The organism is Phycicoccus jejuensis, assembly GCF_000720925.1.
Taxonomy (GTDB): Bacteria; Actinomycetota; Actinomycetes; order Actinomycetales; family Dermatophilaceae; genus Phycicoccus; species Phycicoccus jejuensis.
Window position 1 is genome coordinate 282324 of sequence record NZ_JOEE01000003.1, and the last position, 57671, is coordinate 339994.

Below are 57671 nucleotides of genomic sequence, written 5' to 3' on the forward strand. Positions count from 1 at the left end.
CATCGAGTTGACCACCGAGTTGGTGATGATCTCGCGGCGCAGCGGGTGCTCGCCGAGCTGGCCCGAGAAGCGCTCGCGGATCGGCGGCGGGAAGTACTCCGCCAGCGTCGCCTCGAAGTACGGGTCGTCGGGGATGGAGCTCGCGAGGATGTCCTCCTTGAGCGCGAGCTTGGCGTAGGCGACGAGCACCGAGAACTCGGGGCTCTTGAGGCCGAGGCCGGCGTTCTGCCGCTTCTCGAGCTCGCTGTCGACGGGGAGGAACTCCAGCCCTCGGTCCAGCAGCCCGCGGTCCTCGAGCCAGTGCATGAAGCGCTCGTGGACGCTGACCATCCCGTGCTCCTGCGCGCGGGCGTTGCCGAGCAGGACGTTCTGCTCGTAGTTGTCGCGCAGGACGTGCTCGGCGACGTCGTCGGTCATCGACGCGAGCAGCTCGTTGCGCTGCGCGATGTCCATGCCGCCGTCGCGGACGACCTCGCCGAGGAGGATCTTGATGTTCACCTCGTGGTCGGAGGTGTCGACGCCCGCGGAGTTGTCGATCGCGTCGGTGTTGACGCGCACCCCGTGGAACGCCGCCTCGATCCGACCCAGCTGCGAGAGACCGAGGTTGCCGCCCTCGCCGACGACCTTGACCCGCAGCTCGTCGCCGTTGACGCGGATCGCGTCGTTGGCGCGGTCGCCGATCTCGAGGTGGTCCTCGGTCGAGGCCTTGACGTAGGTGCCGATGCCGCCGTTCCACAGCAGGTCGACCGGCGCGAGGAGGATCGCGTGGATGAGCTCGGCGGGCGTCATCGACCGCACGCCGTCGGCGAGGCCGAGGGCCTCGCGCATCTGCGGCGAGACCGGCACCGACTTGAGCGTGCGCGGGAAGATGCCGCCGCCCTCGGAGACGAGCGTGTGGTCGTAGTCGTCCCACGACGAGCGCGGCAGGTCGAACAGCCGCCGGCGCTCGGCGAACGAGGTGGCCGCGTCCGGGTTGGGGTCGACGAACACGTGCCGGTGGTCGAACGCCGCGACGAGCCGGATGTGCTCCGAGAGGAGCATCCCGTTGCCGAAGACGTCGCCGCTCATGTCGCCGACGCCGACGACCGTGAAGTCCTCGGTCTGGGTGTCGTGGCCCATCTCGCGGAAGTGCCGCTTGACCGACTCCCAGGCGCCGCGGGCGGTGATGCCCATCGCCTTGTGGTCGTAGCCGGCCGAGCCGCCGGAGGCGAAGGCGTCGTCGAGCCAGAACCCGTACGACTGCGCGACGCCGTTGGCGATGTCGGAGAAGGTCGCGGTGCCCTTGTCGGCCGCGACGACGAGGTAGGTGTCGTCGCCGTCGTGGCGCACGACGCGCTCGGGCGGGACGGCGGCGCCGGCGACGCGGTTGTCGGTGACGTCGAGCAGGCCCGAGATGAAGAGGCGGTAGGCCGCCTTGCCCTCCTCGAGCCACGCCTCGCGGTCGACGGCGGGGTCGGGCAGCTGCTTGGCGTAGAAGCCGCCCTTGGAGCCGGTCGGCACGATGACGGCGTTCTTGACCATCTGCGCCTTGACCAGGCCGAGCACCTCGGTGCGGAAGTCCTCGCGCCGGTCCGACCAGCGCAGGCCACCGCGGGCAACCGGGCCGAAGCGCAGGTGCACGCCCTCGACCCGCGGGCTGTAGACGAAGATCTCGAACTGCGGTCTGGGAGCGGGCAGGTCGGGCACGGCGCGCGGGTCGAGCTTGACCGACACGTACGCGTGGTGGTCGGCGCCGTCACGGCCGCGCTGGTAGAAGTTCGTGCGCAGCCCGGCGCGGATGACGCCGAGGAAGGCACGGACGATGCGGTCGTGGTCGAGGCTCGAGACGTCGTCGAGGGCCTCGGTGACGCGCCGGGCGACCTCCTCCTCGGCCTCGTCGCGCGCCATCGTGCCGACCTCGTCGGCAGTGAACGCGTCGGGGTCGAAGCGGGTCTCCCACAGCTCGACGAGGTCGCGCGCGATCCCGGGGTGGGCGACGAGCGCGTCCTCCAGGTAGTCCTGCGAGTACGTGGCCCGGGTCTGGCGCAGGTACTTCGCGACGGTGCGCAGCACGACGACCTGGCGCCAGGTCAGCTGCGCGCCGAGGACGAGCTTGTTGAAGCCGTCCGACTCGGCCCGGCCGTCCCAGACGGCGGCCACGGCCTCCTCGAAGAGGTCGCGCAGCCGGTCGTGCGAGCAGGAGTCCCACATCTCGTGGTCGGGGACGCGCAGGCCGAAGTCGTACACGTGGAGGGACGAGCCGTCGCCGCGCTCGACCTGGAAGGGCTGCTCGTCGACGACCTCGACGCCCATGTGCGTGAAGATCGGCAGGATGTCGGTGAGCGACAGCGGCTCGACGCGGAAGAGCTTGAAGCGGCGGATGTCGTCCGGCGCCCCGAGCGGCCGGTAGAGCGCGACGCTCGTGCCCCGGTCGGCGCCGAGCCGGTCGAGGTGGCTGATGTCGGCGATGCCCTGGACGACCGAGAACGACTCCTCGTAGGCGTTGGGGAACGCCCGGCCGAAGCGGCTCATCAGCCGGTCGCCGTCCTCCTCGCCGTACTTCGTGACGAGGGCGTCGCCGAGGCGGTCGGCCCAGGTGCGGCTGGTCTCGACGAGGCGCTGCTCGAGGGCATCGCGCTCGGCGCGGTCGAGGGTGCGGATGCGCTGGCCCTTCGCGACCCGGACGACGAACTGCAGTCGGGCGAGGGCGGACTCGCTGACCCGCGCCGAGAACTCGACCTCGACGCCACCGAAGGTGTCCTTGAGGATGTCGGCCATCCGCAGGCGCACGGCGGTGTTGTAGCGGTCGCGCGGGATGAACACGAGGCACGAGGCGTAGCGGCCGAAGTCGTCCTCGCGGATGAAGAGCTTGGTGCGGCGTCGCTCCTGCAGCTGCGTGACCGCGAGCGCCGTCTCGTAGAGGTTCTCGACGCCGGCCTGGAAGAGCTCGTCGCGCGGGTAGTTCTCGAGGACCTCGAGCAGGTCCTTGCCGGTGTGGCTGTCGGCGGCGAGCCCCGAGCGGTCGATGACCGCCTGCACCTTCTCGGCGACGAGCGGGACGCGCATCACCGACTCGGTGTACGCGGTGGACGCGTAGAGGCCGAGGAAGCGGCGCTCCCCCACGACCTCGCCGCGCTCGTCGAGCGTCTTGACGCCGACGTAGTCGAGGTGGGCGACGCGGTGGACGGTCGACTTCGAGTTGGCCTTCGTGAGGACGAGCAGCTCGCGGGTGTGCGCGATGTGCGACGCCTCGGGGCTGAGGAGGTCCGGGTCGGCGCCGAGCGGCGGATCGGCCCTCAGGAGACCGAGACCCGTGCCGGTGACCGGTGCGATGACCTCGCCGCCGCCGCGCTCGTCGAGGGTGTACTCGCGGTAGCCGAGGAAGGTGAAGTGGTCATCAGCCATCCAGCGCAGGAAGCGGACGGCGAGCGCGACCTCCTCGGGGTCGACCCCGGCGGCCTGGCCGCCCTCGAGCTCGGCCGCCAGCACGAGGCAGCGGCTGCGCATCTTCGGCCAGTCCTCGACCGACTGCCGCACGTCCTCGAGCACCTCACGGATGGTGCGCTCGATCTCGGCGCGCCGCTCCTCGTCGCTCTCGCGGTCGATCGAGAGCAGCATCCAGGACTCGGCGAGCTCGCCGACGGCCCCGCTGCGGAAGCCCTTCGTGATGTCGCGGTCGGCGACCGAGGTCAGCTCGCCGACCGCGTCGCGGACGACGACGAGCTGCGGGTGGACGATCAGGTGGATGTCGATGCCGGCCTGGACGAGGGCGCCGGTGACGGAGTCGACGAGGAAGGGCATGTCATCGGTGACGACCTGCACGATCGTGCGCGGGTTGGACCAGCCGTCGGTGTCGCTGCTCGGGTTGTAGACGCGGACGTTGGCGGTGCCCGGGGGGCGGGTGCGGGCGAGGCGCAGGTGGCTGTGGGCGACCCCCGCGAAGACGTCCGGCGTGCGCGAGGTCAGCTCGTCGAGGGGCGTGTGGCGGAAGTACCGCTCGAGGAAGTCGCGCCCCCAGCCGTCGGGTGCCAGCTCCTCGTACGCTGCCGCGATCGGCGCGAGGATCTCCTCGCGGTGGGTGGCCGGGGCGGTCGACATGGTGCGGTGGCACTCCTTCGTCGCGGGTGGCACCGCACGCGCGGTGGCCACGTCCTCGTGGGTGCCACCGAGCCTATCCACCCGCGCTCGCCGGGGCCGCCCGGGGTTGCGGCGCGGGTGTCTCGTCGGCGGGACGGTTCGTGCGCGGTCGTCGACCCCGGCTCAGTGAGCTACGACGTCGAGCGTGGCCAGGCTCGGGTCGGCGGCGTAGGCGATGCGGCTGCCCGCCGCGCGGGCGGCGCGCAGGGCGTCGAGGGACGCGACGGTGACGCGCTCGCCGGGCGCCAGCACCGGGACGCCGGGCGGGTAGGGGGCCACGAGCTCGGCGCTCACCCGGCCGACGGCGGCCTCCAGCGGCACGGTCTCGCGCGGGGCGAAGAAGGCCTCGCGCGGCGTGCTGGCGGTCTCCGGGTCGACCGCCCAGACGCCGCTCGGGGCAAGGGGGCGGGCCGGGCCGCGCCGACGCGCGAGGGACTCGAGCAGCGCGTCGGCGAGCGCGGCGACGCCGGCGGGTGTGTCGGCGAGCGTCACCATCGCGCAGAGGGTGTCGCGGTCGGCCATCTCGAGCGGCAGGCCGCGGCGCAGGAGGTCGGCCTCGACGGCGTTGCCGTCGGCGCCGGTGCCGGGCAGGACGAGGGTCAGCCGCAGGGGGTCGGTGCCCGGGCCGTCGAGGACGACGAGCCCGTCGACCTCGCCCAGCCGCGCGCGGGCGGCGTCGACCGCCTCGAGGACCGGCCCGAGCAGCGCCGCGCCGTCACGCTCCAGCAGGGCCCGCGCCGCGTCGACCGACGCGAGGATGCCGCCGGCCGGGCTCGTCGTGGCCGTCGCCTCCACGCCGGCGTCGAGGCGGCGGGGGTCGATGCGGCCGGACCTGGCCAGGACGAGGGCACCCTGCGAGACCGCCGGCAGCGCCTTGTGCGCGCTCGTGACGACGACGTCGGCGCCGAGGGCGAGGGCGTGCGGCGGCAGGTCGGGGTGGAAGCCGAGGTGGGCGCCCCACGCCGCGTCGACGACGAGCGGTACGTCGTGCGCGTGGGCGACCCGCGCCAGGCCGGCGACGTCGCCGACGGTGCCGACGTAGGAGGGGTCGCCGGCGAGCACGGCCACGGCGCGGGGGTGCTCGCGCAGGGCGGCGTCGACCGCCGTCGGGGCCACACCCACCGGCAGCCCGTGGGCCGGGTCGACCTCGGGACGCACCCAGACCGGCACGAACCCGGCGAGGACGAGCCCGAGGAGCATCGAGCGGTGCAGCGTCCGCGAGACGACGACCTCGTCACCGGGGCGCCCGAGAGCGAGGGCCACGGCCTGGTTGCCGTGCGTCGAGCCACCGACCGAGAAGCGGCAGAGGTCGACGCCCCAGGCCCGCGCCGCCCGCCGCTCGGCGTCGTGGAGCACGCCGCGCGACAGCTTCATCGTGTCGAGGCCGGCGTAGAGCGGGACGTCCCCGGCCACGACGTCGCCGACGAGGTCGTGGCGCTGCTTGTGCCCGGGGATGGTGAACGGCGTCGGCGCCTCCTCGTGGAAGCGCAGCCAGGCATCGAGCAGGGGTGCGTCCGACCGCAGCCCGCGCGGGTCAGTCGGCACGGGCGCTCCCCCACGACTCGGCCGCGGCCACGAGGGCGCGGGTGAAGCGGCGGACCTGCCCGAGGTCGACCCACTCGTCGGCGGCGTGGAGTCCCCCGCCCGCGGGGCCACACACGAGGGCCGGCACGCCGGCCGCCTGCCAGAGCGGCGCCTCCATCCAGTAGGGCGCGTCGAGGGGCGGGGGCTGCTCGACGCCCTCGGCGGTGAGCGCGGCGTCGAGGGAGTCGGCGAACGCTGCCGCCGGCCCGGCGTCGTCGAGCCGCCAGGCCTCGCGGGCGACGACGAGCCGCACGCGGGCGTCGACCGTGGGGTCGTCCGCGCGCAGCCCGTCGAGGAGCTCGTCGAGCTCGGAGAGCACGCAGTCGGCGGCCTCGCCCGCCACCGTGCGTCGCTCGACGACCGCGCGGGCCGAGCGGCCGAGGACGAAGGGCGACTCGCCGCCCGAGGCCACGGTGACCATGAGCGAGCCGCCGGACGCCGCGACGTGGCGGCCGCGCTCCTCGACCGCGGCCAGCAGGCGCCCGAGGTGGGCCACGGCGTTGACGCCCTCCTCCGGCTGGGACGAGTGCGCGGCCCGGCCGGTCAGCGTGACCTCGGCGACCGCGTAGCCGCGCAGGGAGGCGGTGCGGGCCAGCCACGTCGGCTCGGCGACGAGCGCGGCGTCCGGGGCGAGGCCGAGGCGCGGGAGGGCCTCGAGGACGGCCTCGGTGCCGAGGCTGAGGTCCTCCTCGTCGGCGACGAGCGCGAGGACGACGCGCACCGGCGCGGTGCGGCGCACGAGCTCCTCGGCGGCGACGACGACGGCCGCGACGCCGCCCTTCATGTCGCAGGCCCCGCGGCCGGCGAGGCGGTCGCCGTCCAGGACCGGAGTGAACGGCGCGTCCATCCCGTCGGTGCCGACCGTGTCGACGTGGCCGGTGAGGACGAGGCACGGCGTCCCGGGCTCCCCCGGGCCGACGGCGAGCAGGCTCGGCCGGTCGGGGTGGTCGGACGGCGTGACGCGGTGGGTGTCGAAGCCGGACGCCGCCAGCCGCCGGTCCAGGAGGTCGACGACCGCGGCCTCGCCCGCGGCGCCGGGCACGAGGCCCGGGTTGACCGAGTCGGTGGCGACGAGCTCGGCGGTCAGGGCCGCGGCGTCGGCGCCGATGTCGTGAGTGCTCACGCGGCGACGCTACGCGGCGCGGGGAGCCTGTGGGCAACTGCGCGGCCGGTGTGACCGATGTGGCTACCGTGGCGCTGTGCCCCTCGGTCCCGACCCCTCGCTCGCCCGGACCGCGCTCGACCGGCTCGACGCGCTGCGCGGCCTGCTGCCCGCGGCCGAGGACGACCTGCTCGCGTGCCTCGTCGTCACCGGCGAGCCGCGCCCGCAGCGCGTCCTGGATGACTGGCTCGACCAGGCCGCCGACACCCTGCGCGCGCTCGGCGAGGCCGCCGACGAGGTGGCCGCCGCGCTGGCACCGCACGCTGCTCCGACCCGGGCCGAGGCGCCCGGCGCGACGGCACCCGTCATCCCCCTGCCCGCGTGGCGCGACGACGAGGCCCGGCGATGAGCGTCGTCCCCGGCGACCCGGCCTCGCTCTCGGCCTGCGCCGCTGCGGTGGCCGAGGTCGCGCGACGGCTGGCGGCATCGGGCCGTGCGCTCGGCCCGCCGGTCGAGGAGCTCGGCGACGGCTGGCCCGGGCGCGCATCGGTCGCCACGCGGCGTCGCGGGGCCGAGGTCGCCGCGGCGGCCGTCACCACGGCCGAGGAGCTCGAGCGGATGGGGCGCGAGCTGCAGGACCGCGCGACCGACCTCGCCGACCTCGTGGCGCGGGGCCGAAGGGTCGAGGAGCGCGCGGCGGCCGCCGGGCTCGTCGTGCGGGACGGACGCGTCGTGCCCGCGTGGGGCGTGCGCGGAGAGGCCGACGCGGGCGCGGTCGCCGACGGCGACGCGGCGGCCGAGCGCATCGCGGCCGAGCTCACCCTCGTGCTGCACCAGCACCGACGACGGCGTGACCTGCTCCTCGCCGACCTGCGTGCCTCGACCGAGCGCCTCGCCGCGCTCTCCCACACGCTGCGGCGCGGGTGAGAGGATCGCCGGACCCGAGGCGGGCCCGGTGCGGCCCGCCCTCCTGCGACCTGCGAGGACGGACCGAGTGCGACTGACGAGGCGAGAGCGGCTGGACGCGACCCCCGAGGAGGTCTACGCCCTGCTCACCGACCGCGGCTTCCAGGAGGCCAAGTGCGAGGCGACGACCGGCGGTGGCGCGTGGAGCGCCGACGTCACGCAGAGCGCCGTCGGGCACCGGGTCGCGACGACGCGTGAGCTGCCGGCCGACGGCCTGCCCGACGTCGCCCGCTCCTTCGTCGGCGCGACGCTCACCGTCATCGAGAGCTACGACTGGGGTGCCCCGGCCGCCGACGGCTCCCGCGAGGCCGTCGTCGACCTGCACGTCAAGGGCGCGCCGCTGACGCTCAAGGGCACGCTGCGCCTCGAGCCGGACGGCAGCGGCTCGGCCGAGGTCCTCGACACCGAGCTCAAGGCCAACGTCCCCTTCGTCGGCGGCAAGATCGAGAAGGCGGCGGCGGACCCCATCAACGCCGCGGTCGACGTCGAGGTCGGCCTGCTGCGCGAGCGCCTCGGGCGCTGACGACGCGGGCTACACCGCAGTCAGCGTCGTGATCACGACACCTACTGCGGTGTAGCGCGCCACGAGGAGGGTGAGGGTGCGGGGCGGCGCGAGACCCCGGAACGTCGACGAGACCCCGGCTCGGAGCCGGGGTCTCGTGGACATTTCGGGGTGACCCCGAAAAGGTGGGGCTGGGGGGGGGTCAGCCCATGTGCGGGTAGCGGTGGTCGGTCGGCGGGACGAACGTCTCCTTGATCGAGCGCGTCGAGGTCCAGCGCATGAGGTTGGCCGCCGAGCCCGCCTTGTCGTTCGTGCCGGAGGCGCGCCCGCCGCCGAACGGCTGCTGGCCGACGACGGCGCCGGTCGGCTTGTCGTTGACGTAGAAGTTGCCGGCGGCGAAGCGCAGGCGGTGCATCGCGTCGGCGACCGCCGCGCGGTCCTGGGCGATGACGGCGCCGGTCAGCGCGTAGGGCGCCGCGGACTCCATCTGGTCGAGGACCTTGTCGTACTGGCGGTCCGGGTAGACGTGGACCGCGAGGATCGGGCCGAAGTACTCGGTCGTGAACATCTCGTCGGTCGGGTCGCTGCTCTCGACGATCGTCGGGCGGACGAACCAGCCTTGCGAGTCGTCGTAGGTGCCGCCGGCGACGACGTCGAGGTGGCTCGTCGCGTGCGCGCGGTTGATGGCCGCGACGTGCTTGGCGTACGCGCGCTCGTCGATGACCGCGCCCATGAAGTTCGACAGGTCGGTGACGTCGCCCATCGGGATGCCGTCGGTCAGCTGGACGAGGTCGTCGCGCATCTTCTTCCACAGCGAGCGCGGCACGTAGGCGCGCGACGCAGCCGAGCACTTCTGGCCCTGGAACTCGAAGGCACCCCGGATGAGGGCGGTGCGCAGGACGTCGACGTCGGCGCTCGGGTGGGCCAGGACGAAGTCCTTGCCGCCGGTCTCGCCGACGATGCGCGGGTAGTGGCGGTATCCGGTGAGGTTCTCGCCGATGGTGCGCCACAGCGACTGGAACGTGGCGGTCGATCCGGTGAAGTGCAGGCCGGCGAAGTCGGGGTGCGACAGGACGACGTCCGAGACCGCGACGCCGTCACCGGTCACGAGGTTGATGACGCCCGGGGGCATCCCCGCCTCCTCGAGCAGCTCCATCGTCAGCTGCGCGGCGAGCTGCTGCGTGGGCGACGGCTTCCAGACGACGGTGTTGCCCATGAGCGCCGGCGCGGTCGGGAGGTTGCCGGCGATGGCGGTGAAGTTGAACGGGGTCACCGCGTAGACGAAGCCCTCGAGCGAGCGGTGGTCGCTGCGGTTCCACACGCCGGCGCTGTTGGCCGGCGGCTGCTCGGCCATGATCTGGCGGGCGAAGTGCACGTTGAAGCGCCAGAAGTCGATGAGCTCGCACGCGGCGTCGATCTCGGCCTGGTAGGCGGTCTTGCTCTGGCCGAGCATCGTCGCGGCGTTGAGCCGCGCGCGCCACGGGCCGGCGAGCAGGTCGGCGGCCTTGAGGAGGATGGCGGCGCGGTCGTCGAAGGAGAGGTCGCGCCATCCCGGGGCCGCGGCACGCGCAGAGTCGACCGCGGCGACCGCGTCGGCCTTCGTGGCGCCCTTGGAGACACCGAGGACGTGACGACGGTTGTGCGGCTGGCGGACCTCGAACTTCTTCCCCCCGCCCATGACGCGCTTGCCGCCGATGGTGTGCGGCAGCTCGTGGCGCTCGGCTGCGAGCTCGACGAGGGCCTGCTCGACGGCCGCGCGCTCGGGGCTGCCCGGCGCGTAGTCGCGGACGGGCTCGTTGGTGGGGGCGGGGACCTGGGTCACAGCGTCCATGGGGTGGGGCACCTCGTTCGGGTCACGATGTCGGGACGCCCCACTCTCGCGCCCGGCCTCGGGCGGACGCAACTCGCCCCGGGCGGGCCGGGCAGAGCCTCAGTCCCGGGCGAGGAGGTCGAGGACGTCGCCGAGCTCGGTGACGTCGAACCACAGCAGGTCGGCCGTGCCGGTGTCGCCGGCCGACTCGTCGACGTGGAAGGAGACGATCCGCGAGCGCGGCACGACGGCGAGCAGCTCGACGCGCGAGGGCACGTCGGCGTCGGCCGGGACGGACACGACGCCGGCGTCGAGGTCGGCCGACGCGACGACGCGGCGCTCGTCGCCGTCGCGCAGCGCCTCGGCCTCGTCGGCCGCGGCCTCCCAGGCGAGGTGCTCGAGCTCCTCCTCGTCGGTGACGAGGCCGGGCGTGCCGAGCGCGGGCGTCACGCCGTGCGCGGGGACCGGGGGCGTGCCGAGGTCGCGGCCGTCGGCGAGCGCCTCGAGGTCGGCCGCGGTGAGCGGCAGGTAGACGCGGGTCAGGGCCATCGGGTCCTCCTCGTGGGGTCGCTCACGCGCGCCGGCGGCCGCGCGGGCGGGGGGCGTCGAGCAGCTCCTGGAGCGAGTCGACGATGCCGCGGCCGAGCACGTCGGCGTCCGGCATCGCGTCGCGGTCGGCGTACAGGCCGTAGTAGACGCCGCCGTCGTAGGAGGTCAGCCCGATGGAGAGCGCCTGCCCGGCGCCGAGCGGCGTCACCGGGTAGGTCGCGACCATCTGCGCGCCGTCGGCGTACAGGGGCGTCTGCGGGCCGGGGACGTTGGTGATGACGACGTTGTGCAGCCGGCGCGAGACCATCCCGCCGAGCCGCGCGCCGAGTGCGTGCAGCGTCGGCGGCGCGAAGCCGCCGACCCCGGCGAGCGCCTCGGCCGAGACCGCCCGGCGTCCCCCGCCCTCGGTCTGCTGGCGCATCGAGAAGGCGATCTGGTGCAGGCGCATCGAGGCCTTGGGCTCGCCGACGGGCAGGTCGACGAAGCAGGCGGTGACCTCGGCGCCGACGTCGGCCGGGGCGTCGTCGGCCGGGCGCACCGAGACCGGCACGAGCGCGCGGACGGTGGTGCCGGGGTAGACGGGCTCGCCACGGGTCAGCAGCCAGGACCGGAACGCACCGGCGACGGTGGCGAGGACGACGTCGTTGACCGTCACCTCGTCGGCGAAGGAGCCCTGGCCCAAGCGGGTGCGCACCGTGCGGTAGTCGTCGAGGTCGGTGCCGACCATGACGTAGCGGCGGGCGCGGCCGACGGAGGCGTTGAGGGGCGAGTCGGGCGCCGGGCGGGCGGAGACGCGGGCGAGGGTCGAGACGACCTCGCCCGCCACCGACGCGACCTTGCCGGCGGTGCGCGCGACGTCGACGGCGCCGCTGCGGAGGGTGTCGACGAGCTGACCCGGGGTGCGCACGACCTCGGCGAGGGCGCCGACGAGGAGCTCGGCGGACGTCGGCTCGGGGCGCGGCCGCCACGTCGCGAGGACACCGTCACCACCGCCCGGGCGGCCGTCGACGATGACGCCGCCGATGTCGACGCCGTTGACGCCGTCGACGAGGCTGTGGTGGCTCTTGGTGATGATCGCGAAGCGGCCGTCGGCGAGTCCCTCGACGAGGTAGACCTCCCAGAGCGGGCGCGAGCGGTCCAGGGGGCGCGGCAGGATGCGGGCGACGAGCTCCTCGAGCTGCTCGTCGGAGCCGGGACGCGGCAGGGCGCTGCGGCGCACGTGGTAGCTGAGGTCGAACGAGCGGTCGTCGACCCACACCGGGTTGCCGAGGCCGGCGGGCACGGTCTTGATGCGCTGGCGGTAGCGCGGGACGTGGGCGATGCGCTCGCTGATGAGGTCGACGAGCGTCGCGTAGTCGAAGCCCTCGGCCGGCACGTCGAAGACCATGACCGAGCCGACGTGCATCGGGGTGGTCGCGTCCTCCAGGCGCAGGAAGGACGCGTCGAGCGCGCTGAGTCGGTCGGCCACGGCCCTATGGTGTCAGACCGCCGCCCGGCGCCGTCGGCCGTGACGGGCGGTGGTCGACGTGTCGGCGCAGCGGGGGTCGAGAGCGGCGGCGAGCGCCGTGAGGGCGAGGGTCAGCGCGCCACGGGGCCGGGCCTCGGTGAGCGTGCGGCCGGTCAGCACGGCCTCGTCGCAGTCGTCGGGCGCCCAGGGCAGCATCCGCACCTCCTCGAGGCCGGCGAAGCGCCCCAGCACGTCACGAATGGTGCGCTCGGGCCGCGGCCCGGCGGCCGAGGCCCGGACCTTGTTGACGACGACGAGGGGCGGGGGCGCGGCGACGAGCGCCACCTCCTGGACGGCGCGGACCAGCCGCTGGAGCCCGACCGGGTCCGCGGCGCCGACGACGACGAGGGCGTCGGCGGCCTCGAGGGCGGCCAGCGTCGCGGCGTTGCGGCGCGGGGCGGCGGTGTCGTAGCTCAGCTCCTCGTCGTCCTCGATCGCGAAGCCGGCATCGACGACCACGTGGTCGACGATCCCGCGGGCCAGGCGCAGGAGGTCCTCGACCGCGGCCGTCCGCAGCTCCGGCCACCGGTCGGCGCGGGGCAGCCCGGTGAGCACCCGCAGCCCCGGGAGCGCTTCGGGCGCGAGGCGGGCCAGCGCCGGGACGTCGAGGGTCCCCTGCTCGGAGGCGCGGGCGGCGGCCGCCACCCCGGGCGCCTCGTCGACGAGGCCCAGGACCTGCGCCACCGACGCCCCCCACGTGTCGAGGTCGACGAGGAGGGTGCGGACACCGTCGGCCGCGAGGGCCGCCGCCACCGTGACGGCGACGGTCGTGCGCCCCGGCGCGCCGGTCGGCCCCCAGACCACCGTCACGGGCGTCGGGCGTCCGGGCGCCTCGGGCACCGGGTCGTCCTGCGTCGGGTCCTCGTCGTCGGGCCGGCGCGAGGTCGTGGCGTCCGCGAGCGCCGACAACGCCGCTTCGATGGCGTCGGGGCCGTCGTCGGGGTGCAGCAGCGTGGCGACCCCCAGCTGCCGCAGGCGGCGCTCCCCCTCCTCGTCGTCGGCGGCGACCAGCCCCGCGACCCGCACCCCGTGGCCGGCGAGGTGCCGCAGCGCGTCCCGGTCGAGCCCGCGCAGGTCGGGCGAGACCACGGCGACGCGCGCGACCCCGGCGGCCCCCGCCGACAGGAGCTCGGCGAGGTCGGCGCAGCGCCGGACGAGCGTCAGCCCGCGGGCGGCCCCGAGGACCTCGACGAGGTGGGCCTCGTGGCGATGCGTGAGCGCGGTGAGGAGGGTCGTCACGGGGCGCCACCCGGCACCGGGACGAGCGTGATGCGGGCACCGTCGTCGACGGCGGACACGAGGTCGCGGACGTCGGCACTCGGCACCATCACCTGCACCGGCCGGGTCTGCTCGGCACCGGCGAGCACGCCGTCGTCCTCGGCGACCGCGGCGACCGACACGCGCTGGAGGACGCGCTCGGGCCCGGCGTAGCGGGTGACCCCCACCCCGCCCGAACCGTCCTCGGGCCGGTTGACGTAGACGTCGACGAGCGACCCGCGCCGCAGGGCGGCCGCCGAGGTGCCGTCGACCCGCAGGGCCACCTGCTGCACGCCGACGGCGGACGCGTCGCCAACGGCGCTGCGGGGCAGCAGCTCGCCCGTCCGCAGCTCGCGCAGCGCGTAGGCGTCGGCCGCGAGGGGCCGGTCGGCGGCGACGTAGCCGGCCGCGCTGTCGCCGAGCTGGACCTGCACCACCGTGAGGTCGGAGGCGACGAGCCGCTGCCCGGGCGTGATGGCACGGGCCGCCGCCCACACGGGGACCCGGTCGTCCGCGCGCGCCACGACGAGCGAGCCGGCCACCGTCGAGAGGAGGACGAGCAGGACACCGACCAGCAACCGGGAGTCGCGCCACGACGGGGCCCGCAGGCGCGAGGCGGTGGGTGCGGGCAGATCGGTCATGCCGGGATCCTGCCCGAGCGGCGCGCGGCGCGCAGGTCCGTCGCGCCGACCTGTGGACGACGGGTCGCCGGAGGCGGCGCTGTGGAGGACGCTGCCGGAGCCGGGCCGGCCGGTGGCAGACTGGCCGCGTGCCGAAGCGCTTCATCCCGTTGACCGAGGTGTCGGAGATCCTCGATGTCTCCGCGGCCCAGGCCTACGCCCTCGTGCGCAGCGGTGACCTGCCGGCCATCAAGGTGGGCGGGCGCGGCCAGTGGCGGGTCGAGACGAGCGAGCTCGAGGCCTACATCGAGCGGATGTACGCGCAGACGCGTGACTTCGTCGCGACGCGCGGCGAGGCCGGCGAGGGAGCCCCCACCGAGGGCTGAGCGGCTCATCGGCGCGACTCGACGACGCGCAGCGCGGCGAACGGGACGACGCTCACGGCGCGGACGTTCGCGCGGCGGCGGGGCTCCCCGTCGGGGTGCTCGGCGAGCACGAGGTGGTCTGAGCCGACGACGTCGACCGTGCCGACGAGCGAGGTCCCGCCGGCCAGCGCGACCGCGACGGTCGCACGGTCGCGCGCGAGGACCCGGAGGGCGTGACCGAGCCCGAAGCGGCGGGCGGTGCGGCCCGGGTCCGCGTGCGGTGGCAGGCCGGTGAGGGTGACCACCGCGTGCAGCGGCAGGAGTCGCTCCCGCCCGCCGTCGCCGAGCAGCAACCATCCGTCACCGACGTCGCTCAGCGTGCCGGTGAGGCTCCGTCCGCCCTCGACGAGGAGCGACACCTCCGTCCCCACGCCGGCGAGGAGCCGGGCGGTGAGGTCGACGAGCGCCCGCTCACGCCGGGTCCGCTCGGCGACCTCGCTGTCGAGCTCGCGGCGCTCCTCGGCGGCCAGCTGGCCCTCGAGGTCCGCGAACAGCCCCTCCCACCTCATGGTCCCCCTCCGGGCCGGGCGACCTCCCGCGGAGGTCCACCCGGCGCTGGTTCGTCACCCGTGACATCCACAGGCTAGCGAGCCCCTCTTGCCGACGTCGGCAGCACGGTCTAGCGTCCACCGCATGCAGGGAGCACCAAACGACGTCAAACGACACCCAACTGGCATGATCGCCGCCGGTGCGGTCGCGACGGCCGCCACGCTGGGCGCCGCCGCCCTCGGCCGGCTCGCCCTCGCCACGGCCCGGGCCGGCCTCGCGGGGGTCCCGGTGGCGGTCGACGACGCCCTCGTGGCGACGGCCGCCGCGCTCGCCGCGCTCGGGCTCGGGTGGCTCGTCCTCACCCTCGTGCTCGCGGCGCTCGCCGGGGCGCCGGGTGCGCTCGGGCGCGGGGCGGCGCGACTCTCGGCAGCGGTGACGCCCCGGGCTGCCCGGCAGCTGGCTGCGCTCCTTCTCGGTGCCGGGATCGCGACCGGTGCGGGGGCGGCGACCGCGAGCGCCGCCTCCGCCGACCCGCGGCTCCCCGACCCCGGGTGGAGCGCCACGGCGGTCGTCGGGTCCCTGGTCGATGCGTCGGCGCACCCGGCAGGCGAAGGCCCCGCCCCCGACCCCGGCTGGACCCCGGACGCACCGCGCGTCAGGCCGCAGCCCGACGTCGGAGTCGTCAGCGGGCGCTTCTCCGTGACCGACCCCGACGTGGTCGTCGTGCACCGCGGCGACTCGCTGTGGACGCTCGCGGCCCGTCACCTCGGGCCGGGCGCGAGCGACGCCGAGGTCGCCCGGGCCTGGCCCCGGTGGTACGCCGCCAACCGGGCGGTCATCGGCGCCGACCCCGACCTCCTGCTCCCCGGCCAGGTCCTGCGCGCCCCCACCGTGGACGCGTCGTGAGCCGGGCGACGCCGCCGAGCCTGCTCCCGGCGCGTCCCCTGCCGCCCGCCCTGCCGCTGGGCGAGGCGCTGCGCCGGGCCCGGGCCGCGCGGCCCACCCCTGCGCGGGTGCCGGGGTACGTCCAGGACGCGCTCGCCGTCGACCTCTCCTGCGCCACCGACGAGCAGGTCTTCGGCCCGCAGCGCACCGCGCGGGCCGCCCTGCCCGACCCGGCCGCCTGGGGTGCCTACATCGTCCAGGCGCTCCTCGAGGTGATGGGTGGGCAGCGGCCCGCGCCCCAGGTCCTGCGCTGGACGACGCCGGAGGTGTACGCGGTGCTGGCCCGCCGGGGGGCCAGGGTCGCCCGGCGCGCGGCCGACGGGCGCCGCTCCCCCGCCCTGCGCACGCACGTGCGGCGGGTGCGGCTCTGCGAGCCCGCCGACGGGGTCGCCGAGGTCGCGGTCGTCGTCCAGCACGGTCCTCGGGTCCGGGCGGTCGCGGTGCGCCTCGTCGGCCAGGACGGCAAGTGGCGCGTCGCCGCCCTCCAGGTGGGCTGACGAGCCACGGGCCGCCCGGTCGGGGGTCGTCACTGACCGGCCGCGAGCCGCACCGGTCGGGGGTCGTCCCTGACCGGCCGCGAGCCGCACCGGTCGGGGGCCGTCCGGACGACGGCCGCGCCGACCCGGTGGGCGTCCTCGGCCAAGGCCTCGTCGCCGGCACGTGGTGCGGCTCGAGGCGTAGGAACGGGGGTGATCACCCCCGGTGTCGCGCCACCGGGTGCGCCGTCATCCGCTCCACCGCCCGCCGGCGTCGAGACCCCGGTTCGTCCACGAGACCCCGGCTCCGAGCCGGGGTCTCGTGGACATTTCGGGGTGACCCCGAAATGTGGAGGCGCGAGGGGCGCGTGGGGCGGAGGGTGCCGGTCCACCTCAGGCCCGCCGTCACGCACCCGGACGAGGAGCGGGCCGGCTCCCTCGAAGGGAGCCGGCCCGGTCGTCGTGCGCGGGGTCGCTCAGCGGCGACCGTGGCACATCTTGAACTTCTTGCCCGAGCCGCAGGGGCACGGGTCGTTCTTGCGGGTCGTCGCGAGCTGCTCCTCGGTGAGGGTGGCGCCCGTCCCGGCGCGGTCGTCGCGCACCTCGACCTCGCCGGTCTCGGTCGGCGCCGAGTAGTGCAGGGCACCGGTGCGGGGACGGCCGACGCCGACCCCGGAGACCTCGACGTGCGGGGCGTCCTCGACCGACCGCTCGCGCTCCTCGGCCGCCTCGGCCGGAGCCTCGTCGGTCGCGGCGCCGCCGCCCCCGGCCATCGCGCCGAGCATCTGCGAGACGTGGACCGGCTGGACGGCCGGCGCCTGCTGCGCCTCGTCGACCTGGACGTCGACGTGGAAGAGCAGCCCGACGGACTCCTCCTTGACGGCCTCGTTCATCGCCTGCCAGAGCTGGAAGCCCTCACGCTGGTACTCGACGAGGGGGTCGCGCTGGGCCATGGCCCGCAGGCCGATGCCCTCCTGGAGGTAGTCCATCTCGTAGAGGTGCTCGCGCCACTTGCGGTCCAGCACCGAGAGCATGACTCGCCGCTCGACCTCACGCATGACCTCGGACCCGAGCGCCGCCTCGCGCTCGTCGTAGGCACGGTGCGCGTCCGAGAGCAGCTCCTCCTTGAGGATCTCCGTCGTCAGCCCGGAGCGACCGCCCGCGGCCTCCTCGAGCTGCTCGGGCGTGACCGAGATCGGGTACAGCGCACGCAGCGCGGTCCACAGACGCTCGAGGTTCCAGTCCTCGGCGAAGCCCTCGGCGGTCTCGGCGTCGATGTAGCCCTCGACGACGTCGTTGACGAAGAAGCGCAGCTGCTCGTGCAGGTCCTCGCCCTCGAGGACGCGGCGGCGCTCCTCGTAGATGACGGTGCGCTGGCGGTTGAGGACGTCGTCGTACTTGAGGACGTTCTTGCGGATCTCGAAGTTCTGCGCCTCGACCTGCGCCTGCGCCGACTGGATCGAGCGCGAGACGAGCTTGGACTCGATCGGCTGGTCGTCGTCGAGCTTGGCGGTCGTCATCACCCGGTCGACGAGCCCGGCGTTGAACAGCCGCATGAGGTGGTCCTCGAGCGAGAGGTAGAACCGCGACTCACCCGGGTCGCCCTGGCGGCCGGAGCGGCCGCGCAGCTGGTTGTCGATGCGGCGCGACTCGTGCCGCTCGGTGCCGAGGACGTAGAGGCCGCCGAGCTCGGTGACCTCCTCGTGCTCGGTCTCGACCTGCGCCTCGGCCTGCTCGAGCGCCGCGTCCCAGGCGGCCTCGTACTCCTCGGGCGTCTCGTGCGGGTCGAGCCCGCGGTCCTTGAGCGCAGCGACGGCGCGGAACTCGGGGTTGCCGCCGAGCATGATGTCGGTGCCTCGACCGGCCATGTTCGTCGCGACCGTCACGGCGCCCTTGCGGCCCGCGTCCGCGACGATCGAGGCCTCACGCTCGTGGTGCTTGGCGTTGAGGACCTCGTGGCGGATGCCCCGGCGGCGCAGCTGCTCGGAGAGGTACTCCGACTTCTCGACGGACACGGTGCCGACGAGGACCGGCTGGCCGGCCTCGTGCTTCTCGGCGATGTCGTCGACGACGGCCTTGTACTTGGCCTCCTCGGTCCGGTAGACGAGGTCGGCCTGGTCCTGGCGGACCATCGGGCGGTTGGTCGGGATCGGGACGACGCCGAGCTTGTAGATCGAGTTGAGCTCGGCGGCCTCGGTCATCGCCGTACCGGTCATGCCCGAGAGCTTGTCGTACATGCGGAAGTAGTTCTGGAGAGTGATCGTCGCGAGGGTCTGGTTCTCGTTCTTGATCTCCACCCCCTCCTTGGCCTCGATGGCCTGGTGCATGCCCTCGTTGTAGCGACGGCCGGCGAGCATGCGCCCGGTGTGCTCGTCGACGATGAGGACCTCGCCGTTCATCACGACGTAGTCCTTGTCGCGCTGGAAGAGCTCCTTGGCCTTGATCGCGTTGTTGAGGTAGCCGATGAGCGGGGTGTTGGCCGACTCGTAGAGGTTGTCGATGCCGAGGTGGTCCTCGACCTTGTCGATGCCGCGCTCGAGGACGCCGACGGTCTTCTTCTTCTCGTCGACCTCGTAGTCGCCGCGTCCGGACTCCAGCTCGCCGCGCTCGAGGCGCTGGGCGATGCGGGCGAACTCGGTGTACCACTTGGTCGGCGCGTCGGCCGGGCCGGAGATGATGAGCGGCGTGCGCGCCTCGTCGATGAGGATCGAGTCGACCTCGTCGACGATGCAGAAGTTGTGGCCCCGCTGGACGAGCTCCTCGGTCGACCACGCCATGTTGTCGCGCAGGTAGTCGAACCCGAACTCGTTGTTCGTGCCGTAGGTGATGTCCTTCGCGTACTCGACGCGCCGCTGCTCGGGCGTCATCGAGGAGAGGATGCAGCCGGTCTCGAGGCCGAGGAAGCGGTGGACGCGGCCCATCAGCTCGGACTGGTACTCGGCGAGGTAGTCGTTGACCGTGATGACGTGGACGCCCTTGCCGCTCAGGGCGTTGAGGTAGCTGGGCAGCGTCGCGACGAGGGTCTTGCCCTCACCGGTGCGCATCTCGGCGACGTTGCCCATGTGCAGCGCGGCGCCACCCATGATCTGCACGTCGAAGTGCCGCTTGCCGATGGTGCGCTTGCCCGCCTCGCGGACCGCGGCGAACGCCTCGGGCAGGATGTCGTCGAGCGTCTCGCCGTCGGCGAGGCGCTGGCGGAAGGTGTCGGTCTCGCCGCGCAGCTCGGCGTCGGTGAGCTTGGCGAAGTCCTCCTCGATCGCGTTGACCTGCGCGGCGATGCTGTCGAGCTTCTTGAGGATGCGTCCCTCACCGGCACGCAGCAGCTTCTCGACGATCTTCACGAGTGGGACTCCCTGGTAGACGGACGGCGGCGGTCGGACGAGGCGGTGCCCGAGCGCCGGACCCGCCTAGGGTAGTCGAGGCCCCCACGGCCGTCCCGCGGCGGCGCTCCCGAGGGTCCAACGGGCGGTCGGCGCGCCCCGGTTCCCGGTCGGCGGGTCGCGGTGGTTGGGTGGGGTCCATGACCGAGGCCGTCTTCCCCGACTGCGTGCCGGTGCTCACCGACGGGCACGTGCGCCTGCGCGCGCACCGACCCGAGGACGTGCCGCGGCTCGTCGAGCAGTGCCGCGACCCGCAGGCCGTCCGCTGGACGACCGTCCCCCGCCCCTACGCCGAGGCCGACGCCGACCGCTTCCTCGCACTCGTCGAGGCGGGCTGGAACGACGAGGGGGGCGACCGGCTCTGGGCCCTCGAGGACGCCACCGACCCCGGCCGCGGCTACCTCGGCACCGTCGACCTGCGTCCCCGGCTCGGCGGCGCCGTGGCCGAGCTCGGCTACCTCCTGCACCCCGACGCGCGCGGCCAGGGCTACATGGCCGCGGCCGTGCGGCTGGCCGTCGCCTGGTTCCTCGAGCGCGGCGGCCACCGCGTGCACTGGAGGGCCGAGCGCGGCAACTTCGCGTCGTGGCGCGTGGCGTGGGCGTGCGGGTTCACCCACCACGGCACCCTCCCCGGCTCGCTCGAGGCGGTGGGCGGCGGGGCGCCGCTCGACGCGTGGCAGGGCAGCATCGGCCCGGACGACGTCCTCGAGGCCCGCACCCCGTGGCCCGAGCCGCCCGTCCTGCGCACGGACGAGGCGGGCGGGCTCGTCCTGCGCCCGTGGCTCGACGAGGACGTCGACGCGCTCGAGCCCCGCGACCAGCCGGCCCACCACATGCCGGCGCGCGGCATCCTCGAGCCGGACACCTTCCCGGAGTGGCTGCTGACCCGTCGGGAGAAGATGGCGCTCGGGACGACCCTCAGCTGGTGCGTCGCCGACGCGGCGACCGGCCGGGCGCTCGGCGAGGCCCTCGTCTTCGTCCACGAGGGCACCCTCGACGACGACACCGCCGAGCTCGGCTACCAGGTCCTGCCGAGCGCCCGACGACGCGGCGTGGCGACGGCCGCGGCCCGGCTCGTCGCGCAGCACGCGCTCGCGCCGCGCGCCGACGGCGGGATGGGGCTGCGCCGCCTCGTCGCGCAGACGGCCGAGGACAACACCGGCAGCAACGCCGTGCTCGACGCGGCCGGCTTCGAGATCTGGGGCCGCGAGACCGAGGCCGACGTGCTGCCGGGCGGGCGGACGGTGGAGTCGCTGCACTGGGAGCGCCTGCGCCCCTGGACGCCCTGACGGCGCCTCGAGCGTCGCCGACGAGACCTCCGATCTCGAGCCGCCCTGCCGCGCAGGGCGGCTCAGCGAGGGTCGACCGCGACCCCGGCCAGGCCCAGCCAGCCGGCCAGGAGCAGGAGCTCCGCGTCGAGCTCGGTGCGGTCGAGCTCGTCACCGCGCCCGGGCTCCCAGGTGGTCCGCCGCACCCGGAGCAGGCCGGCGGCCCGGTCGCTCTTGAGGTCGACCCGCGCGACGAGCTCGTCCCCGAGGAGGAACGGCAGGACGTAGTAGCCGTGCACCCGCAGCTCCTCGGGCACGTAGATCTCGAGGCGGTAGTCGAACCCGAAGAGCGCCGCGACCCGGTCGCGCTGCCAGACCAGGGAGTCGAACGGCGAGAGCAGGGCCCGGGCGTGGACCCGTCGCGGCCGCCGCGCGTCGCGGTGCAGGTAGACCGGTCGCCTCCACCCCTCGACGACCCCGGGCAGCAGGACCCCGTCGGCGACGAGGGCGGCGATGGCCGGCCGCGCCTGCTCCGGGCGCAGCCGGAAGTAGTCACGCAGGCACTGCTCGCTGCCGACGCCGTGCGCCCGCGCGGCGATCTCGACGAGCCGCCGGAAGGCCTCCTCGTCGGTGGGTCGCGCGGCAGGGTCGAGCGCGGCCTCGCGCAGGGCCGGGGGCAGCACCCGCGTGGGGTGTGCGTAGCGCCGCTCGAACTGTGGCGTGCGCCCCGCGCTGCTCAGCCGCCCGGCCCAGAACAGGTGCTCGAGGGCGTTCTTGACGAGCGACCAGTTCCAGCCCCAGTGCTCCCGCTCGCGCGGCAGGTCGTGCGCCAGCGCCGCCTCCACCTCGCGGCTGGTCATCGGCCCGTGCGCGCTCACCTCGGCGAGCACGGTCTCGACGAGGCCCGGGTGGTCACGGGCGACCCGCTGCATCCCGCCCCACGACTCGTCGCGGGCCCGGCGCATCCGGAAGTCCAGGAGCGGCCAGGTCGAGGGCGGCACGAGGGACGCCTCGTGGGCCCAGTACTCGACCAGCCGCCGCGGCGCCCGGTCGCGGGCGCGGTCGAGCAGGCCGGTGTCGTACGGGCCGAGGCGCGAGAAGAAGGGCAGGTACTGGCTGCGGACGACGACGTTGACGCTGTCGATCTGCACGACGCCGACGGTGTCGACGACGCGCTGGAGGTCGCGCACCCCGGGCGCGAGGGGACGGGGCCGGGCGAGGCCCTGGGCCGCGAGCGCGATGCGGCGCGCTTCGGGGCGGGTGAGCCGGACCGGAGCCGGCTCAGGCATCCGGGGGGACGAGCCGCTGCTGGTGCGCGTAGACGGCCGCCTCGACCCGCGAGTGCAGGTGCAGCTTCTCGAGGATGCTGCGGACGTGGTTCTTCACCGTGTTCTCGGCGATGCCCAGCGCCTCGGCGACCTCGCGGTTGACCATCCCCCGGGCCACGTGGCGCAGCACCTCGACCTCGCGGTCGGTGAGGGTCGTCGGCTCGGGGCCCTCCGGCGGCGCGTCGGCCTGGCTGAGCCGGCTGAACTCCTGGAGCAGCGTCGCGGCCATCCCCGGCGGGATGATCGCCTGCCCGTCGTGGACCCGACGGATGGCGTCGGCGACCTCCTCGCCGGGCAGGTCCTTGAGGAGGTAGCCGCTGGCGCCGGCCTTGATCGCCTCGAAGAGGTCCTCCTCGTCGTCGCTCATCGTCAGCATGAGGATGCGGATGCGCGGGTCGGCGGCATGGAGGCGAGCGGTCGCCTCGATGCCGCCGACCACGGGCATCCGCACGTCCATGAGGACGACGTCGGGGTGCAGGCGGGCGCAGAGCTCGACGACCTCGCTGCCGTTGCTCGCCTGTCCGACCACGGTGGCCGCCCCGTCGAGCTCGACGACGATCGCCATGCCCTGCCGGTAGAGCGCGTGGTCGTCGGCGATGACGACGCGGACGGGGCCGGAGGGCAGGCCGGAGACCTCGTCGGTCCCGTGCGCCTCTGGCACCCCACTCACCTCGTCCGTCACATCGTCATCGTGTCAGGTCCGCGGGCCGCCGTGCGGCCCCCACGCGCGGGAAGCCGCTACGACGCGGCCTCCTGGACCTCGCCGTCCGCCTCGAGGTCGAGGTGGAGGACGCCGTAGGACCAGCCGCGGCGCCGGTAGACGACGCTCGCGCGGTCGGTCTCGACGTCGTGGAAGAGGTAGAAGTCGTGGCCGACCGCCTCCATCTGGGCGAGCGCGTCGGTCAGGGTCATCGGCGTCGAGCGGTGCACCTTCTCGCGCACCTCGATCGGCGAGTCGCCGAACGGGTCGTCGGGCTGCTCCTCGCCCTCGGCCGGCGGGGCGTCCGGGGTCTGGATGCGGGAGGTCGCCATCGCGACGGACTCGGGCGTGCGACGGCCGCGGTGCACCCGCTTGCGGTCGCTCTGCCGCCTGAGGCGTTCCATGAGCTTGTCGATCACCACGTCGAGGGCCGCGTACTTGTCGTCGGCGCACGCCTCCGCGCGCACGACCGGGCCCTTCGCGTAGCAGGTGACCTCCACCCGGTCGCAGGCCTTCGCCTGGGAGCGGTTGGCCTCATGACTGACCATGACCTCGACCCGCCGGGTGCGTGGGGCGAGCTGGGTGATCTTGGCCAGCTTCTCCTCGATGTGGTCCCGGAATCGGTCGGAGACGGTCAGGTGCCGTCCGGTGACGACGATGTCCACGTGGTCCTCCTCGTGCTCGATGGTGTGGGGGCCGAACACTCAGCGACAGGGGCACCACCTCCGGAACACGGGGTCCATGCACAGACGCTAGCCGTCCCCGAGGGGCCTCACAACCACGACGGGAGAACCCGTCCCGTCGTGCTCGTCACGCGGACACCCTCGCCCCGGACCTCGTCGACGGCGTCGCCCCGACGACGGCCGCCACGACGTGGACCGCGCCCGCCACCCGCAGCGCCCGGGCCGCCTCGGCGAGCGTGGCCCCGGTCGTCACGACGTCGTCGACGAGCAGGCAGACCGCCCGCTCGACGAGCCGCAGGTCAGCGGGCCGCACGGCCATCGACCCCGCGAGGTTCGCCGCCCGGGCCGCCCGGCCGAGGGCGGTCTGGTCGGCGACCGGTCGGGTGTGCCGCAGCACCGGTCGGCACGTGAGCGACGGGTCCCCGAGACGACGGGTGGCGGCGGCCCCGAGCGCCGCGACGGCGTCCTCGCCGCGTCGGCGCCCGGCACGGCGCGAGGTCGGGACCGGGACCACGAGCACCGGGCCGCGGCGCCACGCGTCCCGCAGGTCGGGGTCGGAGGCCAGGGCCCGGTGCATCGCCACCGCGAGGAGCCGCGCCAGCCCCGGTCGCAGGTCACCGCGCCCCGTGTCCTTGTGCGCCGTCACCACGGCCCGGACCGGGCCGGCGCAGACGGTGGCGGCCCACACCGGCGGGTCGACCCCCGGGACCGGGCCGTCGTCCACGGGCGGGACGCGCGCCGCCCGGCGGCAGGCGGGGCACCAGCGCTCCCCCTGGACCGAGCAGCCACCGCAGCGCACCGGCAGGACGAGGCCGACCGCGTCGCGGACACCGTCGCGCACCGCCCCCGGTAGGTCCGTCCACGCCGCCGCCGCGGCCGTCGCGTCATTGCGTCCGTGCACGCCAACACCCCCGCTCGCTCTGCGCCCACCGTGCCGCAGCGAGGGCGCACCCGTCCGGCCGTCGTGCCCGAGCCCGGTCGGTCCTGTGGACGACGACGGACGGCGTGCCCCGCTGTGGACGGCGCCGGAGGTCAGCCGGCCGGGGCTGCGAGGTCGGAGGCCTGCCCGCTGTCGACCCAGCGCAGGCCGGAGCGTGACAGCAGCCGGTTCTCGCGGGTGACGAGGTAGAGGTCGCGCTCGACGCCGACCGTCGCGACGGCGCGGGCCCCGGCGGCCTCGGGCAGCGGCGAGACCGACGCGTCGACGGACACGAGGACCGGACGGACCGCCGCCCCGCCCACGGACGCCACCGTGGCGACCTGCTGCGCGTCGACCCACGTCAGCCCGCTCGCCCGGGTGACCCAGATGCCGAGCCGCAGCGGGGCGGACAGCCGCTCGGGGCGCTGGCCCCCGCCCCGCACGACCCCGGCGAGGTCGAGCCGGACGTCGCGGCCGTCCGGCCGGGTGGACAGGACGACGACACGGTCGCCGTCCGCGGCGACCCGGGCCTCGACGACCCGCCGCCCCGCGAGCCACGACGCCTCGACGGGCTGGGCGCGGGCGGCCACGAGGTCCGCCGGGGACACCCGCGTGTCGACCGTGAACAGCCGAGCGTCCCCCGAGCCGACGGCGCCGGCCCAGAGGAAGCCGCGACGGTCGTACGCGGGGGCACCGACGTCGGCCCCGAAGGGCGGCACCTCGTAGCGGTTGGTGCCTCGCCAACGCGAGAGGCCGTCGCCCGACGGGTCGACCGCGGCGGTCTCGGCGCCGTCGGCCGAGAGGGCCAGTCGGGTGAAGTCGGCCGGGACGTCCGGGTAGGCGCTCGGGCCGGCGGCGGACCCCTTCTGACGGACGCTCCCGGTGGGGTCGAAGACGGCCACCGTCGAACCGCGGCGCACGACGGGCGCGGCGGTGGCGGTGTCGGACTCCGGCGGGAAGCCGATGCGCTCGAGGGAGGAGACCGGTCCCTCGACGCCGTCGAGGTCGACCGGGACCCCGTCGATCTGCAGGGTCACCGCGGTGACGGTCGGGTCCTGCGTCAGGGTCGTGAGGAACTGGGCCCAGATGTTCTCGCGGGTGGTCTCCCCCGGCGCGAGGCGGCTGGCGATGAGGTTGACCGACACCACGCCCGAGGCGTCGACCGACACGGCGTCACCGAGCAGCCGGGCCCCGGCCGGCACGGCGGTCGTCGCCGCCCCGAGAAGGTGGTCGGGGACGGGGGCGAGCTGGGCGTTGGCCAGCCGGGTGAGCAGGCGGTCCAGCGGGAACCACCGGACGTCGGGGACCGTGGCGCGGTGGCTCGCCGAGACGTAGTGCACGGCGAAGGGCTGGATCAGGCGGGGGACGTCGTCGGCGGCGATCCACCGCCCGAAGCCCTCGGGCATCCCGTCGATGCGCCACTGACCACCGACCGAGGTGAGCGAGAACCGGGCCGAGGCCGAGCTGCCCGGCCGGGCCGCCGTGTAGCGCCCGTCGGCGTCGACCGTCCCGGCCACGGGGGCGGTGACCTGGACGGTGGCCGGGTCGAGCAGGCGGGTCGTCGGGGACTCGTTCCCCGAGAGCAGGACGATCGTCTCGTCCGGCTGCCACCGCTCGGCCATCCGGGAGGTGAGGAACTTGCGCGCGTTGTCGTACTTGCCGTCGCTCGAGGCCCCCGCGCGCAGGAAGCCGCTGACGATGCCCTGCTGCGTCTCCCGGGCGTCCGGGCCGGGGTAGACGAGGCCGATCTGGGGGGCGATGGGCGCCGAGACGTCGAGCCCCGGCTGCACCGGGCCCCCGCCGCTCAGGCCGCTGCACCCGGTGAGGAGGAGCGCACCGAGCAGGGCCGCGAGGAGGCGCGACGGCCTCACGGCTGCTCGTCCCGGGGGCTGAGCGGCAGCGGGGAGGAGTGCAGGCTGGTGCCGGCCTGGGCGGGCAGCGTGAGGCGGAAGCGCGACCCCTCCCCCGGCTCGCCCCACGCCTGGAGCCAGCCGTTGTGCAGCCGTGCGTCCTCGAGCGAGATCGAGAGCCCGAGACCGGTGCCGCCCGTCGTGCGGGCGCGCGCGGGGTCGGCCCGCCAGAAGCGCGTGAAGACGTTGGCGGCGTCGCCCGGCCGCAGGCCCACGCCGTGGTCCTCGACGACGACGGCGACGGCGTGGTCGTCGACCCCGATGCGGACCTCGACCGGCCGGCCCTCGCCGTGCTCGACCGCGTTGACGACGAGGTTGCGCAGGATGCGCTCGACCCGGCGCTCGTCGACCTCGGCCTCGGCCGGGCCGTCGGGTGCGACGACGGTGACGACGCTGCCGCGGCGCTCGGCCAGCGGCCGGGCCGCCTCGACGACCTTGGCGACGGTGCCGCGCAGGTCGACCGGCTCCAGGTCGAGCACCGCGCCGCCGGCGTCGAACCGGCTGATCTCGAGCAGGTCGGCGAGCAGCGCCTCGAACCGGTCGAGCTCGCCGGCGAGCAGCTCGGCGGAGCGCGCGACCGGGGCCTCGAACTCGTCGCGCGAGCCGTGGAGGACGTCGACGGCCATCCGGATCGTCGTCAGCGGCGTGCGCAGCTCGTGCGAGACGTCGGAGACGAACCGCTGCTGGACGGCGGAGAGCCCCTCGAGCTGGCGGATCTGGCTCTGGAGGCTGTCGGCCATGTTGTTGAACGAGGTGGCGAGCAGCGCGAGGTCGTCCTCGCCGCGCGCGGGCATCCGCTCGTTGAGCCGGCCGGCGGACAGCCGCTGGGCGACCTGCCCGGCCCGCCGCACGGGGGTGACCACCTGGCGGGTGACGACCCAGGCGACGGCGCCGACGAGGAGGGTGAGGATGACGCCGGCGACGAGGAACGCGTTGCCGATGAGGTCCATCGTCGCGACCTCCTGCTCCATCGGGAAGATGAAGTAGAGGTCGTAGAGGCCGGCGTTCTGGATCGTCACCACGCTGCCGACGACGACGGCCGGCACGTCACGGCCACCGAGCCGCAGCGTGCTCACCTGGGTGTGCTGCCGGCCGGGGTCGGCGGCGACGGCGGCACGCAGCTGCTGGCTCACGGCGTCGATGCCGACCGCCCGGTTGCTGCGCGCCTCGACGAGCACGACGTCGCTGTCGTTGTTCGTGGACCGGTTCATCACGACGTAGCGGCTGGGGTCCGGCCCGGGGGCGCTGAGGATGCGCGTCATGATGTCGGTCGCCGAGCGGTTGAGCTCGTCGACGGACGCCGACGTCGAGGCGTTCCACTGCACCTGCGCTCGCGAGGTCAGCGACAGGGCCTCGTACTGCGAGTTGGTGATCCGGCTGCGCTCGAGCCCGGTCGCGATCTGCTCGTGGAGGACCGACCCCAGCACGCTGACGACGGCGAGGCCGAGCAGCATCGTCGTCGCGACGACCCGCAGGCGCAGTGACTGCCGCCAGCGTCGGCGCAGCCCGCGCAGGCGTCGTCCGGCGCCCGACCAGAGCCTCCGCAGCAGGACGAGCGCGGGTCGCTCGCGCGGGAGTGCGGGTGCCGCGGCCGGGCCGACGACGACCCCACGGAGCGGCTCGCGGGCCGACGCGTCCCGACCCACGCCGACGTCGGCGGCCCCGGGCACCGTCAGGCCCGGCCGGCCTTGTAGCCGACGCCGCGGACCGTCACGACGATCTCGGGGTGCTCGGGGTCGTGCTCGATCTTGCTGCGCAGCCGCTGCACGTGGACGTTGACGAGCCGGGTGTCACCGGCGTGGCGGTAGCCCCACACCTGCTCGAGGAGCACCTCGCGGGTGAAGACCTGCCACGGCTTGCGCGCGAGCGCGACGAGGAGGTCGAACTCGAGCGGGGTGAGCCCGAGCGGCCGGCCGTCGCGCACGACGGTGTGGCCGGCGACGTCGATGACGAGGTCGCCGATCGTCAGGCGCTCGGGGGCCGGCTCGTCGCCCCGGCGCAGCCGGGCCTTGATGCGGGCGATGAGCTCCTGCGGCTTGAACGGCTTGACGACGTAGTCGTCGGCCCCCGACTCCAGGCCGAGCACGACGTCGACCGTGTCGGTCTTGGCGGTGAGCATGACGATCGGGACGCCGGACTCGCCGCGGATCTGCCGGCAGACCTCGAGGCCGTCGGTGCCGGGGAGCATGACGTCGAGCAGGACGAGGTCGGGCCGGTACTGCCGGAACACCTCGAGGGCACCGCCGCCCTCGGCGACGTGCTCCACCTCGAGCCCCTCGGCGCGCAGGACGATGCCGAGCATCTCCGCGAGCGCCAGGTCGTCGTCGACGACGAGCACACGACCCTTCACCTGACGTCCCCGTCCTTCCCCGAGCGTTGACTCCGTCTCCATGATCACACAGGGCCCTGCGAGAACTCCGAATGACAGGAGGGATCGGCGTCGCGCCCGTACCCTGTGAACCGTGGTCCGCCTGTTCCGGCTGGCGCGCATCGACGCGTCCGCCACCATCCGCCTCGCGTTCGCGGTGCTCAGCATCTTCCTCGCCGTCTTGGCGGGGAAGATCGTCGAGCTCGCGCCGTGGCTCCTCGCGGTCCTCGCGCTCGACCTCGTCGTCACCGCGCTCGACCGCCTGCCCATCTCCCGGCAGGGCCTTCTCGACACCGTCGTCCTGACCCTCCTGTGCCTCTCGGCGGGTGCCGCGGGAGCGGGCTACGACGCTGCCGCGCAGTCGGGTTCGCTGCTCCTCCTCGTCCCGGCGTACCACGCGGGCACGCGCTTCGGACGGGTCGGCTACCTCGGCACCTGCGTCGTCGGCAGCGCGGTCTACCTGCTGACCTCGGTGGGCCACAACGACGACAAGGGCTTCCGCATCGGCCTCGTGGCCTGGGTCGCCGCGGCCCTCGTGCTCGGCGCGCTCGGCGCGTGGAACCAGCGCCTCGCCGTCGAGAACGACTCCGAGAGCGCGGACCCCGCGGCGCGCGAGGCCATCCAGCTCATCCAGCGCCTGCACGACCTCTCCGAGGAGATGGCGACCGGGCTCGACGCTCCGGCGGGCGCCACGCTCGCCCTCGACCTGCTCTCGGCCGAGGTCCCCTCCTCCCGCAGCGCCGTCCTCGTCGCCTCCGACTCCGAGCACCTCGTCCCGGTCGCGCTGCGCGGCTCGACCCGCGCGCCCTGGTACCTCGCGGACGCCCTCTCCGACCTCCTCGCCCAGAACCCGGCGAGCTGGCGCCCGACCCAGATCCCCTTCGCCGACGAGCTCGGCCAGCGCAGCGCGCTCGTCGTGCCGTTCGCCTACGGGGTCGGTCCCACCACCGTCGTCGTCGTCGAGCGCGGGGTCGACCACCCCTTCACGCACGAGGAGCGGCGCGCCGTCTCCGAGGTGACGCGCCGGCTCGCGCCGACCGTCCAGGCGGGTCTGCTCTTCGGCAACCTGCGGCAGTACGCGAGCCTCGAGGAGCGCAACCGGATCGCCCGCGACATCCACGACGGCATCGCGCAGGAGCTGGCGGCCCTCGGCTACGCGGTCGACGCCCTGCGGATGCAGGCCGGCCCGCCCGGCCAGGGGATGCGCGACCAGCTCGACGGCCTGCGCGAGCAGCTGAGCGACGCGATGGCCGACCTGCGCACCCACATCACCGACCTGCGCGTGGCCGAGCGGCCGGGCAGCGGCCTCGGCGCGGTGCTCGGCGCGGCGGTCCAGAGCTTCGGCAGCATGACCGGCGTCCGCACGACGGTCACGGTGAGCGAGGGGCGCCGGCGCCTCGACCCGCGCGTCGAGATGTTCGTCCACCGCCTCGTCATGGACGTCCTCGCCGACGCGCAGGCCTCCGGGGCCCGCAACGCGTGGGTCAGCCTGAGCACCTCGGTCGTCGGCCCGGCCGTCGTCGAGGTCTCCCACGACGGCGACCCGCGACGGGCGCGACGCTCCTACCGCAACACCACGCTCGACGAGCTGACCGGGACACTCGTCGTGCGCAACGAGCCGAACGGGCGCACCACCGTTAACCTGACCGTCGAGGAGCCGTCGCCTGCGGGGACGCTCCATCCTGCGAGCTGAACCAACCGAGGGAGAGACCGTGACGATCAGCGTGGTGCTCGTCGACGACCACGCGGTGGTCCGCGAGGCCGTGGCGGGGATGCTCAACGCCCAGGACGAGGTGAGCGTCGTCGGACAGGCGGGCTCGCTCGCCGAGGGGCGTGCGCTCTTCGACCGTCTGCTCCGCACCCCACCGCCCGGCCGCGTCGTCGCCGTCATCGACGTGACGATGCCCGACGGCAGCGGGCTCTCGCTCGTGCGCGCCGTCCGCGAGCGCTCCAAGGACATCGGGCTCGTCGTCCTCACGATGCTCAACGACGACTCGACGCTCCTCGAGGCGCTCGACGCCGGGGCCTCGGCGCTCGTGCGCAAGAGCGCCCCGGCCGACCAGGTCCTCTCGGCGGTGCGCCGGGCCGCGGACTTCCCGCTCGAGTTCTCGGCCAGCGGTCTCGCGGAGGCGATGCGCCGCCAGCACGAGACGCCGCAGACCACGCTCACCGGCCGCGAGACCGAGGTGCTCAAGCTGCTCGTCGAGGGCGCGTCCGTGGCGCAGGTCGGGCGTCAGCTCTTCATGAGCCCCTCGACCGTCAAGACGCACATCGGCAAGATCTACGAGAAGCTCGGCGCCCACAACCGGGCGAGCGCGGTCATCGCGGCCGTGCGTCTCGGGCTCGTCGCCGACGTCGACCGCGCCTGATGTCCGCGGCGGGAGGACGGTCCCGCCCCGCCGGCTGACGCGTCGTCACGGTGACGGCGCGGAACCTCCGCCAGGACGGGATGCATCCCCGTCAGCAGAGAACATCCGCGTCGTCACCGTGACGGCGCGGATGCTCCGTGATGTCCCAGCGCCCCGCACACGTCACCATCCACGAAAAGCCCGCACGTGCCGGGATCTCACGCCCCGCACACGTCACCATCCACGAAAAGCCCGCACGTACCGGGATCTCACGCCCCCCACACGTCACCATCCACGAAAAGCCCGCACGTGCCGGGATCTCGCGCCCCGCGCACGTCACCATCCACGAAAAGCCCGCACGTGCCGGGATCTCGCGCCCCGCACACGTCACCATCCACGAAAAGCCCGCACGTGCCGGGCTCGTCCCGGCCGAGGAGCTCCGTTCCCCCGGCGCCGGGGGTCAGAGGGCGCTGAAGGAGTCGATGATCGTGATGACGCCCGGCCCGATGATGACGATGAACAGCGCCGGGAAGATGCACAGCAGCAGCGGGAAGAGGATCTTCACCGTGACCTTCTGGGCCTGCTCCTCCGCGCGCTGACGGCGCACGACGCGCATCTCTCTCGTCTGCTCGCGCAGGACGGCGGCGATGGGCAGGCCGAGCCGGTCGGCCTGGACGAGCGTGCTGACGAAGTTCTTCATCTCGGGCGCCGTCGTGCGCTCGCCGAGCGACGAGAACGCCTCGCCGCGCGACTTGCCGATCTGCATCTCCGAGAGGACGCGGGCGAACTCGCCGGCGATCGGGCCGTGCACGGTCCGGGCCACCTGGAGGATGGCGGCGTCGAAGCCCTGGCCCGCCTCGACGCAGACGGTCAGCATGTCGAGCGAGTCGGCAAGTCCCTTGCGCAGGTCCTGCTGGCGCTTGAGCCCGGCGTTGTAGACGAGCAGGTCGGGCACGAAGAACGCGACCGCGCCTGCGGCGAGGGCCGCGAGCAGCGACGTGAGCGACAGGCCCATGAGCGCGAGCACGAGCACGACCCCGAGGATGAGCCCGAGCCCCTTGGCGCCCATGACCCGCTCGACGGTCCACATCGACGGGTTGCCGGCGCGCTCGAGGTTGCGGGCGATGCGCCCGCCGGTGCCGGCCGGCGAGAGCCGGTCGGCGATGCCGCGCAGCCGGTCGAGGGCCGGGGCGAGCAGCCGTTCCTGCATCCCGAGCTCGTTGGTCGCGACCTCGCGGACCGTCGGCTTGTGCTGGAGGAGCTCGAGCGAGCGGGCGACGCCCGTCGTCGAGCCGGCGCCCATCCCCACCGCGAGGACGAGCAGGACGATGGCCACGGCGACGAGGCCGGCGGCGGTGAGCAGGACGATCACGTCACACCTCGATCTTCACGAGCTTGCGCATCCACACGATGCCGAGCCCCATCGCCACGATGCCGGCCCCGAGCATCAGCCACCCGAGGGGTCGGGTCCAGAGGAGGCTGACGTAGGCGCGGTTGGCGACCGTGCTGTAGAGGAACAGGCCGATGGGCAGGGCGATGAGGGCGTAGGCCGAGAGGCGACCCTCGGCCGAGAGCGCCTTGACCTGGCGACGGAGCATCTCGCGCTCGCGGAGGGTCGCGGCCGTCGTGCGGAGCGTCTCGGCGAGGTTGCCGCCGACCTCGCGCTGGATGCGGATGGCCATCGTCGTCCAGCGCATGTTCGGGCTGTCCATCCGCACGGCCATCTTGTCGAGCGCGTCGCTGACGTCGGAGCCGATGCGTGCCTCGGCGAGGGCCCGGCTGAACTCCTTGGCCGCGGGCTCGCCGGCGTCCTGCGCGACCGAGTCCAGCGCCTGGAGGAGGCTGAAGCCCGAGGCGAGCGAGGTCGCGACGAGCATCATGACGTCCGGCAGCAGCCCCTCGAACTTGCGCGCCCGCCGCTTGGCGAGGGTGCGCAGGAGGACGGGCGGCACGATGAGGCCGACGACGGCGCCGAGCACACCGCCGAGCAGCGGGATCGAGCCGACGAGGAGGATGCCGCCGGCGATGCCGATGACGACCGCCACGAGGCGCAGCACGAGCCACTCCCCCGCACGCCACGGCAGGTCGGCGCGCACGAGCAGCTCCATCGTGCGGGTCGTCGAGTCGCGGCCCTCCATGAACGACTCGCCCATCGAGACGATGGACTCGCTGATCGCGGCGGCCGTGGGCGCCTGACGGGCCTGGGCCCGGGCCCGGCCGATGCCGTACCCCTCGATCGCCTCGATCCGCTCGGAGCGGCGGCTGCGGAAGACCGGCGCGGCGAACGCGACGGCGAGGCCGAAGACCCCGAGGAAGACGACGGCCACGGCGGGGACGAGGAAGGCCGGGGCGACCGCGGTGATCGTCGCGAGCGCCGCCGGGTCGGTCTGCACGACGGGGGCGACGACCGGGCCGTCGTCCTCCGGCGCCTCGACCGGCGCGACGTCGCCGAGGTCGAGCCGCGAGCTGTTGATGAAGCCGCGCCCGGAGGCGGTGCCGTCGATGGTCAGCAGCTGGTCCCCGCCGACGTCGGCCGGCTTGGTGATGGTGAGGACGACCTGCGAGTCGAGGGCGACCGCGGCCGCGTCGAAGGCGGAGGCGACGGCCGCACGGTCGGCGGCGTCGGCCACCGAACCGCCTCCGGCAGCGGCGAACTCGCGCAGCACCTGCACGTTCGCCTCGCCGGAGTTGAACGACACGACCTCGGCACGGACCTTGGCCCGCTCGAGGGCGCGCAGCGCCTTGCGCTGCTCGGAGGCCTCGGCGGCGTCACCGCCGTCGAGCCCGGCCACGGTGTCGCCGCCGTCGCTGAGCAGGAGGATGCTGCGCTCGCCGTCGGTCCCGAGGCCCCGGACGGCGTCCTGGACGGCCCGGTAGAGCGAGGTCTCCCCGCCCGAGCGCAGCGCGCCGACCGCGCGGCGCACCGCTCCGCGGTCGGTGGTCGGTGCGACGTCGATGCCGGAGGTGGACGCGAACGAGACCACACCGACCTTGACGTCGGAGGGCACGGCGGACAGGAAGCGGTCGACGCCGTCGCGGACGACCGCCATCCCGGCCGCGCCCATCGAGCCGCTCGTGTCGATGACGAGCATCGTCGAGCGGGCCTGCTTGGTCGGTGCGGACACGGCGACCGGGACGACGCGCGAGCCGAACGTGGCCGTGACGCTCTTCCAGTCGACGTCGACCTTGCTCCCCGGCCGCAGGACGAGGGTCGCGGTGACCTTGTCGCCCTTGACCCGGATGTCGCTGAGGGTGGACGGGATGCCGTCGGCCGCGTGCGCCCGCGGCGCGGCGAGCACCGGGATCAGGAGAGCGAGCAGCACGACGAGCGCCACGACCGCCACCGGCAGGACGGCCGTCCGGTGGCGAGGGGGCAGCAGGTGGGGGCTCACGTCAGCCGTGCCCCGTTGATGAACAGCTGCGGTGACACCTCGATGCCGAGGTCGTGCAGCTCGGTGAGGAACTTCGGGCGCAGGCCCGTGGAGACGAGGGTCCCCCGGAAGCGGCCGTTCTCGTCCCGGCCCGCGGCCCAGTCGAAGGTGAAGATGTCCTGGAGCGTGACGACGTCGCCCTCCATCCCGACGACCTCGGTGATGGCGACGATGCGGCGCGAGCCGTCCTTGAGTCGGGACTGCTGGACGATGAGCTGCACCGCGCCGGCCACCTGCTCGCGGATGGCCCGGACCGGCAGGTCGACGCCGGCCATGAGCACCATCGTCTCGAGTCGGGCGAGGGAGTCGCGCGGGGTGTTGGCGTGGACGGTGGTGATCGAGCCGTCGTGGCCGGTGTTCATCGCCTGGAGCATGTCGAGCGCGGCGCCGTCGCGGACCTCGCCGACGACGATGCGGTCGGGGCGCATGCGGAGCGAGTTCTTCACGAGGTCGCGGATGGCGATCGCGCCCTTGCCCTCGATGTTCGCGGGGCGGGACTCCAGGCGCAGGACGTGGTCCTGGTGCAGCTGGAGCTCGGCGGCGTCCTCGATCGTCACGATGCGCTCGTCCTCGGGGATGAACGAGGAGATGACGTTGAGCGTCGTCGTCTTGCCGGAGCCGGTGCCGCCGGAGATGACGATGTTGCGCCGGCCCATGACGCAGGCCTTGAGGAAGTCGCGCACGCTCGGGGTGATCGTGCCGAACGCGATGAGGTCGGCGTCGGTGTACGGGTCCTGCGAGAACTTGCGGATCGTCAGCATCGCGCCGTCGAGGGCGATCGGCGAGATGACCGCGTTGACGCGCGAGCCGTCGGGCAGGCGGGCGTCGCAGAGGGGGCTCGCCTCGTCGACGCGGCGGCCGACGCGGCCGACGATCTTGTCGATGACCCGGCGCAGGTGCGCCTCGTTCGAGAAGTGGGTCTCGACCGAGTACAGCTTGCCGCTGCGCTCGACGTAGATGCTGTCCGGGCCGTTGACCATGATCTCGGAGATCTCGGGGTCGCGCAGCAGCGGCTCGAGCGGGCCGTGCCCGAGGATCTCGTCGGACACCTCCTGCGCGATGCGGGTGCGGTCCGCGTGCGAGAGCGGGGTCTGCTCGGCGTCGATCGTCTGCTGGAGCGTGGTGCGGACCTGCTGGGCCAGCTCGGCCTCGGGCAGGTGGGGGTCGTACAGGCGCGGACCGAGGCTCTCGATGAGGGCCTGGTGGACCCGGCCCTTCACCTCGCCGAAGGGGTCGAGCACCCGGCGGCGGGGCACCGTCCCCGGTCGGGGGCCGGCACCGCCGGCGGTCGTCGGCTGCTGGGCCTGGGAGACCGCGGCCTGGGCGCGGCGGACGCTGTCGAGACGGTCGGCGAGGCTCATCGACGGCTCCTGAAGAGACCTCGGCGTGCGTGGGCGTCGACGGGCTCGACGTCCTCGCCCGCGGAGCGGGGGCGGATGTGGTGGTCGACGAGGTCGCGGATGGCGACGCTGACCGGCAGCTTGGGCTCGTCGAGGACGATCGGGACACCCCGGTTGACCGACGCGGGGACGGTCAGCGAGCTCGGGATGTTGACGGCGATCGCGGTCTTGATGGCGGACTCGACGTCCTCGGGGCGCAGGCCCACCTTGGCGTCGGCGCGGTTGAGGACGATGACGCGGGAGTCCTTCGGGCTGCCGATCATGTCGAGGGTGTCGATGGCGACGCGGAGGTTCTTGACCGCCGGGATGTCGAGCGTCGCGATGAGGACGAGGATGTCGGAGAGGTCGACCGAGGCGAGCACGTGCTCGGTGAAGCTCGGCGGGGTGTCGACGACGACGAAGTCGTAGGTGCGCCGGGCGACCTTGATCAGCTCGGCGACCGTCGAGACCGGGATGCGGTCGGCGTCGCCCGGGTCGTTCGGCGCGCAGATGACATCGAGGCCGCTCGACTCGTGGGTCGTCACCAGGCTGCGCACGCCCTCGTCGTCGATCGTGCCGGCCATGGCGACGGCGTCGAACACCGAGCGGTCCGGGACGAGCTGGAGGCTGATCGCGACGTCACCGAAGGAGAGGTCGAGGTCGATGAGGAGCGTCTTGTGCCCGAGCCGGGCCAGCTGGCAGGCCGTGTTCGTCGAGACGGTCGTCTTGCCGACCCCGCCCTTGGCCGAGAAGACCGTGATGATCTTGCCGTCCTTGGAGCTGCCGCCGCCGGCGTGCCCGACGAGCCGGGAGGTGAGCTCACGGCTGCGGCGCAGGGCGTCGGCGAGGCCGGTGTGGTCGTCGGCGCCGACCACCTCGCGGATGCCGGAGCGCAGCGCCTGCGAGAGGGTCGTCACGTCGATGCGCGAGCGCAGGAGGATGACGCCGACCTCGGGGCGGTCGAGGCGTGCACCCTCGGCGAGGGTGCACGCGTCGTCGAGCGGGACGTCGGCCCCGATGACGACCTGGTCGACCTGCGGGTCGTCGTGCAGCGTGCGGGCCACGACGATCGAGGAGTCGAGGGCCGTCGTGTCCGGTCCGAGGGCGAAGCGGTAGCGCTCCACCGCGGTGGGGTCGGTGTCCCAGAGGATGTTCACCGGGCCACGACCTTCGTGATGTTGAGGTCGTCCGCCTCGAGGGTCGGGCTGATCTTCAGCTCCGATCCGCGCAGGGCGGCGTAGAGGGTGCTGCCGTTGATCGCGTGGACGAGGCGCACGGCGTCCTCCGGGGTCACCTGCAGCGTCACGAGGAAGCTCGCGCTCTGGGCGGCCGCCTCGCCGTCGGTCGTCTGCGCGGGGGTGAGCGAGGCGTCGCCCATCGCGATGACCTTGACGTTGTCGAGGAGGACCGAGGTCTTCTGGATGCCGGTCGTGGCCGCGGCGGCGTCGCCGCCGCTCGAGGCGCCCTTCTCCGCGTAGGTCATGAAGACCGTCAGGTAGGAGCCGGGGGTGACGAAGTTGCCGACCCGCGCCGGGTCCTGGAGCTGCACCGACACGGCGAGCTTGCCCGGGTCGATCTGCAGCTTCTTCTCGCCGACCGGGGTGTCGCCGAACGCGGCCCCGAGCACGTACTGCCCGGGCTGCACGTCGGTGAGGGCGACGAGGTCGCTGTTGTTCTCGTCGACCTTCTCGAGCGCGCCGAGCGGCTTGGCCCGGGCGGCGACGTCGGTCTGGACCAGCTGTCCGAGGCGGACCGCGTCCTTGAGCGAGGTGCCGGCCGGGATCACCGTGTTGGACACGTAGACCTTGGTCGGGCTGGCGGCGGCCACGGCGCGGGCGTCCGCCCCACGGGCGTACACGAGGACGAGGACGGCACCGACGAGCGCGATCACGGCGGCCGTGAGGATGGCGAGGATACGACGACCCATGGGGATGGTGTCCTTACAGAGGTGAGTTCAGGAGCGTGTGCCGACCCGCCGCGGTGGGCGGGTGTCGTGCGGTCGGTCCGGTGTCGCCGTCAGAAGCTCGTGGCGGCGGTCTGGAAGATGGAGCTGAGGTTGCGTCCGAGGACGGTCACCGCCGCGACGATGACGATGGCCACGAAGCCGATCATCAGGGCGTACTCCACGGCGGTGGCGCCTCCCTCGCCCCGGGCGACGGGCGTCCGGGCGAGGAGGGTGGCCGATCGGGCGAGGGTCCGGCGGAGGAGCGCGGTCATCACGTCACCTGCTTTCGTCCGATGTGGGTCGGGGCGCCGGCCGCGTCGGTGCTCCGACGGCGACCGACGCCCCGACGTGTCGTCCTGGTTCGCTCAGACGCTGTTGGCGACCGAGTTGAACATCGACTTGAGGTTCGTGCCGAGCAGCGCGACGGCGACGATGATGACGACCGCGATGAGGGCGACCATGAGGCCGTACTCCACGGCGGTCGCACCCTTCTCGGAGCGGAGGTCGTTGAACTTCATCTGGAGCTTGACGAGGGCCTTGGTCATGACGGGTGTTGCCTTTCGGTACGAAGGGGTGCTGTCGAGCAGTCACCACGCTGTCAGGTCCGGCCCCGGAGCGGCATGGACCGATGGGCCCGAACACCGCCCCCCGTACGGTGCAGCCGGGTCAACCGTTCGGCCGATCGCTCACCGGGACCGCGCGCCGGCCGTGACATGCTCGTCCACGACCACCCACCGCCACGAGGCCAGCGAGATGTCCACGACTCCCGAGCAGGATCGCGAAACCCGGAGTGCCAGAACGCCTCTGGTGATCGCTTGGGGTGTCTGTGCGGTGCTCGCGGGCCTCCTCCTGCGGCTGCGCACGGCTCCGGACGTCGACCTGTGGCTGCACCTGCGCATCGGGCGGTCGCTGCGCGACGGTGAGTGGTTCGGCACGCTCCCCGACCCCCTCTCGGCCCTCGCGGACCGTCCGTACGTGCCGACCCAGTGGCTCGCGCAGGTCGGGATGAGCGTCGTCGACGACGTCGCCGGCGTCACCGGGCTCCACGCCGTCCGGGCGCTCCTGCTCGTCGCCCTCGCGGCGCTGCTCGCCGCGACCGCGCGTCGGTGGGCCGGCCCGCTCGCCTCGGTGGTGGTCGCGACCGCGGCGCTCGTCGCGACGTCGGCGGCGTGGGGAGAGCGGCCGCAGCTGCTCGGCCTCGTCCTCGCCGCGTGGTCGCTGCACCTGTGGGCCGGGACGCTCGTCGACGGGCGCCCACGGTGGTCGCTGCTCGCCGTCGCCTGGCTGTGGTCCGCGGTGCACGGGTCGTGGCCGCTCGGCGTCGGGTTCGGGGTGCTCGTGCTGCTCGCGCTCGCGCTCGCGCCCCGCCCCGCCCCGGTCCCGTGGGGCCGGCTCGTGGTCCTGCTGGCCGGCACCGCCCTCGTCCCCGTGCTGGGGCCCCTCGGCCCCCGGGCGCTCGTCGAGCCGTTCGCGGTCGGGATGGCGGCCCGCTCCACGGTCAACGAGTGGAAGCCGCCGGCCCCGGGCAACCCGCTCCTCCTGCTCGTCCTGCTGCTGGCCCTCGTCGTGCTCGTGCGCCTGGTGCGCGCGCGGCGGCTCGACCTCCCGTCGCTCCTCCTCGCCGGCGCCGGCGTCGTCCTCGCGGCGTCCTCGGTCCGCACCATCGCGGTCGGCGCGCTCCTCGTGGCACCCGCCCTGGCTCGCACCCTCCGCGCCGGGGCCGCTCCGGCACGGCGGGAGCGGCTGCCCGGGCTCGTCGTGGCGGGGGTCTTCCTGCTCGTCCCCGCCGTGGTGCTCGGGGGGCCGGAGGCCGGGCCGCTGCCGCGGACCGTCGGCGCGGCGGTCGAGCGGCTGCCGGCCGGGACGCCGACGGTCGTCGACGCCTACGCCTCCGGCTGGGTGCTGTGGGCCCACCCGCAGGTCCGGGTGCTGCGCGACCTGCGCGCCGAGGTCTACTCCCCCGCGACCGCCGCCGCCTACGAGACGTTCTCGGCGACCGGCCCCGGCTGGGAGGCCTACGCCGACGAGCACGGCGTCGACGCCGTCCTCACCCGGGTCGGGGAGCCCCTCGACCGGGGGCTGTCCGGTGCCGCCGGCTGGTCACGGGCCGCGGGCGAGGGCGAGTGGGTGCTCTGGCGGCGCGGGTGACTCAGCCGTCGCGCTCGAGGACGGCGTAGCCACCCACCTCGCGCACGACCCGCCAGCCCGCGGCGACCACGGGTGCCGTCGCGTCCTGCTCGACGACCACGACCCCGATGTCGGCTCCGGCGGGCACGGTGCCGTCGTGGAGGAAGTCGAGGAGGTCGCTCTGCACGTCGCGCGGGAACGCGTCGATCGGGTTGGCGGCCCAGACCCGGACGCCCTCGCGGGCCAGCGTCTCGGCGAACGGCTCGACGGCCAGCACCGGACGCCCGGCGGCCACCTCGCGCACGGCGCCGACGGCCGACTGCCCGGGGGCGCCCACCGACGGACCACGGCCGGCGAGCACCACCCCCGAGACGCCGGCGGCCGCGGCGAGGGCCACCACGGGCACGAGGGACGGACGGCCTGCGGACGACCCCCGCCCGGTGGCCACGCGCGGACGCATCGCGGCGGCGGCGAGGAAGAGCAGCAGCCACACCCCGTTGCGGGCCGCCGACGCCGTGCCGACCGCCAGCCCCGCCGTGGCGACCCACTCCCACACCGACATCCGTGCCCGGGCCGCGAGTGCGAGGAGGAGCGCGGCGGCCACGAGCATCGCCACGTCGAGCGGGTGCCCGAGGTTCGGGCGGGCCCAGAGGTCCGTCCCGCGGGCTGCGGCCTCGTTCGCCAGGGCCTGGACGTAGTAGGCGGGCGTCCCGAGCCCGGCGGAGGTGAGCAGGAGGGCCAGCGCGGAGCCCGCACCGACCCCGACGCGGCGCCTCCACGGCCCGCCGCCCGGTGACAGGACGAGGAACACCCCGAGGACCGCGAGCCCCACGAGCACCGCGCCGTGGAGGTTGCCCCAGAGCACGAACAGCGGCACGAGCCACCACAGGCCGCGGTCCGGGTGCTCGTGCTGCCGGCGCATCAGCGCGACCGCGAGCGCGAACGGCACGAGCGAGAGCGACGGCAGGCGGGTCACCGCGAAGGCGGCCGCCGCACCGACCACGACGAGGGTCGCGACGAGCGCGCCCCGCACCTCGGACCCGCCGGCGCGCCGGCCGTCCGCGAGGACGACGAGCAGCGTGGCGGCGACGAGCACCAGCTGGAGCCCGGCGAGGGCCGGCGTGCCCAGACCGGCGACGACCGACAGCAGCAGCTCGGCGAGGACGATCGGGTTGTGCCACCCCTCCTGCGGCGCGGACGCGAAGGGGATCCCGTCGGGCACGGAGCCGGTCGCCCGCACCGTGTCGCCGAGCGCGACGACCCACAGCAGGTCGGACCCGAGCAGGACGAAGAACGAGAGGGCCACGACCCACGCGGCGACGGCGAGCGAGGCGACCGGGACGCCACGACGGGGCCGGACCGCCGAGGTGGGATCGGCCTGCGACATGACGGGATTCCTCGAGCTGCCGGGGTCGGAGCGGGGGCTCGACCATAATCGACGATCATGGCCACCGGGAGCACGACACGACCCCGACGCGCCCGTGAGGCCTCCTGGATGGTCGCCACGGTGCTCGTCGCCCTCGGCGTCGGCGCGTGGTCGCTCCGCCTCTGGCAGTGGGACCCGTCGGACCCGATCGCCCTCGGGTGGGACCACACCCAGATCCTGTCGTCGCTGCGCGACATCCACGACCACGGCTGGTACTGGCACAACCCCGACCTCGGCTTCCCCTTCGGCCAGGACGCCTCGTTCTTCCCCGAGCTCAACGTCCTGCACGTCCTCGCCGTCAAGGCGATCGACCTCGTCGTGCCGGGGGTCTACACGGCCGGGGGCGTGTACTTCGTCCTGTCCTTCCCCCTCACCGGCGCCACCGGGTACCTCCTGGCCCGCAGCCAGGGGCTCGGGCGGCCGGCCGGCTTCGTCCTCGGGGTGCTCCTCGCGAACGCCCCGGGACACGCCGAGCGGTTCGGCCACCTCTACCTCGCGCAGTACTGGGTGGTGCCGGTCGCGCTGTGGCTCGTGCTCGAGGTGGCCCGTGGCCGGGCCCTGCTGTCCCCCCGGGGCGGACCGGTCCCGTGGTGGCGCGGCGGCCGGACGCTCGTCACCGTCGCGGCCGTCGTCGTCGTGGGCGGCAGCGGCGTCTACTACGTGGCCTTCACGCTCGTCCTGCTGGCGGTCGCAGCGCTCGCGCGGCGGGTGGCCGGGGTGCCGGCCGACCTCCTGCGCGGCCTCGCGGTGATGGTCGGCATCGGCCTGGTCATCGCCGTGCCGCTGGCCGTGGCGCGCCTCGGGATGCGCGGCGTGCTCGTCACCGGCCGGGTGCCGGCCGGTCGCAACCCGGCCGAGTCGGAGCTGTTCGCCGGCAAGCTCATGGACCTGCTGCTCCCGTGGCCCGACCACCGGGTCGAGGCCTTCCGGTACCTCACCCTCGCCTACCGCTCGGCGACGCGGGCGACCGTGGAGACCTCGGCGCTCGGCGTGGTCGGCGTCGCGGGGATGACCGGCCTGGCCGTCATCGGGCTGCTCGCCCTCCTCTCCGGTCGGCGCGCCGACGCCGGGCACCTGCGCTGGTCCGGGCTGATGCTCGTGTCGTTCCTCCTCTTCACGGTCGGCGGCCTCGGCTCGTTCGTCGCCGTCTTCGCCACCCCGCAGGTGCGGACCTGGTCGCGGGTCTCGCTCTACATCCTCACCCTCGCCCTGCTCGCGGTCGGGGCCTGGCTCACGCGCCTGGAACGACGCCGCGGGATGCTCACCGCCGGCCTCGTCGCCGGCGCGCTCGTCGTCGTCGGCAGCCTCGACCAGACCAACCCCGCGGTCGCGCCCGACCACCGCGCCATCGCCCGCGAGATGGCCGGGCTGCGCGCCTACACCTCGTCGCTGCAGGACCGGGTCGGAGCCGGGTGCGGCGTCTTCCAGGTCCCGGTGCTGCCCTACCCCGAGACGCTCGGGCCGGGCACGATGCAGGGCTACGACCAGCTCAAGCCGTACCTCGCCTCGGACGACCTGCGCTTCAGCGCGGCGGCGATGCGCGGCACGGAGGCCGCGACGTGGCAGTCGGCGGTCGACCCCTCCGACCTCGCGGCGCTGGCGGCCGACCTGCGCTCGGCCGGCTTCTGCGCGCTCGAGGTCGACACGGAGGGCTTCTCCGACGCCCAGGACCCGTCGGACCGCCTCACCGCGGCGTGGGGCGAGCCGGTGGCCCGGACCGCCGACGGCACCTTCGTCGCCTGGGACCTGCGCCGGGTCGGCGCGGCCGGTGAGGGCGACCACGCGCGGCGCGCCCAGGTCCTCGCCCCGGTGCTCGCGTCGGTGGGCGGCTTCGAGCCCGAGACCGTGGACGGCACCTACGGTCAGTACGTCGGCCCGTACGCCGGTGTGTCGCTGGCGAACCCGGGCGAGCCCACACGGGTCACCGTCTCGATGGACGTCCGGGGCGTCGGCGCCGAGCGGCGGGAGGTCGTGGTCACCGACGGGGACCGGGAGGTCGCCCGCGTCGTCGTGTCCGACGCCTCCCCCACCCGGGTCTCCTTCGCCGTCGAGGCCGCGCGCGGGGCGACCGACCTCTCCGTCACCGTCTCGGGAGCCACCGACAAGGACATCGAGACCGAGCGCGTCACGACGGCCTTCGTCAGCGACCTCACGGTGACGGCGGAGGGCGGACGCCGCGCGGTCGCCCTCACGGACCGGACGAGGACCGGCTGGGTCCTGCCCTGACCGCTGCCCCGCGCGGGGCCGGGTGGCTCAGGAGGCGGTGCGCCGGAAGGTCACGCGCAGGTGGCCGACGAAGCTGAGCAGGACGACCCCGACGAGGACGAGCAGCTGCGCCACGAGGGGTCGCAGCCCGGCCAGCTCGACGAGGGCCGGGACCCCCACGAGGCTCAGCGCGGCACCCGTCCACCACACGCCGAGGAACGCGACGAGCTGGCGCCCGAGCGGGCCCTCGGCGCGGAAGACCTGACCACGGTAGGCGGGAAACGCGAAGATCATCGCCGCCAGCTGGGCGGACCCGAGCGCGACGACGTAGTGCGCCCCGGCGGCCAGGGTCGCGGCGAGGACCGACAGGTACACGACCTGGGTGACGCCGCCGACGACGCCGTAACGCACGACGACGGGCAGGTCGGCCCACCGACGGCGCACCCGTCGCGCGGGCGCCGCGGTCTGGGACGCCGGGGCGAGGGTCGTCTCAGCCACGCGCCGGCCCGATGACGGTGACGGTGGGCACGCAGGCGTAGCGACGACGGACCTCCGCCTCGGGGCGGTCGCTGAGGACGGTGGGGTCCGCCGCCGCGCGCAGCAGGTCGCACTCCTGCGCCACCGTGAGCCCGCCCTGGGGGGTGTCACGACGGCCGGCCTCCGGGCGGTCACCGTCGAGCAGGATGCGCGTCGCGACGTCCGTCACGAGCGGCCCCCCGGACCAGACGACCTGGGCTCGCTCGGCGCCGGACACGTCGAGGAGGCGCAGCACGGTGGCCCCGTCGACCGTCGACCACGCGCCCCCGAAGGCGGCCACGGGCGTCACGACGGCGCCGAGCGCGACGACGGCGGCCGTCACCGCGAGGACGCCCCGCCCGACGAGCGTGGGCAGGCGTTGCGCTCGGGCCTCGACGACCGCAAGGAAGGCGACGACGGTGACCATCGACAGACCGAGGATCGTGCTGTGCCAGAGCAGCTTTGCCGGGTAGTAGCGGGTGACGGGGATCCCGAGCCGCACGGCCAGGCCGAGCGCGGTGAGCGCCGGCAGGACGGAGACGGCGAGGACGACGAGGAGGGCGCGGTCGCGACGTCGCACGACCGCGAGCACCGCGGTCCCGGCGAGGCCGAGACCGAGCAACCACAGCGGGACGGGTGCCTCGACGTCGGCGACGACCGCGTGCCCGACCCCGACGGCGCCGACGACCGCGGTCATGGCCGGGAGCGAGGCGGCGGCCACGACGACGCCGAGCCCGGCCGCCCCGGCGAGTCGACGAGCGCGTCGTCCCGGCGCCGCGGCGCGGACCCGGGCGACGGTGGCGACGAGCGCGAGCGCACCCGAGACCGGCAGCAGGAGCTGCCAGGTGTGGGCCATGACGAGCAGGCCGGCCCACGCGGTGAGCGACGCGGTGACCGACACGGGCCGCACGAGGACCTCGCGGAGAGGCACGGCGACGACGAGGGCGGCCACCAGCGAGCCCTCGAAGCCGAGCGCCTGGTAGTTGCCGAGGAAGGCCGGCCACAGGGTCGCCGCGCCGGCGGTCGCGGCCGCCCCGGCTGCCGTCCACGGGGCCAGGCCGGCCCGGGTGGCCAGCGCCGAGGTGAGCGAGGCCGTCGCCAGGGCGACCGCGGCGAAGAGCAGCCAGACCATCCCCGCCATCAGGTCGAGCAGTCCGACGAGGTCGGCGCGCTCCGAGGGCGGACCGGTCAGGCTCCGGACGAGCGCGACCGTCGTGTGCCAGGCCCGTGGGTAGCCCCGGACCGAGTAGTCCAAGGCGCCGTGGGCCCGCTCGTCGGCGACGAGGACGAGGTGGCGGACGTGGTCGCCGTTGACGAACCACTCGACCCGCAGGGCGTGCGGCAGCGTCAGCGACCACAAGAGGACGGCCACGAGCACGAGGGCCGGCGCCGCGACGAGCAGCGTCCGCGCCGGGGCCCCCCGGTCGCGGGCCAGAGGCCGCTCCGGCCGACCCCGCAGGTGCAGGCCCAGAACCACGAGCGGGACCAGCACGAGGGCCGCCGCCGCGGCGCTGCCGGCGCGCGTGGCCAGGGGGCGGAGCCCGAGGACCTGCGCCCCCGTCGCCACGACGACGACGCCGGCGAGGACGAGGACGAGCACGACGAGACCGTCGGCGAGCGGGCCGGCGGCGTCGCGCGGGCGCGGCCGCGGCGACCCGGCGGTCGGCGCGGTCACCCGGACCGTCGCGGTGCTCATCGCGGCGAGCATGGCACGCGGCGGCGCCGGCGGGCGCGGCTCCGGAGCCGCATCCGCCGGCCGGGTCGGGTCGCGCCTCCACCGTTCGGCCAGTCGTCGCGGACATCCGGCCCGGGCCCGGGCCCGCGTCCTGTACGACGTGCGCAGGCCCGCACTAGCGTCGAGGAGCGCCCCGGCCCGCGGGGCCCCGAGCAGCGGTGGAGGTGCTGTGACCGGCATGCTGCGCACCCTCGTGGTCGTCCCCGCGCTCGACGAGGAGCACACCGTCGCGGCCGTCGTCGCCGGCGTGCGTCGCGACCTCCCGGGCGCTGACGTGCTCGTCGTCGACGACCACTCCTCCGACGCCACGGGCGCCCGCGCCGCCGCCGCCGGGGCCGTCGTGGCGCGGCTCCCGTTCCGGCTCGGGGTCGGCGGCGCGGTCCGCACCGGCTTCACCCACGCCGTCCGCGAGGGCTACGACGTCGTCGTCCAGGTCGACGGCGACGGCCAGCACGACACCCGGCACCTGCCCGAGCTCGTCGCCGCCCTGGAGGCGGGTGCCGACGTGGTCGTCGGCGCGCGCTTCGCCGGAGCCGACCCCTACGGCGTCTCGCGGACCCGCCGGGCCGTCATGGCGATCCTCGCGCGGCTCGTGTCCGCGATCGTCGGGTCGCACCTGACCGACGTCACCTCCGGCTACCGCGCCGCCGGCCCGCGCGCGGTCCGCGTCTTCGCCGAGCACTACCCGGCCGAGTACCTCGGCGACACCCTCGAGACCCTCGTCATCGCGCGGCGCTGCCGCCTCGTGGTGCGCCAGGTCCCGGTGCGGATGACGGCACGCGAGCACGGCCGCCCCAGCCAGGGGGTCGTCGGGTCCGTCGTCTACCTCTCGCGCGCCGTGGCCGCCATCGGGCTCGGGATGGTGCGCCGCTGGTCCGTGCCGGTCCCGGTGGAGGGCGCCCCGTGAGGCCCGACGGCTACTGGCTCGGCCTCGTCGGGGGCGTCATCGTCCTCCTCCTCAGCCTCGAGCTCGTCCGCCGGCGCCAGGTGCGGGGGCGGCTCGCCCTCGCCTGGGTGGTCCTCGGCGCGGCCGCGGTCGTCCTCGCCCTCTTTCCCGAGCTGCTCGGCGACCTGTCGGCGGCGGTCAACGTCCAGGTGCCGCTCAACCTCGTGCTCTTCTCCGGCGTCCTCTTCCTCCTCGTCGTCTCGATGCAGCTGGCCAGCGAGGTCGGTCGCCTCGAGTCGCGCACCCGCCGGCTCGCCGAGGAGGTCGCCCTGCTTCGCGCCCACCTGCCCGCCGCGGGTGGGTCGCCCGCCGCGGACCCGTCGACCCCGGCCGCCGCGGACACCGCCGGCGCCGCCCGACCGACGACCCCCCGGGCGTCGTGAGGACCTCCGTCGTCGTCGTCGGCCACGGGCCCGAGGCGGGCCTCGAGGCCTGCCTCGCGTCGGTCACGGCGCAGATGAGACCGGGCGACGAGGCCGTGCTCGTCGACAACGGGCTGACCCGCAGCGTCGAGGTGCCCGGCGTGCGCCGGCTCGACGCCGGGGGCAACACCGGCTTCGCGGGCGGCGCGGTGACCGGGGTGGCCGCGACGAGCGGCGACGTCCTCGTGTTCGTCAACAGCGACGCCACGATCCTGCCGGGGTCGCTCGACGCCCTGCGCTCCGCGCTCGGAGACGAGTCGGTCGGGATGGCCTGCGGCAGAGTCGTTCTCGAAGACCGCCCCGACACTGTCAACGCCGCCGGGAACCCGGTGCACGTCACCGGCCTCTGCTGGGCCGGGGGCCTCGGCGAGCACACCACGCGGCACGCCACCCAGCGCGACGTCGCCTCCGTCACGGGCGCCTTCTTCGCGATGCGCCGGGCGACGTGGGACCGCCTCGGGGGCCTCGACGCCGACTTCTTCATGTACTACGAGGACACCGACCTCAGCCTGCGCTGCCACCTCGCGGGGCTGCGCGTCGTCGTCGTCCCGGAGGCCGGCGCAACCCACGCGTACACCTTCAACCACAACCCGAGGACGATGTACCTGCTCCAGCGCAACCGCCTGACGAGCGTCCTCACGACCTACCCCGCTCCGCTCCTGCGGTGGGCGCTCCCGCTCCTGCTCGCGAGCGAGGTCGCCCTCGTGGCCGTCGCCGCCCGCGACCGGTGGCTGCGCGAGCACATCAGCGCGCTCGCCTGGCTCGCGCGCCACCCCCGCCACCTGGTCCGCCGCCGGCGGCGGGTGCAGTCGCTCGTCACCCACCCGGACGCGCTCCACGACGTCCTGACGACGACCCTCTCCGCGGCACAGGTGCGCCCCGCCCCGGGGCAGGCGCTCCTCGACCGGCTCGTGGCCGGCTACTGGCGGCGCGCGGTCGTGGGCTCGCGGGCCGCATCGCCCCGGGCGGCACGCCCGCTCGGCGAGAGCGTCCGATGACGTCGTTCGCCGGCCGTCCGGGCGCCGTCGTCCTCGCGGCGTACCGCCCCGACCCCGACCTGTTCACGGTGCAGCTGCGCTCGATCCGCGACCAGACGCTCGGCTCCTTCCGGTGCCTCGTGGGCGCCGACGGCGGCCGGGACGAGGTCCGGCGGCTCGTCGTGGCCGCCGTCGGTGACGACCCGCGCTTCGAGGTCGTGGGGTGGGACGACAACGTCGGGCTCTACCTCAACGTCGAACGGCTGCTGGGCTCGCTCCCCGCCGACGCCGCGTGGGTCGCCCTCGCCGACCAGGACGACCGCTGGTACCCCGAGAAGCTCGAGCGACTCGTCCCCCACCTCGACGAGGTGGCGCTGGTCTCGGGACAGGCGCGCGTCGTCACCGCGACCGGCCGGGTGCTCGCCGCCCGGACCGACCGGCGCGTCGTCGCCCCGGGCAGCCTGCTCCTCGCCAACCAGGTCTCCGGGTCCTTCTCGGTGCTGCGCCGCGAGGTCCTCGACACCGCGCTCCCCTTCCCCCGTCTCGCGGTGGCGACCCAGATGCACGACCACTGGCTCGGCCTGTGCGCCGCCGTCGGCGCCGGGTACACCGTCGTCGACGAGCCGCTGCAGGACTACGTGCAGCACGGTGGCAACCTCGTCGGTGAGGTCGAGCGCCGCCACCCCCGGACGCCGTGGGGGGCGCTCCGCCTCCTGAGCCGCCTCGCCGCCGACCACGCCGGGACGACGGGTGCCGCCCGCATGGTGCGCGCCGCGGCCGCGAACGGCCTGGGGTGGCGCCGCCTCGTCGCGGCCGAGCTGGTGACCCGTCGCCCCGGTCGGCGCTCCGACGAGCTGCCCGCCGCGATCGGGACCGCGCCCCGGCGCAGCGCCCTCGCGCTGCTGCGGGCCGTCGGCTCGGGCGCCCTGCCGCGACCGACCGCCCTCACCCTCCTCGCCGGTCTGCCCGGCGACCTCGTCGGGCGGGGCGCCATCCCGCTGTCGACGGTCGGGCCGACCCCGTCGCAGCAGCAGGCCGTGACGCCGTGCACCTTCGTCGTCGTGCTCTACCGGACCGCACCGGGCGACTCGCTGACGCTGCGCACCCTGACCGAGGCCCTCGGACCCGCGCATCCCCACCAGGTCGTCGTCGTCGACAACGGGCCCGTCCCGGACCCGGAGGGTGCTCGAGCCGTCCCGGGCGTCGACGTCGTCCACGCGTTCCCCGACAACCCGGGACTGGCGGCGGCCTACCGCCTCGCCGGCGAGCACGCACGCGGGCTGGGGCACGAGTGGGTCGTCCCGCTGGACCAGGACACCCGGGTCACGCGCGCGTACCTCGACGCGCTCGAGGGGACCCTGTCCTCCCCGGGGCTCCCCGCCTCGGTCGCCGTCGTGGCGCCGGTGCTCGTCAGCGGCCGACGGTCGCTCTCGCCGCACGGCCCGGTCCGGCTCGAGGCCCGGGCCTGGCGGACCGCCTCCCTCCTCCCGGCCGCCGCGGGTTGGCACCACTACAACAGCGCCGCGGCCGTCCGGCTCTCCTCGCTCGACGCGGTGGGGGGATTCCCCGCGGACTTCCCGGTCGACGGCCTGGACCACGCCGTCGGGGCGCGGCTGCGACGCGCCGGCTTCGCCCTCCAGGTCCTCCCGGTGGAGCTCGAGCACCATCCCTCCTGGCGCGAGCCCCGCGCCGTGGCGCCGGCCCGCTTCGCCGCGATCCTGCGCACCCAGGAGCGGCTCGCCCTCGACGGACCGCGGTCGGAGGGCGCCTGGCTGCTCGTGCGCCGGCTGCTGCGGGTGGGGCTGCTGCTGGTGGGCCTGCGCCGCACGCCGTCGTGGTCGGCCGAGCTCGCCGGGCTCGTCCGCGCCGGCCGGGTCGCGTGCGGGGTCCGATGACCACGCTCGTGCGCGACCCCCGGCTGACCGAGTCCGACCGGCGGCTCCTGCGCAGCGCGGCCCCGACGCTCCTCGCCGGGGCCGTCACGCTGCTCGTCCCCGTCATCGCCCGGGGCTTCCTCGACGACCGGGACTATGCGCTCTGGGCGCTCATGACCACCGTCACCGTGTCGACGCTCCTCCTGGACCTCGGCGCCTCCGTGTACGTCCAGTCCTCCGGCTACGGCCGCTGGCCGCGACGGGACGTGTACGCACGGGCGGTCGCCATGTCCACGGCGGGCAGCGTGGTGGCCACGGTCCTCGCCCTCGGGACCTCGCTCCTCGTCCGGTCCTCCGCCCCGCTCTCCGACCTCACGACGGGGAGCATCGTCGCGCTCGTGCTCGCCACCGGGGCTGCGTCGGCCGTCCGTGGCGCGTTCACCGTCCTCGCGGCCCGGCTCCAGGTGGCCGAGGCCTTCCGTCTGCGCACCGTCGCCACGATGGTCCAGGTGGGCACGCAGGTCGCGCTGGTCGTCGCGGGCCTGGCGCTGGGTGCCGGGGTGTGGACGCTGCCGTGCGCCCTCGCCGTCTCCTCGGCCCTCGCCCTCGGGGGCGGCCACGCCGTGCTCCGTCGCCGGGTGGTCGTCCACCCACCCGCGGCGCCCGCGGCGTCGCCGGTGCGCTTCGCCGTGGGTCGCACGGCGGCCGCGCTCGTGGCGGTCGTGGCGAGCCAGGCGGACCGCTGGGTGCTCGTGACGGTGGCCGACCCCGCCTTCGTCGCCGACTACGACCTCGCGCTGAGGTTCGCCGCCCTGCCGCTCGGTCTCGTCGTCGTCCTCGCGGCGGGGCTGGTCCCCGAGAGCGCCTCGCTCCCGGACGGACCGAGCCGCCGGGCCCACGTCCGGCGGGCGACGCGGCTGTGCCTGCGGGCCGTCGTCCCGCTCTCCCTCGCCGTCCTCGTGAGCGTGCTGGTCGTGGGCCTGCTGGGGCTGGTGCCGCTCTCCGCCCGCACGGTGCTGCTCCTCGGGCTGGGCCTCGTGTGGTGCGGGGTCAGCGCGCTCACCGCACCGACGACGCAGACGCTCGTGGGCGTCGGACGACCGCAGGCGGAGCTCTGGTACGCCGTGCCCTCCGTGCTGCTGGCGGGAGCCGGGTGGCTCGTCGCGGTCGCCGCGCAGTCACCCCTCGGCGTCCCCCTCGCGACGGGCACCGCGACCGTCGTGTGCTCGGCTGCCTTCACGGTGTACGGGCTCCGGTTCGCCCGGTACGAGCCGGGCTCCCGGCCCACGACCCACCCCCGATGACCTCCGTCGCCCTCCGGCCGGCCCGTCCCGCCGTCGCCGTCGCCACCCGGCTCGACGCGGTGGTCGCCGTCGCGGTGTTCCTCGTCGCGCGGGCCGTCTCGGCGGTCTTCCTCGTGGTCAGCGCACCCGACCAGATCGCCCTCACCGACTCACCCACGTACCACGTCGAGGGCACCTCCCCCGCGGCGCCGGGGTACTGGCAGGTCATCACCAACTGGGACGGCCAGTGGTACGAGACCATCGCCCGCCACGGGTACCCGGACGACCCGTCGGTCCTCGGCCCACCCGCCGAGCGCAACCCCTACGCCTTCTCGCCCCTCTACCCGTTCCTCTGCCGCGCGGTCATGGCCGTCACCGGGGCCGGGTTCGGCGTCGCCGGGGGCCTCGTGAGCCTCGTGGCCGGAGCCGTCGGCTGCGCGCTGCTGGCGCGCTGGCTCGTGGTCACCCGGGGCCGGATGACGGCCCACCTCGCCGTCGCCGGGCTCGTGTGCTTCCCCACGGCGGTCCTCTTCCAGGCGACCTACACGGAGTCGCTCGCCCTCGCCGTCCTCGTCCCGACCCTGCGCGCGATCCACGAGGAACGCTGGCGCCCCGCGGCCGGGCTGCTCGTCGTGCTCGCCGTCACCCGCCCGATCCTCGCGCCGCTTGCGCTGCTCCTCGGCCTCGCGCTGCTGCTCGCGCTGCGACACCGTGACGACCCGGCCGCCCGGGTCCGGGTGCGGCCGCTGGCCCTCCTCACGGTCCTCGCGGGGGTCTGCACGCTGGCCTGGCCGGTCGCCGTGGCCGTCATGACGGGCGTGCCGACGGCCTACTTCGACACCATGCGCGCCTGGGTGCGTGCGGGTGGGCTCGGCGGCGGATGGGTGGGCGGCCTGGCCCAGCTCGTCGGTCCCGTGCTCGTCGCCCTCCTCGTCGCGACCGCGCTGGCGTTCGCCGTCGTCCGGCTGCGCCGCCCGGACCGGTTCCGGTCACCGGACGGGCTCGGCACCTGGGGGACGAGCTACCTCGGCTACGTCCTGATGACGACCACGGTCAACCCCAGCCTGGCCCGCTACGCCCTCCTGACGCTCGTCCCGGTCGAGCCCCTGCGTCGGGCGCTCACGGGGCCGCTCGACCGGGTCGTCCGCAGCCAGAGCCGCGTCCTCCTCGGCGCCGGCCTGCTGCTCTGCGCCGAGCTCGCCGTGCAGCTGTGGTGGGTCCGGACGCTGTTCGTGGTGACCAGCCCCGTGGCGCTGCCCCCGTGACCGGCACCCCGCCCTCCGGCGTCGGCCGCCCGACGGCGCGCCGCGAGTGGTCGACGCCCGCGTGGACCCGCGTCGCGCCCGTGGCCCTCCTCCTCGTCGTCGTGGCCGTGCGCACCCTCCGGCCGATCGAGGACCCCGACACCTGGTGGCACCTGCGCGCCGGGCAGGAGCTCGCGCAGCGGTTCGAGCTCGTCGGGCCCGACCCCTGGAGCCCCTTCACCACCCACGCGTGGATCCGTCACCAGTGGCTCGGCGAGCTCCTGCTCGCGGGCGTCCACGCGGTCGGCGGCGTCGGCGCCGTGGCGTGGCTGGTCACCGTGTTCGCCCTCGTCACCGTCCTCGCCTGCTACGCGATGGCGCGCCGGCAGGCGTCCGTGCTCGTCTCCACCGCGGTCGCCCTCGCCGCCTTCGTCGGGGCCTCGATGACGGTGACGGCCCGCCCGCAGTCGCTCTCCCTCCCGCTCGCCGTCGTCGCCGCGCACGGCTGGACCGCCACCGCCCGGGACGGCCGCGTGCGCTGGTGGCTCGTGCCGCTCACCTGGGTCTGGGCGTGCTGCCACGGCTTCTGGTTCGTCTCCCCCGTCCTCGGCGGAGTCGTCGTCGTCGGGCTGCTCCTCGAGCGGGCGCCGCGCACCCTCCTCGCGAGGACGGGAGCGGCGACCGTGGCGTGCCTCGCCGTGGCCGCGCTGACGCCGGTGGGCCCGCGCCTGCTCGCCGCCCCCTTCGAGGTCGGCCGCATCACCGCGCTCATCGAGGAGTGGCAGCCCCCCACGCGCGACCTGCCGGCCTTCGTCGTCACCGTCGGGATGGCGCTCCTGCTCGTCGCCCTGCGCTCACGCGGGCCGCTGCCCTCGTGGCCGGAGATCGGCGTGCTCGGGCTCGCCTCCTACCTCGTCGTCAGCCACGGGCGGACGGTGTCGCTCGCGGCGGTGCTGCTCGTGCCCCTCCTCGCTCCGGCGCTCGAGCGCCTCGTCCCCTTCGCGCGGGAGCGTGTCGCCCGCCCGGAGGTGCTGGCCCTCGCGGTGGCCGCGGTCCTCGCGGCGGGCGCCTCGGCGATCTCGGTCACCGGAGCCGTGACCCGCCCCGCGGCCTTCCCGACGGCCCTCGCGGGCCCCCTCACCGCGCTGCCCCGCGGCAGCGTCGTGTGCAACGACTACGACGCGGGCGGATGGCTCTGGTGGGCGCACCCGGCGCTCGTCCCGGTGGTCGACGGCCGGACCGAGCTGTACGACGCCCGCGACGTCGAGGACTACGCCCGGTTCGCGGCGGGCGGCCCGGGCACGACGGCCCTCGCGGAGCGCCGCGGGTGCGCGGTGGCCCTCGTCCGCACGGCGTCTCCCGCGGAGCGGACCCTCGTGGCCTCCGGGTGGGGGGCGTCGGCGCGGGCCGACGGGTGGGTCCTCCTGCGCCGTCCGGCGTCCGCCGTCCCCTGACCGGCCGTGCAGACGCCGAGGGCCGCCCGGACGGTGTCCGGACGGCCCTCGTGGGTGTCGGTCGGGGACGACCGACGACCTCAGTAGCGGTAGTGCTCCGGCTTGTACGGGCCGGCGACGTCGACGCCGAGGTACTCGGCCTGCTCCTTGGTCAGCTCGGTGAGCTCGACCCCGAGCGCCTCGAGGTGCAGCTCGGCGACCTTCTCGTCGAGGTGCTTCGGGAGGGTCTTGACCTCCGGCTTGCCGTCCTCGTCGAAGTACTCGTCGGTCTTGCCGAACAGCTCGATCTGGGCGATCGTCTGGTTCGAGAACGAGTTCGACATGACGAAGCTCGGGTGGCCCGTCGCGTTGCCGAGGTTCATGAGGCGACCCTCGGACAGGACGATGATCGAGTCGCCGTCGTCGAACGTCCACTCGTGGACCTGCGGCTTGATCTCCTGCTTCTGCACGCCCGGGACCTTCGCGAGACCGGCCATGTCGATCTCGTTGTCGAAGTGGCCGATGTTGGCGAGGATCGCCTTGTTCTTCATCTGCTGCATGTGCTCTGCGGTGACGACGTTGAAGCAGCCGGTCGAGGTGACGACGATGTCGGCCTGGTCGACGACGTTCTCGAGCTTGGCGACCTGGTAGCCGTCCATCGCGGCCTGGAGCGCGCAGATCGGGTCGATCTCGGTGACGATGACGCGCGCGCCCTGACCCCGGAGGGACTCGGCGCAGCCCTTGCCCACGTCGCCGTAGCCGGCGACGACGGCGACCTTGCCGCCGATGAGGACGTCGGTGGCGCGGTTGAGGCCGTCGATGAGCGAGTGACGGCAGCCGTACTTGTTGTCGAACTTGCTCTTGGTGACCGAGTCGTTGACGTTGATCGCCGGGAAGAGCAGCTCGCCGGCCTCGGCCAGCTGGTAGAGGCGGTGGACACCGGTGGTGGTCTCCTCGGTGACGCCCTTGATCTCGGCGGCGACCGTCGTCCACTTCTGCGGGTCCTGGCCCATCGTGCGGCGCACGAGCGCCTTGAAGACGCCGAACTCCTCGGTGTCCTCCTCGGTCGTGGGGGGCACCTGGCCGGCGGTCTCCCACTCCTTGCCCTTGTGGACGAGCATCGTGGCGTCGCCACCGTCGTCGAGGATCATGTTGGCGCCCTGGCCGCCCGGCCAGGTGAGGATCTGCTCGGTGCAGTCCCAGTACTCCTCGAGGGTCTCGCCCTTCCAGGCGAAGACCGGGACGCCCTGGGGGTCCTCGGGGGTGCCGTGCGGGCCGACGACGATGGCCGCGGCGGCCTCGTCCTGCGTCGAGTAGATGTTGCAGGAGGCCCAGCGGACCTCGGCACCGAGCGCGGTGAGCGTCTCGATGAGCACCGCGGTCTGCACGGTCATGTGCAGCGAGCCGGCGATGCGGGCGCCCTTGAGCGGCTGGCTGTCGCCGAACTCCGCGCGCAGGGACATCAGGCCGGGCATCTCGTGCTCGGCGAGGCGGATCTGGTGGCGACCGGACTCGGCGAGCGAGAGGTCGCGGACCTTGTGGTCAACGGGCATGCGTGAGCTCCTCAGGAGGTCGTTGCGATTCGGTTGACCGGCATCGCCCATCTGGGCCGCGCGTTGCGAGGGTCATCACCCGGGCCGGTGCAGCGCCTCTCAGGATACCGCAGCGGGCGTGCGCCCTCCCAGCCGTCGCCCCGGCCTTCGACGCCGGCGACCTCGGGGTTGGCCGGCGCGGGGAGCCCGCACGTGCGGGGTCATCGCTGTCAGAACCGGTCCTTGACCCCGACAAGCCCGCACGTGCGGGGTCATCGCGGTCCGGACCGGCCGGCGATCACGACAAGCCCGCACGTGCGGGGTCATCGCGGTGAGAACGGCCGGCGGGCGCGGGCGGGGCGGGCTCGAGGCCTCAGCCGCGCGACGCGTCTTCGACGGCGGACTCCCGCGGGTCGGCCGAGACCTCGCCGGGACCGTCGACGCTCGGGCTGCCGGGGGCGGTGTCGACGTCCGGCTCGAGGTAGATGACCAGGCGCACCTCGGGGACGCTGTCGCGGGCCGCCTGCTCGGCCTCGTTGATGGCGGCGATGACCTCGGCGGCGCTGTCGGTCTCGCCGACGGCCAGCTTCGCGGCGACGAGGACCTGGTCCGGGCCGAGGTGCAGGGTGCGGCTGTTGATGACCCGGTCGACCGCCTCGGGCGACTCCAGGGCGGCGAGGATGCGCTCGCGGGCCCGGGGCGAGGCGGCCTCGCCGACGAGGAGCGAGCCCATCTCGACCGCGAGCACGGCGGCGAAGACGACGAGCAGCACGCCGATCGCCCCCGACCCGATGCCGTCCCAGACCGGGTTGGCCGTCACGAGCGTCAGCCCGACGCCGGCCACCGCGAACCCGAGGCCGATGAGCGCGCCGAAGTCCTCGAGGAGCACGACGGGCAGCTCGGGCGACTTCGTCGTGCGGATGAACCGGACCCAGCCGCGGCCCCGGCGGACCTTGTTCGACTCGCGGATCGCGGTGCGGAAGCTCAGGCCCTCCATGACCATCGCCGCCACCAGCACGGCCAGCGGGACCCACCACCACCGGGACTCGAACGGGTCGTAGTCCTCCTCGCCGAGCGACTCGCGGATCTTCTCGTAGGCCTCGTAGAGGGCGAACAGCCCACCGAGGACGAAGAGCATGATCGCGACGAGGAACGAGTAGACGTAGCGCTGCTGCCCGAAGCCGAAGGGGTGCTCCTGGTCCGGCGCCCGCCCGGCGCGCTTGCTCCCGACGAGCAGCAGCACCTGGTTGCCGGTGTCGGCGACCGAGTGGATGGACTCCGCGAGCATCGACGAGAAGCCGGTCAGGAGGAAGGCGACGAACTTCGTGACGGCCACCCCGAGGTTGGCGAGCAGCGCCGCGACGACCGCCGCCGAGCTCTCCCCCGACGACCCCCCGGATGACCCGCCGCTCTTCGTCTCGCTCATGGGGCGATCCTAGGGAGGCCCGGGCCCGTACCGTCGTCGCATGCCCAGCGCACGTGGAACCCTCGACTGGATGCCCGCCGCCGAGCACCCGGAGCTGCTCGCCCCACCGGTCGCCGCGGCGGTCGGCGAGGTCGACGGCGCGCTCGTCGCGGCCATCGACGCCGACCTCGCGGACACCGCCGCGTTCTGCGACGCCTACGACGTCGCGCTCGGGGCGAGCGCCAACTGCGTCGTCGTCGCCGGCCGCCGCGGGGGCGAGACCCGGTACGCCGCCGTCATGGTGCTCGCCACGGACCGCGCCGACGTCAACGGCGTCGTCCGCCGCCACCTCGACGCCCGCAAGATCTCCTTCGCCCCGCACGACGAGGCGGTGGGCCTCACGGGGATGGAGTTCGGCGGGATCACGCCGGTCGGCCTGCCCGAGGGGTGGCCGGTGCTCGTCGACGACGCCGTCGTCGAGGCCGGTGAGGTCGTCATCGGCAGCGGGACCCGCGGCGGCAAGCTGCTCGTCACCGGCG

General features: G+C 74.7%; 48 protein-coding genes (2 of these 48 cut by a window edge). 19 read left to right on the top strand and 29 right to left on the bottom strand.

All coding sequences use genetic code 11. The features are described from left to right. The 3 genes from IG69_RS0107640 to IG69_RS0107650 form a co-directional block, all read right to left on the bottom strand. Positions 1-4077, bottom strand: the 5' portion of a protein-coding gene (locus IG69_RS0107640) for an NAD-glutamate dehydrogenase (RefSeq protein WP_030527570.1). 837 nt of this gene lie to the left of the window's left edge; only the first 4077 of its 4914 coding nucleotides appear in the window; its start codon is at positions 4075-4077; its stop codon lies off the left edge, out of view. Positions 4078-4239: 162 nt separating this feature from the next. After that, positions 4240-5661 (bottom strand): aminotransferase class I/II-fold pyridoxal phosphate-dependent enzyme, encoded by a 1422-nt coding sequence (locus IG69_RS23095; RefSeq protein ID WP_030527571.1) that lies wholly within the window; start codon positions 5659-5661, stop codon positions 4240-4242. After that, on the bottom strand, positions 5651-6823 hold the full coding sequence (locus tag IG69_RS0107650; RefSeq protein ID WP_051750341.1) for a M20/M25/M40 family metallo-hydrolase: 1173 nt from the start codon (positions 6821-6823) through the stop codon (positions 5651-5653). The genes IG69_RS23095 and IG69_RS0107650 overlap by 11 nt, the downstream gene beginning before the upstream one ends. Positions 6824-6899: 76 nt before the next feature. Here IG69_RS0107650 and IG69_RS0107655 point away from each other — a divergent pair, with 76 nt between their 5' ends. The 3 genes from IG69_RS0107655 to IG69_RS0107665 all read left to right on the top strand — a co-directional run bounded on the left by IG69_RS0107655 (position 6900) and on the right by IG69_RS0107665 (position 8291). Continuing rightward, positions 6900-7211, top strand: coding sequence for a hypothetical protein (locus tag IG69_RS0107655; protein WP_030527573.1), 312 nt, complete (start codon positions 6900-6902; stop codon positions 7209-7211). Continuing rightward, positions 7208-7729 carry a hypothetical protein gene (locus IG69_RS0107660; RefSeq protein WP_030527574.1) on the top strand — a complete coding sequence of 174 codons (522 nt, stop codon included), beginning with the start codon at positions 7208-7210 and terminating at the stop codon, positions 7727-7729. The genes IG69_RS0107655 and IG69_RS0107660 overlap by 4 nt, the downstream gene beginning before the upstream one ends. 67 nt (positions 7730-7796) lie before the next feature. Further along, the gene (locus tag IG69_RS0107665) at positions 7797-8291 is read left to right on the top strand and encodes a DUF2505 domain-containing protein (RefSeq protein ID WP_036829410.1); all 495 of its coding nucleotides are present in this window, start codon (positions 7797-7799) and stop codon (positions 8289-8291) included. Positions 8292-8472: 181 nt separating this feature from the next. Here IG69_RS0107665 and pruA read toward each other — a convergent pair whose 3' ends face one another. The 5 genes from pruA to IG69_RS0107690 all read right to left on the bottom strand — a co-directional run bounded on the left by pruA (position 8473) and on the right by IG69_RS0107690 (position 14034). Beyond that, positions 8473-10101, bottom strand: a complete 1629-nt coding sequence (gene pruA, locus IG69_RS0107670) for an L-glutamate gamma-semialdehyde dehydrogenase (RefSeq protein WP_030527576.1) — start codon at positions 10099-10101, stop codon at positions 8473-8475. Between the two features lie 99 nt (positions 10102-10200). Then, the gene (locus IG69_RS0107675; protein WP_030527577.1) at positions 10201-10629 is read right to left on the bottom strand and encodes a DUF6912 family protein; all 429 of its coding nucleotides are present in this window, start codon (positions 10627-10629) and stop codon (positions 10201-10203) included. A gap of 22 nt (positions 10630-10651) precedes the next feature. Continuing rightward, positions 10652-12097, bottom strand: coding sequence for a WS/DGAT/MGAT family O-acyltransferase (locus IG69_RS0107680; protein WP_030527578.1), 1446 nt, complete (start codon positions 12095-12097; stop codon positions 10652-10654). Between the two features lie 12 nt (positions 12098-12109). After that, positions 12110-13375 carry a nucleotide-binding protein gene (locus IG69_RS0107685; RefSeq protein ID WP_030527579.1) on the bottom strand — a complete coding sequence of 422 codons (1266 nt, stop codon included), beginning with the start codon at positions 13373-13375 and terminating at the stop codon, positions 12110-12112. After that, a complete protein-coding gene (locus IG69_RS0107690; protein WP_030527580.1) occupies positions 13372-14034 on the bottom strand; it encodes an SAF domain-containing protein in 663 nt (220 codons plus the stop codon). The genes IG69_RS0107685 and IG69_RS0107690 overlap by 4 nt, the downstream gene beginning before the upstream one ends. A 128-nt stretch (positions 14035-14162) precedes the next feature. Here IG69_RS0107690 and IG69_RS0107695 point away from each other — a divergent pair, with 128 nt between their 5' ends. Beyond that, complete coding sequence (locus IG69_RS0107695) at positions 14163-14399, top strand: helix-turn-helix domain-containing protein (RefSeq protein ID WP_030527581.1); 237 nt, start codon at positions 14163-14165, stop codon at positions 14397-14399. A 5-nt stretch (positions 14400-14404) separates the two neighbouring features. On the opposite strand, the gene IG69_RS0107700 is transcribed toward IG69_RS0107695, so the two are convergent. Further along, complete coding sequence (locus IG69_RS0107700; RefSeq protein ID WP_030527582.1) at positions 14405-14947, bottom strand: hypothetical protein; 543 nt, start codon at positions 14945-14947, stop codon at positions 14405-14407. 166 nt (positions 14948-15113) lie between these two features. Here IG69_RS0107700 and IG69_RS20925 point away from each other — a divergent pair, with 166 nt between their 5' ends. Both IG69_RS20925 and IG69_RS0107710 read left to right on the top strand, forming a co-directional pair. Then, positions 15114-15833 carry a LysM peptidoglycan-binding domain-containing protein gene (locus IG69_RS20925; protein WP_051750342.1) on the top strand — a complete coding sequence of 240 codons (720 nt, stop codon included), beginning with the start codon at positions 15114-15116 and terminating at the stop codon, positions 15831-15833. After that, entirely contained in the window at positions 15830-16369 is a 540-nt protein-coding gene (locus IG69_RS0107710; protein ID WP_157577418.1) for an Rv3235 family protein, read from the top strand. The genes IG69_RS20925 and IG69_RS0107710 overlap by 4 nt, the downstream gene beginning before the upstream one ends. A gap of 455 nt (positions 16370-16824) precedes the next feature. On the opposite strand, the gene secA is transcribed toward IG69_RS0107710, so the two are convergent. Continuing rightward, the gene (secA, locus tag IG69_RS0107715; RefSeq protein ID WP_030527585.1) at positions 16825-19689 is read right to left on the bottom strand and encodes a preprotein translocase subunit SecA; all 2865 of its coding nucleotides are present in this window, start codon (positions 19687-19689) and stop codon (positions 16825-16827) included. A gap of 179 nt (positions 19690-19868) precedes the next feature. Here secA and IG69_RS0107720 point away from each other — a divergent pair, with 179 nt between their 5' ends. After that, positions 19869-21017, top strand: coding sequence for a GNAT family N-acetyltransferase (locus IG69_RS0107720; RefSeq protein ID WP_030527586.1), 1149 nt, complete (start codon positions 19869-19871; stop codon positions 21015-21017). 62 nt (positions 21018-21079) lie between these two features. On the opposite strand, the gene IG69_RS0107725 is transcribed toward IG69_RS0107720, so the two are convergent. From IG69_RS0107725 to mtrA, 7 genes are all read right to left on the bottom strand, one after another. Next, positions 21080-22285, bottom strand: a complete 1206-nt coding sequence (locus tag IG69_RS0107725; RefSeq protein ID WP_030527587.1) for a winged helix-turn-helix domain-containing protein — start codon at positions 22283-22285, stop codon at positions 21080-21082. Further along, positions 22278-22985 carry a response regulator gene (locus IG69_RS0107730; RefSeq protein ID WP_242525776.1) on the bottom strand — a complete coding sequence of 236 codons (708 nt, stop codon included), beginning with the start codon at positions 22983-22985 and terminating at the stop codon, positions 22278-22280. The genes IG69_RS0107725 and IG69_RS0107730 overlap by 8 nt, the downstream gene beginning before the upstream one ends. 77 nt (positions 22986-23062) lie before the next feature. Then, positions 23063-23689: a ribosome hibernation-promoting factor, HPF/YfiA family gene (gene hpf, locus IG69_RS0107735; protein WP_030527589.1), complete on the bottom strand. Its 627-nt coding sequence runs from the start codon at positions 23687-23689 to the stop codon at positions 23063-23065. Positions 23690-23834: 145 nt separating this feature from the next. After that, on the bottom strand, positions 23835-24608 hold the full coding sequence (locus IG69_RS0107740) for a ComF family protein (RefSeq protein ID WP_157577420.1): 774 nt from the start codon (positions 24606-24608) through the stop codon (positions 23835-23837). 131 nt (positions 24609-24739) lie between these two features. Then, the gene (locus IG69_RS0107745) at positions 24740-26497 is read right to left on the bottom strand and encodes an LpqB family beta-propeller domain-containing protein (protein WP_030527591.1); all 1758 of its coding nucleotides are present in this window, start codon (positions 26495-26497) and stop codon (positions 24740-24742) included. Next, on the bottom strand, positions 26494-28206 hold the full coding sequence (gene mtrB, locus IG69_RS0107750) for an MtrAB system histidine kinase MtrB (RefSeq protein WP_245616105.1): 1713 nt from the start codon (positions 28204-28206) through the stop codon (positions 26494-26496). Before mtrB ends, IG69_RS0107745 begins: the two co-directional genes overlap by 4 nt. A gap of 2 nt (positions 28207-28208) precedes the next feature. Continuing rightward, positions 28209-28886: an MtrAB system response regulator MtrA gene (gene mtrA / locus IG69_RS0107755; RefSeq protein WP_030527593.1), complete on the bottom strand. Its 678-nt coding sequence runs from the start codon at positions 28884-28886 to the stop codon at positions 28209-28211. A 112-nt stretch (positions 28887-28998) separates the two neighbouring features. Here mtrA and IG69_RS0107760 point away from each other — a divergent pair, with 112 nt between their 5' ends. Continuing rightward, on the top strand, positions 28999-30597 hold the full coding sequence (locus IG69_RS0107760; protein WP_030527594.1) for a sensor histidine kinase: 1599 nt from the start codon (positions 28999-29001) through the stop codon (positions 30595-30597). Positions 30598-30616: 19 nt separating this feature from the next. Further along, positions 30617-31273 (top strand): response regulator transcription factor, encoded by a 657-nt coding sequence (locus IG69_RS0107765; RefSeq protein ID WP_030527595.1) that lies wholly within the window; start codon positions 30617-30619, stop codon positions 31271-31273. Between the two features lie 439 nt (positions 31274-31712). Here the strand turns inward: IG69_RS0107765 and IG69_RS0107770 are convergent, their stop codons facing one another. From IG69_RS0107770 to IG69_RS0107800, 7 genes are all read right to left on the bottom strand, one after another. Then, on the bottom strand, positions 31713-32624 hold the full coding sequence (locus IG69_RS0107770) for a type II secretion system F family protein (RefSeq protein WP_030527596.1): 912 nt from the start codon (positions 32622-32624) through the stop codon (positions 31713-31715). A 1-nt stretch (position 32625) separates the two neighbouring features. Next, positions 32626-34644, bottom strand: coding sequence for a type II secretion system F family protein (locus IG69_RS0107775; RefSeq protein WP_051750345.1), 2019 nt, complete (start codon positions 34642-34644; stop codon positions 32626-32628). Further along, a complete protein-coding gene (locus IG69_RS0107780; RefSeq protein ID WP_030527598.1) occupies positions 34641-36044 on the bottom strand; it encodes a TadA family conjugal transfer-associated ATPase in 1404 nt (467 codons plus the stop codon). The genes IG69_RS0107775 and IG69_RS0107780 overlap by 4 nt, the downstream gene beginning before the upstream one ends. Further along, positions 36041-37219, bottom strand: a complete 1179-nt coding sequence (locus tag IG69_RS0107785) for a CpaE/TadZ family protein (RefSeq protein WP_030527599.1) — start codon at positions 37217-37219, stop codon at positions 36041-36043. Before IG69_RS0107785 ends, IG69_RS0107780 begins: the two co-directional genes overlap by 4 nt. Then, positions 37216-37989, bottom strand: a complete 774-nt coding sequence (gene cpaB, locus IG69_RS0107790) for a Flp pilus assembly protein CpaB (protein ID WP_030527600.1) — start codon at positions 37987-37989, stop codon at positions 37216-37218. Before cpaB ends, IG69_RS0107785 begins: the two co-directional genes overlap by 4 nt. Before the next feature lie 89 nt (positions 37990-38078). Further along, entirely contained in the window at positions 38079-38279 is a 201-nt protein-coding gene (locus tag IG69_RS0107795) for a Flp family type IVb pilin (protein WP_030527601.1), read from the bottom strand. A 93-nt stretch (positions 38280-38372) separates the two neighbouring features. Beyond that, positions 38373-38552: a Flp family type IVb pilin gene (locus IG69_RS0107800; RefSeq protein WP_030527602.1), complete on the bottom strand. Its 180-nt coding sequence runs from the start codon at positions 38550-38552 to the stop codon at positions 38373-38375. 262 nt (positions 38553-38814) lie between these two features. Between IG69_RS0107800 and IG69_RS0107805 the strand changes: the two genes are divergently transcribed. Continuing rightward, positions 38815-40155, top strand: coding sequence for a hypothetical protein (locus IG69_RS0107805; RefSeq protein ID WP_157577422.1), 1341 nt, complete (start codon positions 38815-38817; stop codon positions 40153-40155). Between the two features lies 1 nt (position 40156). Here the strand turns inward: IG69_RS0107805 and IG69_RS0107810 are convergent, their stop codons facing one another. Further along, positions 40157-41521 (bottom strand): hypothetical protein, encoded by a 1365-nt coding sequence (locus IG69_RS0107810; protein ID WP_030527604.1) that lies wholly within the window; start codon positions 41519-41521, stop codon positions 40157-40159. A 57-nt stretch (positions 41522-41578) separates the two neighbouring features. On the opposite strand from IG69_RS0107810, the gene IG69_RS0107815 reads away from it, so the two are divergent. Beyond that, entirely contained in the window at positions 41579-43786 is a 2208-nt protein-coding gene (locus IG69_RS0107815; protein WP_157577424.1) for a hypothetical protein, read from the top strand. Positions 43787-43813: 27 nt separating this feature from the next. Here IG69_RS0107815 and IG69_RS20930 read toward each other — a convergent pair whose 3' ends face one another. Both IG69_RS20930 and IG69_RS22475 read right to left on the bottom strand, forming a co-directional pair. After that, entirely contained in the window at positions 43814-44263 is a 450-nt protein-coding gene (locus IG69_RS20930; protein WP_051750346.1) for a GtrA family protein, read from the bottom strand. Further along, positions 44256-45977 (bottom strand): hypothetical protein, encoded by a 1722-nt coding sequence (locus tag IG69_RS22475; RefSeq protein ID WP_169742046.1) that lies wholly within the window; start codon positions 45975-45977, stop codon positions 44256-44258. The genes IG69_RS20930 and IG69_RS22475 overlap by 8 nt, the downstream gene beginning before the upstream one ends. A 217-nt stretch (positions 45978-46194) precedes the next feature. Between IG69_RS22475 and IG69_RS0107830 the strand changes: the two genes are divergently transcribed. The 7 genes from IG69_RS0107830 to IG69_RS0107860 are packed head-to-tail and all read left to right on the top strand — an operon-like array spanning position 46195 to position 54216. Then, the gene (locus IG69_RS0107830) at positions 46195-46923 is read left to right on the top strand and encodes a glycosyltransferase family 2 protein (RefSeq protein ID WP_036829544.1); all 729 of its coding nucleotides are present in this window, start codon (positions 46195-46197) and stop codon (positions 46921-46923) included. After that, a complete protein-coding gene (locus IG69_RS20115) occupies positions 46920-47345 on the top strand; it encodes a DUF2304 domain-containing protein (RefSeq protein ID WP_051750347.1) in 426 nt (141 codons plus the stop codon). The genes IG69_RS0107830 and IG69_RS20115 overlap by 4 nt, the downstream gene beginning before the upstream one ends. Next, positions 47342-48382, top strand: a complete 1041-nt coding sequence (locus IG69_RS0107840) for a glycosyltransferase family 2 protein (protein ID WP_051750348.1) — start codon at positions 47342-47344, stop codon at positions 48380-48382. Before IG69_RS20115 ends, IG69_RS0107840 begins: the two co-directional genes overlap by 4 nt. Then, entirely contained in the window at positions 48379-50256 is a 1878-nt protein-coding gene (locus IG69_RS23100) for a glycosyltransferase (RefSeq protein WP_051750349.1), read from the top strand. Before IG69_RS0107840 ends, IG69_RS23100 begins: the two co-directional genes overlap by 4 nt. Beyond that, on the top strand, positions 50253-51539 hold the full coding sequence (locus IG69_RS0107850) for a lipopolysaccharide biosynthesis protein (protein ID WP_030527611.1): 1287 nt from the start codon (positions 50253-50255) through the stop codon (positions 51537-51539). Before IG69_RS23100 ends, IG69_RS0107850 begins: the two co-directional genes overlap by 4 nt. Then, a complete protein-coding gene (locus IG69_RS20940; protein WP_051750350.1) occupies positions 51536-52783 on the top strand; it encodes a hypothetical protein in 1248 nt (415 codons plus the stop codon). Before IG69_RS0107850 ends, IG69_RS20940 begins: the two co-directional genes overlap by 4 nt. Continuing rightward, entirely contained in the window at positions 52780-54216 is a 1437-nt protein-coding gene (locus tag IG69_RS0107860) for a hypothetical protein (RefSeq protein WP_030527613.1), read from the top strand. Before IG69_RS20940 ends, IG69_RS0107860 begins: the two co-directional genes overlap by 4 nt. Before the next feature lie 80 nt (positions 54217-54296). Here the strand turns inward: IG69_RS0107860 and ahcY are convergent, their stop codons facing one another. After that, positions 54297-55748: an adenosylhomocysteinase gene (ahcY, locus tag IG69_RS0107865; protein WP_030527614.1), complete on the bottom strand. Its 1452-nt coding sequence runs from the start codon at positions 55746-55748 to the stop codon at positions 54297-54299. Between the two features lie 352 nt (positions 55749-56100). After that, complete coding sequence (locus IG69_RS0107870; protein ID WP_051750351.1) at positions 56101-57153, bottom strand: cation diffusion facilitator family transporter; 1053 nt, start codon at positions 57151-57153, stop codon at positions 56101-56103. A 40-nt stretch (positions 57154-57193) separates the two neighbouring features. Here IG69_RS0107870 and IG69_RS0107875 point away from each other — a divergent pair, with 40 nt between their 5' ends. Then, a protein-coding gene (locus IG69_RS0107875; protein ID WP_030527616.1) for a YbaK/EbsC family protein crosses the window boundary here: on the top strand, positions 57194-57671 show its 5' portion. The gene runs 59 nt beyond the window's last position; only the first 478 of its 537 coding nucleotides appear in the window; its start codon is at positions 57194-57196; its stop codon lies off the right edge, out of view.

Excerpts from the sequence above, each read along its gene's own strand:
- cpaB (WP_030527600.1), bottom strand. The coding sequence starts at position 37,989 with ATGGGTCGTCGTATCCTCGCCATCCTCACGGCCGCCGTGATCGCGCTC.
- IG69_RS0107870 (WP_051750351.1), bottom strand. The coding sequence starts at position 57,153 with ATGAGCGAGACGAAGAGCGGCGGGTCATCCGGGGGGTCGTCGGGGGAG.
- IG69_RS0107725 (WP_030527587.1), bottom strand. The coding sequence starts at position 22,285 with ATGCCTGAGCCGGCTCCGGTCCGGCTCACCCGCCCCGAAGCGCGCCGC.
- IG69_RS0107830 (WP_036829544.1), top strand. The coding sequence starts at position 46,195 with ATGCTGCGCACCCTCGTGGTCGTCCCCGCGCTCGACGAGGAGCACACC.
- IG69_RS0107660 (WP_030527574.1), top strand. The coding sequence starts at position 7,208 with ATGAGCGTCGTCCCCGGCGACCCGGCCTCGCTCTCGGCCTGCGCCGCT.
- IG69_RS0107795 (WP_030527601.1), bottom strand. The coding sequence starts at position 38,279 with ATGACCGCGCTCCTCCGCCGGACCCTCGCCCGATCGGCCACCCTCCTC.
- IG69_RS0107700 (WP_030527582.1), bottom strand. The coding sequence starts at position 14,947 with ATGAGGTGGGAGGGGCTGTTCGCGGACCTCGAGGGCCAGCTGGCCGCC.
- IG69_RS0107690 (WP_030527580.1), bottom strand. The coding sequence starts at position 14,034 with ATGACCGATCTGCCCGCACCCACCGCCTCGCGCCTGCGGGCCCCGTCG.
- IG69_RS20925 (WP_051750342.1), top strand. The coding sequence starts at position 15,114 with ATGATCGCCGCCGGTGCGGTCGCGACGGCCGCCACGCTGGGCGCCGCC.
- IG69_RS20940 (WP_051750350.1), top strand. The coding sequence starts at position 51,536 with ATGACCTCCGTCGCCCTCCGGCCGGCCCGTCCCGCCGTCGCCGTCGCC.
- IG69_RS0107720 (WP_030527586.1), top strand. The coding sequence starts at position 19,869 with ATGACCGAGGCCGTCTTCCCCGACTGCGTGCCGGTGCTCACCGACGGG.
- IG69_RS22475 (WP_169742046.1), bottom strand. The coding sequence starts at position 45,977 with ATGAGCACCGCGACGGTCCGGGTGACCGCGCCGACCGCCGGGTCGCCG.
- IG69_RS0107675 (WP_030527577.1), bottom strand. The coding sequence starts at position 10,629 with ATGGCCCTGACCCGCGTCTACCTGCCGCTCACCGCGGCCGACCTCGAG.
- IG69_RS0107815 (WP_157577424.1), top strand. The coding sequence starts at position 41,579 with ATGGCCACCGGGAGCACGACACGACCCCGACGCGCCCGTGAGGCCTCC.
- IG69_RS23100 (WP_051750349.1), top strand. The coding sequence starts at position 48,379 with ATGACGTCGTTCGCCGGCCGTCCGGGCGCCGTCGTCCTCGCGGCGTAC.
- ahcY (WP_030527614.1), bottom strand. The coding sequence starts at position 55,748 with ATGCCCGTTGACCACAAGGTCCGCGACCTCTCGCTCGCCGAGTCCGGT.
- IG69_RS0107810 (WP_030527604.1), bottom strand. The coding sequence starts at position 41,521 with ATGTCGCAGGCCGATCCCACCTCGGCGGTCCGGCCCCGTCGTGGCGTC.
- IG69_RS0107850 (WP_030527611.1), top strand. The coding sequence starts at position 50,253 with ATGACCACGCTCGTGCGCGACCCCCGGCTGACCGAGTCCGACCGGCGG.
- pruA (WP_030527576.1), bottom strand. The coding sequence starts at position 10,101 with ATGGACGCTGTGACCCAGGTCCCCGCCCCCACCAACGAGCCCGTCCGC.
- IG69_RS0107780 (WP_030527598.1), bottom strand. The coding sequence starts at position 36,044 with ATGAGCCTCGCCGACCGTCTCGACAGCGTCCGCCGCGCCCAGGCCGCG.
- IG69_RS0107800 (WP_030527602.1), bottom strand. The coding sequence starts at position 38,552 with ATGACCAAGGCCCTCGTCAAGCTCCAGATGAAGTTCAACGACCTCCGC.